We start from the raw sequence: 55,603 nt of genomic DNA, 5'->3' as shown, positions 1-55,603 counted from the left end.
GAAGAAGAAGGACGACGGACAGGGCTGAGCCTTCCAGCTTCCTGAGAGCGTTTCTGCGAATGCAGGGAGGAATGTAGGAGCGGACTCCGTCCGCGATAGGTCCGCATCGCGCCGGAAGCCATCGCGGAAGAAGTCCGCTCCTACGACACGCTCACCCCATGGCGTTCCGGACGGGCGCTACGCGTCGGCGTTTTCCTGGCGGAGAAGGTCCGCTCCTACAGCTGCGGCGCAGCCCTGTAGGAGCGAGCTTGCTCGCGAACCCGCCCGCTGGGAGGCCATTCACGAGCACGTTCTCCCAGGCAACCGCACCGGCTACTTGAGACCGGCGACGATCTCCAGCGAGCGCATGCGCAGCGCGTGGTCGTAGATATCGCTGGTGAAGATGATCTCGTCCACGCCCGTCTGCTCCAGCAGGATTTCCAGGCGGCTGCGCACCTTTTCCGGGCCGCCGATCACCGCCAGGCCGAAGAAATTGCCTACCGCCTCCTGCTCGTGGGGCAGCCACAGGCCGGCCATACTCTTCACCGGCGGCTTCTGCTTCAGGCTGTCGCCGCGGATCAGCGCCAGCACGCGCTGGAAGGCGGTGGTCGCCAGGTACTCGGCTTCATCGTCGGTCGGCGCGGCCACCAGCGGTACGCCGATCATGGCGTAGGGCTTGTCGAGCACTGCCGAGGGCTGGAAATTCTCGCGGTAGATGCGCAGCGCGTCGTGCAGATACCGCGGCGCGAAGTGCGAGGCGAAGGCATAGGGCAAGCCCTTCTGCGCAGCGAGGTGAGCACTGAACAGACTGGAACCCAGCAGCCAGATCGGCACGTTGGTGCCCTCCCCCGGAATCGCCAGCAGCGACTGCTGCGAACGACGCGGGCCGAGGAGCATTTCCAGCTCGGCAACCTGCTCGGGGAAGTCCGCGCCATCGCCCAGGCGATCGCGGCGCAGCGCGCGCATGGTCGCCTGGTCCGCGCCGGGCGCGCGGCCCAGGCCCAGGTCGATACGGCCGGGATAGAGGGTTTCCAGGGTGCCGAAGTTTTCCGCCACCACCAGCGGCGGATGGTTGGGCAGCATTACCCCGCCGGAGCCGACGCGGATGCGCTCGGTCTTGCCGGCGATGTGGCCGATCAGCACGGCGGTGGCGGAGCTGGCGATACCGTCCATGTTGTGGTGCTCCGCCAGCCAGTAGCGGGTAAAGCCCAGGCGCTCGACGTGGCGGGCAACCTCGACGGCGTTGTGCAACGCCTCGGCAGCGGTGCCCTGGTCGCGCACGGGCACCAGGTCGAGCATGGAGAAGGCAATATCTGACAGGGACTTCATAGGCACTCCGGTTCGGTTCACGCAGGCGCGGATCAGCGGCGCCGCGGACATGACTTTGACCACGACTCTATCGAGGCACTCCCCGCCTGACCACGTGTCGGGATCGATAGTGCTCATGCCGCCGAGTGATACAGCGCTGCAAGCGCATTGCCATCAGCTGTTCATGCCGCCGTCACCGCACCGTCATGCAGGGCGGCCAGAATGCCCTTGCGCTGAAGGACCAGCGCCCCATCTCTACGGGAATCCGCCGCTATCCTCCCCAGGCAACGGCGAAATCCTGTGGCCTACGAAGCAAAAAGCCCGCATCCGTGCGGGCTTTTTGCTGTGTGATCGCCAGACGTTTCAGTCGCGGTTCTTCACCATTTCGAACAGCTTCAGGCGATCGCTGATTTCCTGCAGGGTGTGGCGGAACGGGTCGTGCTGGCCGCTCTGTGCGGGATCGACGAAGTTCCACACGATCACCTCGCTGGACGTCGGCAGCTCGTCACCCTCGTCGGTGGACTTGTCGCAGAGGTCGATCAGGTAATCGAAATGCTGGCCGCGGAATTCGTCGATGGACTTGCTGCGCAGGCCCTCGGTGGAGATACCTGCGTGCTCCAGCACATGACGCGCGCGCGGGTCGATGGCGGTCGGGTGGATGCCCGCACTGAAGGCGTCGAAGTGCTCGCCGTCGGTGTGCCGCAAGAGGGCTTCGGCCATTGGCGAGCGGGCGTCGTTGGCGACGCAGACGAACAGAACTCGGCGTTTCTCGGTCATCGTTACCTCGGCGCGGGGGCGGCGTTGCGCCCCTTATACGTCAGGTTTTATGACAGGGCCGTGTCAGCCGCGCCGAAGGCTCACAGCAGGATGTAGTCGCTGCGCTGCACCACACCGCGGCTTTCGCCCTCCACAAGGTGGACGTAGCGACCGCCCACCTGGTCGATGGGTATGCAATCGTCGACGTCGATCACCGCGTCGGTGTGCGCCTTGTCCCAGCTGCGCGGCATGCGGCGCTTGGCGCGGGCCTTGGCGTCGGCGGCGTCGCGCGCGGCCACCAGCACGTACTGGTGCGCTTCGCCGAAGCTGCCCAGTTCGTAACCGCCCAGGTTGACGAAGAACAGCCGCTGCTCGCCCGGCGCCGGCATCGCGGCGCTGAATTCCACACGGTAGGCCTCGACGCCATCCACCTCCAGCCACGAGTCGATGTGCAGGCCGTCCGGGCTGCCGAACCAGGCCTCGCGCAATTGCGGGTAGGTGGATTTCAGGTTGTCGCCGATGACGAAGGCCACGTCATGGACCTCGATCCGCGCGCGCGGATGACGTCCGCCCAGCATGACTACGAACAGCATTTCAGACCCTTCCCAGGTTTCAGACAGGCTCTGACAGATCCGCCGCGGGACAGGTTCAATCTAGTGGCGGATAAATGGCCATCCGCCAGCGAAGCCGGCGACCAAGCGGCGCCTGCACTACGCTGACACTGTCCGCACCGCCGCGCGCCGTGCCTGCATTCGTCTGGGAGACGCCATGAAATCGCTACTGATCGCCGCATCGCTGATCGCCATGCCGCCCGCCTTTGCCGCCATTCCCATGCTCAACTACGACTGCCCGAACGACGTGCAGATCCACACCGATGAGAACGGGCCGGTCTACATCAATGGCCAGGAAGCCAAGGTCACCCAGGACAAGAACAACACCGTGGTCGCCAAGGGCGAAGGCGTGACCGTGCAGATCACGCTGAACGACGACGGGACGGCGAGCGTTTCCTACACCGACCCGGACGGCAACACCGGCGTCTGCGACCCCGCCGAGGGGGATTGACTCAGTCTTTCGGCGCCCGCGTGAGGCAGCGCTGGTAGCGCTCGTCCACGCGCTGGGCGAACCAGGCAGTGGTGAGCTGGCGGGTGATCTTCGGGCTGTGCAGGGTGATGCCCGGCAGCATCGCCCGCGGCAACGATTTGCCGGCGGAGCGTTCGGCCAGTGCGAACACCTTGGTGTAGAGCGTCGACGTCGTGAAGTCCGGCTTGTCGCCCAGCTCCAGGTCGCGGCGAATCTCGCGCTCGCTCATGCCCAGTCTCGGCGCCAGGGTGCGCACCGCCTTCTCGGTGCTGCCGGCGTCATAGCTGCCATAGAGGATCAGGTCGCCGTCCAGTGCCAGGGTGATGCCGGTCAGATCCATCACCGCGCGCTGGAACGCGGCATTGCGGCTGGCGTACCAGCCGGCGTTGTAGTCGGCGAAGCGGTACAGCTGGCGCGGGTAGTTCACCGGGTAGCCGAGCAGGTGGGCGATGCCGAAGTACATGCCGCCACGGCGGCTGAACACCTCGCGGCGAATGCTGCCGTCCACCGGGTACGGATAGCCCTCGGCGTGGGCCTGGGCGAACTCGATGCTGACCTGCATCGGCCCGCCGGTGTGCACCGGGTTGAAGCGGCCGAACAGTTGCTGGCCCAGCGGCACGCCACCGATGAAGTCATCGAAGATCGCGCTGAGCTCCCGCTCGGTTTTCGCGCTGGCCAGGCGTTGGCTGTAGGTGCGGCCATTGGGCGACTTCAGCGCCAGCGCGGTATCGATGAGAAATCCCGGCACATGAAGCTTGCCGGCGCGGCGGTCGATCTCGGCGCGGGCGATCTTGCCCAGGCCGGGCACCGGCGGGTCGGCCTTGAAATTGGACTCCTGCTCGGTGATCGCCACCACCGAGCAGAGGTTCGCGGTGGTGGCCGGGATGCGCTGGGTGGTGAAGGCGACCTGGATGTCCTTCGCCCAGCCCTGGCGGTCGCTCGCGCCAGGGGGAATCAGCGCGGCCAGGGTGCCGCGCACTTGCTCCGGCGTCGGCTCCGGCACGCTGGGCGCGCGCGTGCCGCAACCCGCCAGGGTGAGCAATGCCGCCACGCCCAGCAGGTGAATGAGTCGGGATGAAGGCCTTTCCAGGCCGAATGAATCTGCCGTCAGGGCAGCCGCAGTCATAGTCCGTTCCTTGCTTGAATTTCCGCCGCCTACAGGACCTGTGCCCAGCGGCACAGGTTCCCCGGCATTCTCAGGCAAGCACGGATTTCAGCGCCAGGCCAGGCGCCGCAGGTTCAGGCTCCAGCCGCGCTGCATGCCGGCGGCGGCCAGCAGGATGGCGACCACGCCCAGCCATTGCAACGGCGTCAGGCGATGGCCGAAGGCGAACCAGTCGACGAAGATGGCGGCGATCGGGTAGATGAACGACAGCGCGCCGGTCAGTGCCGTCGGCAGTTTCTGGATCGCGCCGTAGAGCAGCACGTACATGATGCCGGTGTGCACGATGCCCAGGGTCGCCAGGCTGGCCCAGGCCGCGGTGGCTTGCGGCAATGGCCAGAGGTTCGCCCAGGGCGCCAGCAGCAGGATGCCGGTCACCGCCTGGATCAGCGCGATCAGGTGCGGCGGCACGCCGCTCAGACGCTTGATGATCAGCGCCGCCAGCGCATACAGCGCCGCCGCGCCGAGGGCCAGGGCGATACCGCCCAGGTAGTCGCTGCCCACCTGCCCCGGTTCGCCATGGGCGCTGACGATGGCCAGCATGCCGGCGAAGGAAACGCCGAGCCAGGCGAGTTTCTGCGCGGTCACCTTTTCGCCGAGGAACAGCGCGCCCAGGAGCACCAGCAGGAACGGCTGCACGTTGTACACCGCCGTGCCGATGGCGATCGACGCCCGCGAGTAGGAGCCGAACAGCAGCACCCAGTTGCCGACGATGGCCGCGCCGCTGAGCAGCGCCAGGCCGAAGGTGGCGCGGGTGAGGATGCCCGGCCGCAGGAAGCCCATGGCCGCGCAGATCACCAGCAGCGTCGCCGCGCCGAACACGCAGCGCCAGAACACCACGTCCAGCACCGGTTGCCCGGAGACCACCACCAGCCAGCCGATGGTGCCGCAGATCAGCATGGCGCTGATCATTTCCAGCGTGCCGCGTCGAATTCGCTCGTTCATGGTTCACCTCCCTTCGTTGGCGAACAGTATGAACAGGCAGGCGCAGGCACTCCATCGCCTGACGCAGGCAAAATCGCGCCGTCGCCTTTATTATCAAGGCAACTTCCCAAAACGACTTTCGGGACGAAGATGACCGACGAAATCGACCAATTACTGATCGCGGCGCTGATGGAAGATTCGCGCCTGTCCCTCAAGGCCCTGGCCCAGGTCAGCGGCCTGAGCTCCCCCAGCGTCGCCGAGCGCCTGCGCAAGCTCGAGGAACGCCAGGTGATCACCGGCTACACGGTGAACGTCGACCCGCGCGCCTTCGGCTACCAGCTGCAGGCCATCGTCCGGGTGCGCCCGCTGCCGGGGAAACTGCAGGACGTGGAGCGGCAGATCCTGGCCATCCCCGAGTTCACCGAGTGCGACAAGGTCACCGGCGAGGACTGCTTCTACGCGCGGATGTGCGTGCGCTCCATGGAACAGCTGGACGAGATCCTCGACCACCTCAACGGGTTTGCCGAGACCAACACCGCCATCGTCAAGAAGACCCCGGTGAAGCGGCGTCTGCCCCCCATGGCCTGAGGCGGGATGGCCCGCGGCAGACGCCTCGCGTCGAATGCCAGCCCCGCAACGCCTAGTGCGCCGCGGGATTGCCATATCCGGACTTGGTAGCGATACGCAGCCACCGGCCTAGTCCAATGGTAGTGTTCCCTTTCACCGCTGCGTTTCGAATGTCATGATCCGGTGACCGCCGGGTCAGCTTCTGTCCGGCCTCAGCATTGCGACAGTTGAACCGGCGTCCATGTCTTCACTCGGCAGCTTTGATTCCCACGTACCGACCGTCCTGGTCATCGATGACGAACTGCGCTCGCGCGAAGCGCTCTCCCGGGTGCTCGACGGCGAGTTCCAGGTGCTGCTCGCCGACTCGGCCGAGCAGGCCCGCGAACTGCTCGAACGGCACCCGGTGGCGGTGATCCTCTGCGACCAGCGCATGCCCGGCGTGCAAGGCATCGAGTTCCTCAAGGAGGCCCGCGAACGCTGGCCCGAAGTCGTGCGCATCGTGCTCTCGGGCTACACCGACTCCGAGGACATCATCGCCGGGGTCAACCAGGCCGGCATCTACCAGTACCTGCTCAAGCCCTGGCTACCCGACCACCTGCTCACCACCGTGCGCAACGCCGTGGAAAGCCGCGCCCTGCACAATCACATGCAGCGCCTGGACGTCGAACTGCGCGCAGCCACCCCGGTGCTGCGCCGGCGCAGCCAGCAGGTGCTGGACAAGGTCCGCGACGCCTTCGACTTTTCCCGCATCGTGCGCGAGCCCGGCAGCCCGCTGGATGCCGTGTGCGAACTGGCGGCGCGGGTGGCGCGTTTCGATCTTTCGGTGCTGCTGCTGGGCGAATCCGGCACCGGCAAGGAACTGCTGGCCCGCGCCATCCACTACGCCAGCCCGCGCGCCGACAAGGCCTTCGTCATGGAAAACTGCGCGGCGCTGCCGGACTCACTGCTCGAGTCGGAACTGTTCGGCCACAAGCGCGGCGCCTTCACCGGAGCGCACCAGGATCACATCGGGCTGATCCAGCGCGCCCACGGCGGCACCCTGTTCCTCGATGAAATCGGCGATACCTCGCCCGCCTTCCAGGTCAAGCTATTGCGCGTGCTGCAGGAAGGCGAGTTGCGCCCGGTCGGCGCCAGCACCCCGGTGCGCGTCGACGTGCGGGTGATCGCCGCGACTCACCGCGATCTCGAAGCGGATGTGCGCGACGGGCGCTTCCGCAGCGACCTCTACTACCGCCTCGCCGGAGTCTCCCTGGCGTTGCCGCCCCTGCGCGAACGCAGCGGCGACCTGATCCCGATCGCCAGCAAGCTGCTCGCCGATGCCAGCCAGGAACTCGACCTGCCCGGCCTGCACTTTGCCGCCGATGCCCTCGGCAGCCTGCTGCACTACACCTGGCCCGGCAACATCCGCGAGCTGCGCAACGAGATCTACCGCGCCGCCGCGCTGTCCGAAGGCGCCGAGGTGAGCAGCCGGGCGTTCTCCCTGAAGGTCCTGCAGGGCCAGGCACGCGGCGCGCTGCCCGCCGCCTGCCAGCACGGCGCCCCGGCGGGCACCTTGCAGGATCACCTCGACGCCATCGAAGCGACGCTGCTCAAGGAAGCGCTGCTGCGCAACCACTGGAACAAGACCCACACCGCGCGGGAGCTGGGTCTGTCCCGCGTAGGCCTGCGCCAGAAGCTGCGCCGCTTCGGCCTGGAGGAATCGCCATGAGCGCCCCGTTCCGCGTGCTCTGGCTGCAATCGGGTGGCTGCGGCGGCTGCAGCATGTCGCTGCTGTGCGCCGACACGCAGGACTTCGCCGGCCTCTGGCGCAACGCCGGGATCGACCTGCTGTGGCACCCGTCGCTGTCGCTGGAAAGCGCCGGCGAGGTGCTGTCCATTCTGGATGACTGCCTCAGTGGTCGCATCCACCTGGATGCGCTGTGCGTCGAAGGCTCGCTGCTGCGCGGCCCCCATGGCACCGGGCGCTTCCACCTGCTGGCCGGCACCGGCGTGGCGATGATCGACTGGGTGCGGCGCCTCGCGGAGATCGCCGACTACACCCTGGGCATCGGCACCTGCGCCGCCTACGGCGGCATCACCGCGGCCGGCAACAACCCCACCGACGCCTGCGGCCTGCAGTACGACGGCGAGCGCCTGGGCGGCCTGCTGGGCGCCGATTACCGTTCAGGCAAGGGGCTGCCGGTGATCAACGTCGCCGGCTGCCCGACGCACCCGGGCTGGGTCACCGACACGCTGATGGCCCTGGCCGCCGGCCTGTTCGGCGCCAGCGACCTGGACGCCCTGGGCCGCCCGCGCTTCTATGCCGATCAACTGGTCCACCACGGCTGCACACGCAACGAGTTCTACGAGTACAAGGCCAGTGCGGTGAAACCCTCCGACCTCGGCTGCATGATGGAAAACCTTGGCTGCAAGGGCACACAGGCCCACGGCGACTGCAACAACCGCCTGTGGAACGGCGAAGGCTCCTGCACCCGCGGCGGCTACGCCTGCATCAACTGCACGGCGCCCGGCTTCGAGGAACCGGGGCACGGGTTCCACCTCACCCCCAAGCGCGCCGGCATCCCCATCGGCCTGCCCACCGACATGCCCAAGGCCTGGTTCGTCGCCCTGGCGGCGCTGTCCAAATCGGCCACGCCCGAGCGCGTGCGGCAGAACGCCACCGCCGACCATGCGCTGATCGCGCCCGTCATCCGCCGCACCCGCCGCTAGGGAATCTTCATGACTCGTCTGCTGGTCGGACCGTTCAACCGCGTCGAAGGCGACCTCGAAGTCCAGCTGGACATCGAGGACGGCCAGGTGCGTTCGGCGAAGGTCAACGCCACCATGTTCCGGGGCTTCGAACAGATCCTGCGCGACCATGAGCCGCTCGATGCGCTGGTCTACGCGCCGCGGGTCTGCGGCATCTGCTCGGTGTCGCAATCCGTCGCCGCCGCGCGCGCCCTGGGTGCGCTGGCCGGCGTCCAGCCGCCGGCGAATGGCCTGCTGGTCACCAACCTGATGGCGGCGACGGAAAACCTTGCCGATCACCTGAGCCACTTCTACCTGTTCTTCATGCCCGACTTCGTGCGGCCGGCGTATGCCGGGCGCCCCTGGTACGCCGACGCGGTGCGGCGCTTCACCCTGCAGTCCGGCAGCCAGCAACGCCTGGCCCTGGCCGCGCGCAAACGCTGGCTGGACCTGATCGGCACGCTGGGCGGCAAGTGGCCGCACACCGGTTCGATCCACCCCGGCGGCTCCACCCGCGCCATCGACCCGGCCGAGCGCCTGCGCCTGTTGACGCGGGTCCGCGAGTTCCGCCAGTTCCTCGAAAGCGAGCTGTTCGCCGCGCCGCTGGAGCGCATTGCCGGGCTCGCCAGCGAGGACCAGCTGTGGGCCTGGTACGCCGAGGCGCCGGACCAGGGCGACCTGCGCCAGTTCCTGCGCATCGTGCTGGATAGCGGCCTCGAACACCTGGGCCAGGGGCCGGGCCTGTACCTGTCCTACGGCGCCTATCCGCAGGCCGACGGCACCTTCGTCTTCGCGCGCGGGCTGTGGGATGCGGCGCTGAGCGAGGTGCGGCCGCTGTGGCTGGAGGAGATCCGCGAGGACGCCAGCCACGCCTGGCTGGACGACCGCACCGGCCCTCTGCACCCGGCCGAAGGCATGACCGAGCCGAGCCTGGAAAAGCCCGCGGCCTATACCTGGAACAAGGCCCCGCGGCTGGCCGGCGCGGTACTGGAGACCGGCGCCCTGGCGCGCCAGTTGATCCACGGCCAGCCGTTGCTGCGCGATGCCGCGGCGCGCTGTGGCGGCAGCGTCTATACCCGCGTGCTGGCGCGCCTGATGGAATTGGCACGGGTTGTGTCACTCATGGAAGACTGGCTGCTCGCGCTGCGCCCTGGCGATGCGTATCACCAGGACTGCCGCCTGCCGGACACCGGCAGCGCGGTCGGCCTCACCGAAGCCGCGCGCGGCGCGCTGGGGCATTGGCTCAAGGTGGAACACGGACGGATCGCCAGCTACCAGATCATCGCCCCGACCACCTGGAACTTTTCGCCACGCGACGCCCAGGGCCGCCCCGGCGCGCTGGAGCGGGCGCTGGAAGGCGCACCGGTTCGCCCCGGCGAACAGAACCCGGTGGCGGTGCAACATATCGTGCGCTCGTTCGACCCCTGCATGGTCTGCACCGTGCATTGACCCGGAGTAACGCCATGCAACGCCTGACCATCTCCCTCGACGACAAGCTGGCCGACGCCCTCGACCAGATGATTCGCGCCCAGGGTTACGGCAATCGCTCCGAGGCGCTGCGCGACATCCTACGTCGCCACGTCGAGCAATCGCGCGTGCGCGAGGACGCCGAGTCGCTGCACTGCGTCGCCAACCTGAGCTACGTCTACGGCCACCACGCGCGCACCCTCGCCGAACGGGTGATGACCCTGCAGCACGCGCACCACGACCTGACCATTGCCAGCCAGCATGTGCACCTGGACCATGACCACTGCCTGGAAAGCCTGATGCTCAAGGGCCCAGTGCAGCAGGTGCGCGCCTTCGCCGAGCGCCTGAGTGCCGAGCGCGGCGTGCGCCACGGGCAACTGAACCTGATCCCGGTGGCCGCGTCGCACACTGAGCACGCCCACCCGCACCTGCACCCCACGAGCTGATCCCATGGCCCGCAAACCGCCGTCGCACCTGGACGAAGACGCCTGGCTGGAAGTCATCGGCAAGATGGACGAGGTCTACTCGCAACTGGTCCAGGACGAGATCGAGCTGGAGCAGAAGAACGCCGAACTGGAACAGTCGCAGCAGTTCATCGCGAGCATGCTGGGGTCGATGTCGGACATCCTCCTGGCGTGCGACCCGGAAGGCCTGATCGAGGAATCCAACCCCTCGCTGCGCAAGCTGGTCGGTAGTGACGAACGCGGCGTGCTGGGTCGCTCGGTCTATTCCCTGCTGGGCGATGACGCCAGCGTGGAGCGGCTGCGCCACCTGCTCGGCGGCCTGCGCCGGGACAACGCCAGCGCCAGCCTGGAGGTCAACTTCCTCGGCGCCGAAGGCGCGCTGCTGCCGGTGGACCTCAGCTGCACGGTACGCAGCGGCGCCCATGGGCGCTGCCTTGGCCATGTGCTGGTGGGCCGCCCGCTGGGCGAGTTGCAGCACGCCTACCGCCAGCTGCACGACGCCCACGAAGCGCTCAAGCGCACCCAGCAGCAATTGCTGCATGCCGAGAAGATGGCGTCCCTCGGCCGCCTGGTCGCCGGGGTGGCCCACGAGCTGAACAACCCGATCAGCTTCGTGCTGGCCAACGCCCATGTGCTGGGGGGCTATGGCAAGCGCCTGCAGGACTACCTGCACGCGGTGCACGAGGAACAGCCGCTGGAGCAGCGCGAGATGCTGCGTCGGCAACTGCGCATCGACCCGCTGCTGGCCGACCTGCCGTCGCTGATCGAAGGCACGCTGGAAGGCGCGCAGCGCACCGCCGATATCGTCAGCGCCCTCAAGCGCTTCTCGGCCATGGACCGTGGCCACCCTGGCGAGGCGGCGCTCAACGACGTCATCGAGCGCGCCATCCACTGGATCACCCGCGGCACCGCGCCGGACCTGATCGTGCACTGGCAACCCGCCGGCGACGTGCAGGTGCAGGGCAACGCGGGGCAATTGCTGCAGGTGCTGATGAACCTGACGCAGAACGCCTACGACGCCGCCCGCTCCGTCGCCGCCGAGCCGCCGCAGCTGTGGATCGCGCTGGCCCGCGAGCCGGGCTGGGCCACCCTCACCCTGCGCGACAATGGCCCCGGCATCGCCGAGCAGCACCTCAGCCAGGTATTCGAACCCTTCTTCACCACCAAGCCCGCCGGCCAGGGCACCGGCCTGGGCCTGGCGATCAGCTACGGCATCGTCGAGCGTTGCGGCGGCTCGCTGGAGGCCGGCAACCATCCCGCGGGCGGCGCGATATTCCGCCTGCGCCTGCCAGTGCTGGACTGAGCGCGCTGCAAACCGGCTTTCCATTGCGCACTACGAACTGCCAAGCGGCTGACCAGTTCACCCGCCGAATCCCCCCGGCAGACGCCCCGGACGGCTTGGCACAGCGCTTGTATGAGGTTTTTTCGTTTCTTCATACCAGACCGCTGGAGACCCCATGCCGCGCCCGGCCTCGCCCCGCTCCACCCTCACCCTGTTCGCCGGCCTGATCACCGTCAACCTCCTCGCCTGGGCGTGGGCGCTGATCGCCTTCCGCGACTACCCGATGCTGCTCGGCACCGCGGTACTGGCCTACAGTTTCGGCCTGCGCCACGCGGTGGACGCCGACCATATCGCCGCCATCGACAACGCCACGCGCAAGCTGATCCAGGAGGGCCAGGCCACGCACAGCGTCGGCTTGTACTTCTCCCTCGGCCACAGCAGCGTGGTGATCCTCGCCTCGCTGCTGATCGCCGCGAGCGCCGCCAGCCTGCAAGGGGAACTGGAAGCCTTCCACGGCATCGGCGCCCTCATCGGCACTTCGGTGTCGGCGGCCTTCCTGCTGCTGGTGGCGCTGATCAACCTGGTGATCCTGCGCTCGGTCTACCGCGCGTTTCGCCGCGTGCGCCAGGGCGAGCGGGTGGGCGAAGCCGAGCTGCAGGGCCTGCTCGCCGGCAGCGGCCCGATCGCCCGCCTGGCGCGGCCGCTGTTCGGGCTGATCCGCTGCAGTTGGCACCTCTATCCGCTGGGGTTCCTGTTCGGCCTGGGCTTCGACACCGCCACGGAAATCGGCCTGCTCGGCATCGCCGCGAGCCAGGCGGCGCAGAACCTGCCGATAGTGTCGATCCTGGTTTTCCCGGCGCTGTTCACCGCCGGCATGGCGCTGGTCGACAGCGCCGACAGCGTGCTGATGACCGGCGCCTATCGCTGGGCCCAGGTGCGCCCGGCGCGCAAGCTCTACTACAACCTCACCATCACCTCGGCCTCGGTGCTGGTGGCGCTGCTGGTCGGCGGCCTGGAGGCGCTCAACCTGCTGGCCGGACAACTGGGGCTGGAAGGCGGCGCGTGGGATTTCATCGCCGAGGTGAACGAGCAGTTCGGCCTGCTCGGCTACCTGATCGTCGGCCTGTTCGTGGCCACCTGGCTGCTGTCCTGGGCGTTCTATCGCTACAAGGGCTATGACCGACTGGACCTCACCGCGGCCTGAGCACTGAACAGAACATTTCCACCCAAGCCACCAAAGCGAAAGCGCACTGACCAGCCGCTGCCCGCAGCAGCGGCGGAGCACACCCACCGGCCGCCGCAAACCCTTGCCGCACGGGCCTTTCGACCAGGGGAAAGGTCATGGCCCGACATGCGACCGAATGGCACAGCTTTTGAAATGGCCGGGTATGTCATTCGATCGCCCTACCCCATCGCACCTCGCAGACCACCGCCACCCCCGAGCGCTGGCTGACCTGTCCACCCGTGATTCCACCGCCACGCCGACCCACCGGTGCGTACGTGGCCGTTTCGTGCGCCGCGCCAGAAGCGCCGGCGCGCGCCATTCCCAAGAGCAAAAAGAGCCTGGCCGAGGAGAAACCACGTGACCGAAACCTTCTATGAAGTAATGCGCAGGCAGGGCATCTCGCGGCGCAGCTTCATCAAATTCTGCTCGCTGACCGCCACGTCGCTGGGCCTGGGCCCGGCCTTCATGCCGAAGATCGCCTGGGCCATGGAGAACAAGCCGCGCACGCCGGTGCTCTGGCTGCATGGCCTGGAATGCACCTGCTGCTCGGAATCCTTCATCCGTTCCGCGCACCCGCTGGCCAAGGACGTGGTGCTGTCGATGATATCCCTCGACTACGACGACACCCTGATGGCGTCGGCCGGGCACCAGGCCGAGGCGATCCTCGACGAGGTGATGACCAAGTACAAGGGCAACTACATCCTCGCCGTGGAAGGCAACCCGCCGCTGAACCAGGACGGCATGAGCTGCATCATCGGCGGCAAGCCCTTCGTCGAGCAGCTCAAGCGCGTGTCCCGCGACGCCAAGGCGATCATCTCCTGGGGCTCCTGCGCCAGCTGGGGCTGCGTGCAGGCGGCCAAGCCGAACCCGACCCAGGCGGTGCCGATCCACAAGGTCATCACCGACAAGCCGATCATCAAGGTGCCCGGCTGCCCGCCCATCGCCGAGGTGATGACCGGCGTGATCACCTACATGCTGACCTTCGACCGCATCCCGGAGCTGGACCGCCAGGGCCGGCCGAAGATGTTCTACAGCCAGCGCATCCACGACAAATGCTATCGCCGGCCGAACTTCGACGCCGGCCAGTTCGTCGAGGCCTGGGACGACGACGCCGCGCGCAAGGGCTACTGCCTGTACAAGGTCGGCTGCAAGGGCCCGACCACCTATAACGCCTGCTCGACCGTGCGCTGGAACGGCGGTACCAGCTTCCCCATCCAGTCCGGCCACGGCTGCATCGGCTGCTCGGAAGAAGGCTTCTGGGACAAGGGCTCGTTCTACCAGCACCTGACCGACATCAACGCCTTCGGCGTGGAAGCCAACGCCGACCGCATCGGCCTCGCCGCCGCCGGTACGGTGGGCGCGGCCATCGCCGCCCACGCCGCGGTCTCCGCCATCAAGCGCGCCAGCAATGGCAAGGCGCACACCTCCACGCACGACGCCTGAGCGCAGTACAGGAAGCCTGATTCATGAGCAATTATTCCACCCAGGGTTTCGACCTGGACAACAGCGGCCGGCGCATCGTCGTCGACCCGGTGACCCGCATCGAGGGCCACCTGCGCGTCGAGGTCAACCTCGATGCCAACAACGTGATCCGCAACGCCGTCTCCACCGGCACCATGTGGCGCGGCCTCGAAGTCATCCTCAGGGGCCGCGACCCGCGCGATGCCTGGGCCTTCGTCGAGCGCATCTGCGGGGTGTGCACCGGCTGCCACGCCCTGGCCTCGGTCCGCGCGGTGGAGGATGCGCTGGGCATCCGCATTCCGCCCAACGCCCACCTGATCCGCGAAATGATGGCCAAGACCCTGCAGGTGCACGACCACGTCGTGCACTTCTACCACCTGCATGCGCTGGACTGGGTGGACGTGGTCTCCGCGCTCAAGGCCGACCCGAAGGCCACCTCGGCGCTGCAGCAACTGGTTTCGCCGTCGAATCCGAAGTCGTCGCCGGGTTATTTCCGCGACGTGCAGAACCGCCTGAAGAAGTTCGTCGAAAGCGGCCAGCTCGGCCCCTTCATGAACGGCTACTGGGGCAACCCGGCGTACAAGTTGCCGCCCGAAGCCAACCTGATGGCCGTCACCCACTATCTGGAAGCGCTGGACCTGCAGAAGGAATGGGTGAAGATCCACACCATCTTCGGCGGCAAGAACCCCCACCCCAACTACCTGGTGGGCGGCGTACCCTGCGCCATCAACATCGACGGCGACCTCGCCGCCGGCGCGCCGTTGAACATGGAGCGCCTGAACTTCGTGCGCGCGCGCATCGACGAGGCGCTGGAGTTCGTGCGCAACGTCTACGTGCCGGACGTACTGGCCATCGGCACCCTGTACAAGCAGCAGGGCTGGCTGTTCGGCGGCGGCCTGGCGGCGAGCAACGTGATGGACTACGGCACCTACGCCAAGGTCAATTACGACGACAGCACCAACCAGTTGCCCGGCGGCGCGATCCTCAATGGCAACTGGGACGAGATCCTGCCGGTGGACCTGCGCGACCCGGAGCAGGTGCAGGAATTCGTCAACCACTCCTGGTACCAGTACCCGGACAACGACAAGGGCCTGCACCCCTGGGACGGCGTCACCGACCCGCATTACGAGCTGGGGGCGGCGACCAAGGGCACCCGCACCGCCATCGAGGAAATCGACGAGAGCGCCAAGTACTCCTGGGTCAAGTCGCCGCGCTGGCGCGGTCACGCCATGGAGGTCGGCCCGCTCGCCCGCTACATCCTCGGCTATGCCCACGCCCTCAAGGGCAACCCGCATTGCCAGCGGGTCAAGGAGCAGCTGGAAAGCTCGCTGCAGGCGGTCAACCACGACCTGCCCCGCGCCCTGGGCCTGAGCGAAACCGACTACAGCGCCAAGCAACTGCTGCCCAGCACCATCGGCCGCACCCTGGCCCGCGCGCTGGAAGCCGAGTACTGCGCGGAGATGATGGTCGACGACTGGAACGAGCTGATGGGCAACATCCGCAACGGTGACCGCACCACCGCCAACGTCGAGAAATGGGACCCGAAAACCTGGCCCGCCGAGGCCAAGGGCGTGGGCAGCGTCGCCGCGCCGCGCGGTGCGCTCGGCCACTGGATCCGCATCAAGGATGGGCGCATCGAGAACTACCAGTGCGTGGTGCCCAGCACCTGGAACAGCAGCCCGCGCGACGGCAAGGGGCAGATCGGCGCCTTCGAAGCCGCGCTGATGAACACCCCGGTCGCGGTGGCCGACCAGCCGGTGGAAATCCTTCGCACGCTTCACTCCTTCGACCCCTGCATGGCCTGCGCGACCCACGTGATGAGCGAGGAAGGCGTCGAGCTGAGCACGGTCACCGTGCGTTGAGCCACCCACCAGCCAGCCGCCGGGCGCCTGCGCGCGCCCGGCGCACTTGAGGTGACGACATGTCCGAGCATCACAGCGAATACGTCTACGAGGCGCCCGTGCGCCTATGGCACTGGATCAACGCCGCGTGCATCGTGGTGTTGGCGGTGAGCGGCTATTTCATCGGCTCGCCGCTGCCGACCCAGCCTGGCGAAGCCAGCGCCAACTTCCTGATGGGCTATATCCGCTTCGCCCATTTCGCCGCGGCCTACCTGTTCGCCGTCGGCATCGTCGGCCGGGCCTACTGGGTGCTGGTCGGCAACCACCACGCCCGCGAGCTGTTCTGGGTGCCGCTCACCAGCGCGGCCTACTGGCGCAATTTCGGCGTCTGGTTGCGCTATTACCTGGCGATGGGCCCGGTGCCGAAGCCGATCTTCGGGCACAACCCGCTGTCGCGCTTCGCCATGGTCTTCGTCTTCCTGCTCACCGCGCTGTTCATGCTGTTCACCGGCTTCGCCCTGTATGGCGAGGGCGCGCAGATGGGCTCCTGGCAGGAAAGCCTGTTCGGCTGGGTCCTGCCGTTGCTCGGCGGCTCGAACAACGTGCGCACCCTGCACCACCTGGGCATGTGGCTGATGATCATCTTCATCGTGGCGCACATCTATGCCGCCGTGCGCGAGGAAATCTACGGCCGCCTGAACCTGATCGGCAGCATCATCACCGGCTACAAGAGCCTGAAGAAATGACCGCAACCGCCCCCTCCCCCGCGCCGCGCATCACCGTGCTCGGCATCGGCAACCTGCTGTGGGCCGACGAAGGCTTCGGCGTGCGCTGCGTCGAGGCGCTGCAGCAGCGCTACGAGTTCGCCGACAACGTCACCCTGATCGATGGCGGCACCCAGGGCCTGTACCTGATCCAGCACGTGCAGCAGGCCGACTACCTGCTGATCTTCGACGCGGTGGACTACAACATGGCGCCCGGCACCCTGAAGTTCGTCGCCGATGACGAGGTGCCGCGCTTTCTGGGGGTGAAGAAGCTCAGCCTGCACCAGACCGGCTTCCAGGAAGTGCTGATGCTGGCCCAGCTCACCGGCCACTACCCGCAACGGGTGCTGCTGATGGGCTGCCAGCCCGAGCGCATGGACGACTACGGCGGCAGCCTGCGCCCCAGCGTGAAGGCGGCTCTGGAGCTGACTGTCGACGCCGCCCGGCAGGTACTGGAGGAATGGGGCGGCGCGCCGCGGGCGCGCACCACGCCACTGCCCGAGGACGAAGCCGTGACCATGCTCAACCTGGACCTGCAGCGCTACGAAAGCGAACGCCCCAGCGAGCAGGAGGCCTGCCGCCTGGGTGACGAGCGCGTGCTGGCGCGGCGCGGCTGACATGTGCATCGGCCTGCCCCTGCACGTTCTCGCCGTGCGCCCCGGCGCGGCGCTGTGCCGCGACCGCCACGGCGAGCAACGCTGGATCGATACCGCCCTGGTGGACAGCTGCGCCCCGGGTGACTGGTTGCTGGTGTTCCTCGACGCCGCCCGCGAGCACCTGTCGGCCGAGCGCGCGGCGGAAATCGACGCCACCCTCGCCCTGCTCGACGCCGCGCTGCAGGGCGAATCCGCCGATGGCCAGGCCGCCTTCGCCCTGCCCTCGGCCATGAGCGCCGAGCACCTGGCAAGCCTGCTCGGCCAACCACATTCCAAGGAGCCCCTATGAGCGAGCCCGCCGCCTTCCTGGCACCGCTGCCTGCCACTCCCGACGTACCGCCGCTGATCAACCGCCTGGTCGAGCAATTCGCCGCCAGTTGGGTGGGCCTGGATAACCTCGACGCCTGGCTGGCCCAGCCCGGCGAAGCCCTGCTGCTGCTCTGCGGCGACCCGGTGCGCCACCCCGAATGCCTCGACGTGGCGGTAATACTGCCCGAGCTGTGCAAGACCCTCGCTGCCCGCCACCAGTGCCACCCGCGCCTGGGCGTCGGCCGCCGCGCCGACGAAGCCGCCCTGGCCGAACGCTTCGCCCTGCGCCGCTGGCCCAGCATCATCTGGCTGCGCGACGGCGGCTACGTCACCCAGATCGACGGCATGCGCGACTGGGACGCTTACCTGCACCTGGCCGAGAGCGCCCTGCAACAGAGCAACGCGCTGATTCCCCTGCGCAGCGAACCCGCACAACCCGCGCCCGGAGGTTGCCAGTGAACGGAACCCGCCCCATGGATCCCCTGCAGTACATTCCGCTGATGGACATCGGCCCCGGCTCGCAGCCGGAGGACGACGCCACCCTGGAATACATCAGCATGCCGCAGGGCATGTACACCCACGCCTCGCCGCAGCTGCCCGAACCCCAGGCGCTGGACGCCGCACCGGGCGCGCGACAGGCGCTGGGCGAAATCCTCCACATGCTGCGCAGCCGGCACGCCGGCGACACCCCGCCGGGCCTCGACCTGCGCGCCTGCAGCCAGGCGGACCGCGTGCTGCTCGACCAGTTGCTGGGCGAAGGCGAGGTCAGCGCGCGGATCGGCGGTGCCGATGGCGTACGCATCCAGGAATCGATCTTCGCCGGCGTCTGGCGAATCTTCGGCGCCGGGCATGACTACATCGACGTCGATGCCGCACCGGCCCTGCTGCGCCGCGCGGCGCAGCGCGACGTGGCGGCCGATGTGTTCGGCCCCGCACAGCCGCTGCCCGACGGCGTGATGAACGCCCCGGCGATCCTCACCGAACTGCAGGACCGCACCCTCAACTGGCGCCCCGGCTGCGCAGCCCATGTCATCAACCTCAGCCTGCTGCCGCTCTCCGAACAGGACGTGCCCTTCCTCGACCAGCGCCTGGGCGAAGGCAGCGTGCTGATCCTGGCGCGTGGCTACGGCAACTGCCGCATCAGCAACACCCGCGCGCCGAACTGCTGGCGGGTGCGCTACTTCAACTCCCAGGACGCGCTGATCCTCGACACCATCGAGGTCACCGACCTGCCCGAGGTGGTGCTGGCGGCGACGGAAGACATCGCCGACTCGCTGGAGCGCTTCGAAGACGTCATCCACTGGTTCGAAAGCGAGCTCGCGGGGGCCGGCCAATGAACGCACGCGGCGGCTTCGAGGGCAGCTACCTGGGCGACCGCAGCCGACTGCCGGACGATGCCCGCCTGGAATGCAAGATCTGCTGGTGGGTCTACGACCCGGCCGCCGGCGACCCGGTCTGGCAGATCGCCCCGGGCACGCCGTTCGCCCGGTTGCCCGCGCACTGGCGCTGCCCCAACTGCGATGGCGAGGCCGAACAGTTCATGGTGCTCGATGACTGACCCGCTCGCCCGCGCCGAAGCCCTGGCGCAGCGCTTTCGCGAGATCGCCGACACGCGCATGCGCGGCCTGCCGCTGCTCAACCCGGTGCTCAAGGTCGAGGCCATCGATTTCGCCCCCCAGCACCTGGGGCCGGAAGCCGGCAGCGGGTTGCTCGGCGTCCTCGTCACGCCCTGGTGCATGAACCTGGTCTGGCTGCCCGACGACATCCGCAGCGGCCCGGCCGAGGGCGCCAGCTGCGAATACTCGTTGGGAGGCGAGCGCTTGAGCTTCATCGCCGCCGTCGATGAGCGAATCGGCCATTACCAGAGCTGCTCGCTGTTCTCGCCCATGTTCGAGTTCAGCGACCCGCAAAGCGCGCGGGACACGGCTCGCCAGGTGCTGGCCGTGCTGCGTCGGGCACCGGCCGAACAGCCGGCCAACCCGAGCCGCCGCAACCTGTTCGGCCGCCTGGCGGGAATCTCCCCATGAATCCTGGCGACGGTCTGTCACGCCTGGCCGGCTCGCTGCGGGTGCGGCCGGCGCAGCGTCCGGCGCTGCTCGGCGGCCGCCCGGCGCTGGCCGGGCGCCTGCTGCGCGGGCAGCCGGCGGACGCGGCCGCGCGTCATCTGCCGCTGATCTACAGCCTGTGCGGCCAGGCCCATCGGCTGACCGCCGAACTGGCCCTGCGCGCCGCCCTCCACGGCAGCGCCGAACCGGATGACCAGGCACGGCAGGCCCTGCGCGAGGAAGTCATTCGCGAACACCGACGGCATATCCTGCTGGAGTGGCCGCGCCTGCTGGGCGGCCCGCAGTCCAGCCGTGCGCTTCCCTCGCCACGGCAGGCGGCGGACCTCGACAGCTGGTTCGAAGGTTCGGCCAACGACTGGCTGCGCCGTTGGCGCGCCGACCCGTGCCAGGCGCTGCGGGAGTGGAGTGTGCGCAGCCGCCATCCCCTGGCCCGCCTGCTGCACGGCTGCCGTACGCGCGCCGAGGCGCTGGCCCTTCCGGTGCACGCCCTGCCGAGCGCCCCTGCCGCGCTGCGGGAAATCGGCCTGCACCTGGGGGGCGACGAAGACTTCCTGCGCCACCCCGTCCTGGGCGGCGAGCCACGGGAAACCGGCGCCTGGACCCGCGCGCGGGATGCCGATCCCACGCGCTACAACAACGCCTGGCTGCGCCTGGGCGCACGGCTGGCGGACCTCGTCGAGCTCAGCCAGGCGCAGCCCGAGCCGCTGGCCATGGGTGCGCTGCCCCTGGGCGAGCACCAGGCGCTGGCCTGGAGCGAAACCGCCCGCGGCCTGTTGGTGCACCGGGTACAGCTCGAGTCCGCCGCCAGCGGTTGGCAAATCTGTGACTACCGGATACTGGCCCCTACCGAGTGGAACCTGCATCCTCGCGGGACGCTGGCACGGGCCCTCGAAGCCCTGCCCGACGACGCCATGGCGCGGCGGCAGGCCGAGTTGCTGCTGGCAGTGTTCGACCCGTGCCTGCCCTACCACCTGGAGAGTTATATGCTCACTCCTGCCGATCAAACCACCCACCTTGCAGGAGCGCCGGGCCATGCATGAAGTCAGTCTGGCCGGGGGCATTCTTGCCGCCGTCGAAGACGCCGCGCGCAAGGACCCGTTCCGCCGCGTCAGCCGCCTGCGCCTGGAGGCCGGCAAGCTGGCCGGCGTCGAGGTCGAGGCGCTGCGTTTCGCCCTGCAAGCCATCGCACCCGGCAGCCTGCTCGATGGCGCGCAAATCGACATCGAACAGCCCGACGGCCAGGCCTGGTGCCTGGACTGCGCCGCCAACGTGCCGCTGATCCAGCGCGGCGCGCCCTGCCCGCAGTGCGGCGGCTTCTGGCTGCAACCCAATGCCGGCACCCAATTGCGCATCCTCGACCTGCAGGTCGAGGATCACTGAACCCGCGACAGGAGAAACGCCATGTGCGTCGTTTGCGGCTGCTCCAGCGGCCATTCCCATGACAGCCACCCGCACCCCGCGCCACATGCGACATCCAGCACCGACGCGGTGATCGATGCCGGCGGCGACCTGCACTACGGCCGGGGTACGGCCGGGGTATCCCTGCCCGGTGTCAGCCAGTCGCGCACCATCCAGATCGAGCAGGACGTCCTCGGCGAGAACGACCGCCATGCGGCGCGCAACCGCCAGGGCTTCGAAAGCCACCGGGTGCTCGCGCTGAACCTGGTCTCCAGCCCCGGCTCAGGCAAGACCACCCTGCTCTGCGCCACCCTGGACGCCCTGCGCGCACAGCGGCCGGACCTGCCGCTGGCGGTGATCGAAGGCGACCAGCAAACCAGCAACGATGCCGAGCGCATCCGCGCAACCGGCGTCGCGGCGATCCAGGTCAACACCGGCAAGGGCTGCCACCTCGATGCGCGCATGGTCGCCGAGGCCTATGCGCGCCTGCCGCTGCATGCGGCGGTGCATGCCCATGGCCACAGCCATGCCGCACCGCTGCTGACGCCCGCCGCCGGCGTGCTGGGCGGCGGTACGCTGCGCCCGCTCAAGCCCCGCGCCCCGGCCGGCATCCTGTTCATCGAAAACGTCGGCAACCTGGTCTGCCCAGCCCTGTGGGACCTGGGCGAAGCGGCCAAGGTCGCGATCCTGTCGGTGACCGAAGGCGAGGACAAACCGCTGAAGTACCCCGACATGTTCGCTGCCGCGGGGCTGATGCTGTTGACCAAGACCGACCTGCTGCCGCACCTGGACTTCGACGTCGAGCGGTGCCTGGAATACGCCCACCGGGTCAATCCCGGCCTGCGCGTGATCCCGCTCAGCGCCCGCGATGGCAGCGGCATGCAGGCCTGGCTGGATTGGCTGCTGGGCGCCGAATCCCTCGGCGCCGACGCCCGCGCCGCGCGCATCGCCGCCCTGGAAGCAGAGCTCGCCCAGCTCAAGGCCCGCCATGACTGAGCTGAATATCCAGACCCTGCCCGGCGCGCGCGTATGGCCACCCGTGCTGGCCTGCGGCGCCTGGCTGAAGAACAGCGCCTGCCTGCTGCAGGGTGAACAGGTCATCTGGTCGCCGGTGCACGGCGACCTTGGCGATCCGGACACCTGCCTGGCGCTGGAGCGCTCACTGGAGCGATTGCTCGCCCGTGCCGAAGCACCCTTGCGCGCCATCGCCCACGACCTCCACCCCGACTTCCACAGCACCCGGCTGGCGGTCGACACCGCCGCGCGCCTGGGCGTCCCGGCACTGGGCGTACAACACCATCACGCCCACATCGCTGCCCTGCAGGCCGAACATGCGCTAGCGGGGCCGGCCCTCGGCCTGGCACTGGACGGCGTGGGCCTGGGCACCGACGGCAACGCCTGGGGCGGCGAGCTGCTGTGGGTCGACCACGGCGCCTGGCGCCGCCTGGGTGGATTGCTGCCGCTACCGCTGCCCGGCGGCGACGTCGCGGCCCGCGAGCCGTGGCGTCTGCTGGCCGCGGCCCTGCACCTGCTCGGCCGCAGCGACGAGATCGGCCCGCGCCTGGCGCCGCTGGTGGGCGCCCCCGCGGCGGCGACCGTGGCGCGCATGCTCGAACGCCAGCTCAACTGCCCGACCAGCAGCGGCGCCGGGCGCTGGTTCGATGCCGCCGCCGGCATCCTCGGGCTGAGCGTGCGCCAGGCCTTCGAAGCCGAAGCGGCGATCGCCCTGGAACAGCGCGCCACTCACTACCTGAGCCAGCGCCCGGCGCCGAGCGCGGCCGGGCTCTGGCGAGTGCGCCAGGACGGGCGCCTGGACCTGCTGCCGTTGCTGGCCCGCCTGTTCGAGCTGGCCGACCAGGGCCGCGCCGATGAAGGCGCCGCTCTGTTCCACCTGACCCTCGCCGCCGCGCTGGCCGACTGGGTGGCGCGGCACCCTGCCGAGCTGCCCGTGCTGCTGGGCGGTGGCTGCTTTGCCAATCGCCTGCTCAGCGCGCGCTTGGGCGACCTGCTGTCGCAGCAGGGGCGCCGCGTGTTCGCCGCGCAAAGCGTTTCCTGCGGCGATGCCGGCCTGGCCCTGGGCCAGGCCTGGGTCGCCGCCCAGTGGGCCGACCCGGCCTGTGAGGCGGCGCTGCCGCTGGAGGATATTCCCCCATGTGCCTAGCCATTCCCGCCCGCGTGGTCGAACTGCGCGACAACGACCAGGCGCTGGTCGACCTCGACGGCATCCGCAAGGAAGTGTCCCTGGCGCTGGTCGACGGCGTGCAGCTGGGCGACTACGTCATCGTCCACGTGGGCTATGCCCTCGGCCTGATCGACCCGGACGAAGCGCAGCGCACCCTCGCCATGTTCAACGAACTGGGCCACTCCCAGGGGCTGGAGCCATGAAGTACATCGACGAATACCGCGACGGCGAACTGGCCCGGCAGATCGCCGAACGCATCCGCGCGGCGGCGCAACCGGAGCGGGAGTACCGCTTCATGGAATTCTGCGGCGGGCATACCCACGCCATCTCCCGTTACGGCGTGAGCGACCTGTTGCCGGCCAACGTGCGGATGATCCACGGCCCTGGCTGCCCGGTCTGCGTGTTGCCCATCGGGCGCATCGACCTGGCCATCCGCCTGGCGCTGGAGCAGCGCGTCATCCTCTGCAGCTATGGCGACACGATGCGCGTGCCGGCCTCCGACGGCCTCTCGCTGCTGCGCGCCAAGGCGCGGGGCGCGGACATCCGCATGATCTATTCGCCCCAGGACGCGCTGAAGATCGCCGAAGCCAACCCCGGGCGCGAGGTGGTGTTCTTAGCGGTCGGCTTCGAAACCACCACGCCGCCCACCGCCCTGGTGATCCGCGAGGCGGCGCGGCGCAAGGTCGATAACTTCAGTGTGCTCTGCTGCCACGTCCTCACCCCGCCGGCCATTGCCCACATCCTCGACACGCCGGAGGACGAGGCGGTGCCGCTGGACGGCTTCGTCGGCCCCGCCCACGTCAGCATCGTCATCGGCGCGGGCGCCTATGCCGAATTCGCCCGGCGCTACCGCAAGCCGGTGGTGATCGCCGGCTTCGAGCCGCTGGATGTGCTGCAGGCCATCCTCATGCTGGTGCAGCAGGTCAATGACGACCGCGCCGAGGTGCAGAACGAGTTCATCCGCGCCGTCAGCGACGAGGGCAGCCGGCCGATGCAGGCGCTGATGGAGGAGGTTTTCGAGCTGCGCGACTGCTTCGAGTGGCGTGGCCTGGGCGAGATGCCGGCGAGTGCCCGGCGTATCCGCCCGGCCTTCGCCCGGCACGACGCCGAGGCGCGCTTTGCCCTGCACTACCAGTCGGTGCCGGACCACAAGGCCTGCGAATGCGGGCCGATCCTGCGCGGGCAGAAGCGCCCCGTCGACTGCCGCCTGTTCGGCAGCGTCTGCACGCCGGAAAACCCGGTCGGCTCGTGCATGGTTTCCAACGAAGGCGCCTGCGCGGCGCACTACGCCTATGGGCGCTACAAGGACATCGAGGCCGTCAACCTATGAACTCCCCCGTCAAACGCGGCTACGTGCGCCCGCTGAACCTGCGCGACGGCCGCATCGAGATGGCCCACGGCTCCGGCGGTCGCGCCTCGGCGCAACTGATCGAGGAAATCTTCCTGCGCGCCTTCGACAATCCCTGGCTGCGCCAGGGCAACGATGGCGCGACGCTGGCACCGGTGATCGGCGCGGGCGAGCGACTGGTGATGGCGACCGACGCCCACGTCATCTCGCCGCTGTTCTTCCCCGGTGGCGACATCGGCAGCCTCTCGGTGCACGGCACGCTGAACGACGTCGCCATGGGCGGCGCGCGCCCGCTGTACCTGTCGGCCAGCTTTATCCTCGAAGAGGGCTTCCCCCTGGCCGACCTCAAGCGCATCGCCGACTCCATGGGCCGCGCCGCGCAGGAGGCCGGCGTCGCCATCGTCACCGGCGATACCAAGGTGGTGGAGCGTGGCAAGGGCGATGGCGTGTTCATCAGCACCACGGGCGTGGGCGTGGTGGCGGCCGGCATCGACACCAGCGGCCACCGCGCCCGGCCCGGCGATGCGATCCTGGTGTCCGGCAGCATCGGCGAGCACGGCGTGGCGATCCTTTCGCAACGCGAGTCCCTGGAATTCGACACGCAGATCCGTTCCGACAGCGCGGCCCTGCACGGGCTCGTGGCGCAGATGCTGGACGCCGTGCCGGGCGTGCGCGTACTGCGCGACCCCACCCGCGGCGGGCTGGCCACGACGCTCAACGAGATCGCCGGGCAATCCGGGGTGGGCATGCTGCTCGACGAAGCCGCCATCCCGGTGCAGCCGCAGGTGGAAGCCGCGTGCGAATTGCTCGGCCTCGACCCGCTGTACGTCGCCAACGAGGGCAAGCTGGTGGCGATCTGCGCCGCGCAGGACGCCGACGCCCTGCTGCAGGCCATGCGCGCCCATCCCCTGGGCACGCAGGCCGCGCGGATCGGCAGCGTCATCGAGGACAGCCATGGCTTCGTGCAGATGAAGACCCGCTTCGGCGGCCGTCGTATCGTCGACTGGCTGGCAGGCGAGCAACTGCCGCGGATTTGCTAGGGGCAGCAGGATTGCGCGGCCGGGGACGTACCTGAAACGGCTCGGCAAGCGGAGGGGTTTCGCGGACAAGGTCCGCTCCTACGTGGACTGAGGCGTTGGAGCGAGTCCGTTTATAGGGGCATCGTGCCAGGCCGTTCGCGAGCAAGCTCGCTCCTACCGGGACACGACATACGCCGGCTGTGCCGGCGGATCGCGGGCATGGCCCGCTCCTACAGGGTCCGGGTGTGTAGGAGCGGACCTTGTCCGCGAAGTCCATCGCGGCGGAATAGGTTCGCACCGGGAAGTGCCTGCGCGTAACGCCCGCACACAGAAGCGCACCATGCACGTGATAGCGGGCGTAGCCCGTTTATACAGAGGGGCACCGTGCCATGCGGTTCGCGAGCGAGCTCGCTACTACAGGCGTCGTGCGTGTCTGGAAAAGAAAAAGGCCCCTCGCGGGGCCTTTTCGTTTACGTGCTCAGCGCGATGCCTTGCGTCGCAGCGCCGAGGGGCTGAAGTTGGACTCGTCCGGGGCCGGCTGGCTGAAGTCAGCGGTGCCGGGCTCTTCGTTGTCCAGCCACTGGATGCTGTAGCGGTGCGCCTGGAGGTCGTGGAAGGTGTCCAGCGCGGTCCAGACCATCGGTTGCTCGTAGAAGCTCTTCAGGTAGGCCAGCGACACGCGCCACAGTTCGCCACGGCCGTCGTACTGGTCCACCACGGCGGCGCCCCAGCTGTCCTCGTCGAGGTACAGGGTGCGGCGCGAGTAGATGTGCCGCGCGCCGGGCTTCAGCTTGCCGTCCACGACCCACACGCGGTGCAGTTCGTAGCGGGTGTACTTGGGATTGACGTGGCCGGGGGTGAGCAGGTCCTTGTACTTAACCTCCGGGCTGGTGATCTGGTAGTTGTTGTAGGGAATGTAGATTTCCTTCTTGCCCACCAGGGTCCAGTCGTAGCGGTCGGGCGCGCCGTTGTACATGTCGGTGTCGTCGGCGGTGCGCAGGCCATCGGAATCTTCGATGGGCGTGTCGTAGGCCAGGGTCGGGGCGCGGCGCACGCGGCGCTGGCCGGGGTTGTAGCCCCAGGCCTGGCGCGGTTCCTTGACCTGGTCGAGGGTCTCCTGCACGAGGGCGCCGTTACCCGCCAGGCGCGCCGGCGCGGTGGTGAAGGTCATGTAGTAGAACAGCGTGTTGCCGAGCTTGTCGTAGCTGCCCTTGGGGTCGTAGAAGCGGAACAGCGCCTCGTCCTGGGAGGTGACCAGCGAGTAGGCGCCGTTGCGCTGGACGCCAGCCTGGGAGGAGCGCCGCACGATGTAGGTGCCGCGGTAGCGGGCGATGTGGTTCCACACTGCCTCCACGCCGCTCTGCGGAATCGGGAACGGCACGCCGCCGTAGGCATCGGAGAAGCCGTTGCCGCCTTCGACGAGCTTGGCGCTGGTGGCGTTCTTGTAGATGTTGTCGTAGATCCATTGCGGCGCCGAACCGGTGCGGTGTGTCGGGTAGACCGGCATCTGGTAGGTGTCGGGGTAGGCATTGAACAGTGCGATCTGCCCCGGCGTGAGGTTGGCCTTGTACTGGTCGAGGTTGGCCTTGGTGATGACGAACTTCGGCTTCTCGCCGGCGAACGGGTCGACATGGTGCCCACCCGGCCCCTTGTAGCCGGCCGGCGCCGAGGTCAGGCCGCCAGTCCAGGCGGGAATGCTGCCGGCGGTGTTGCCGGCCTTCTCCGCGCCCATGGGCGTCAGGCTGCTCTTGAGCTGGCTGGCCTGGTCGGCCGGGACGGCGGCACGCGCATCGGTGACGGCGAGGGCCGTCAGCGTGGCCAGGACGATCAGGGAACTCTTCTTGTACATGGTCCTCTCCGGATCAGAACGAGTATTTCGCGGTGATCGAGACGTTGTCGCGGTCGCGCATGGAGTTGCTGGTGCCGGCGCCGTAGTAGTTGGTGTACTGGGTGCCGACCTCGAAGGTGTTCAGGTAGCTGGCGTCGATACCGAGGGTGTAGGCCTTGCGCCCTTCGATGAAGTTGCCGGTGCGGTCGGAGTTGCCGCTGAAGTCCTCCTGGTAGACCGCGTAGGGCGACAGCTTCACGCCAGCGTAGACGTCGTTCCAGCTACCGGTGAGCAACAGCGTGTAGCCGTAGCTGTCGCGGCTGATCTGCACGTCGTCGCCGTTGCCGCCGACGTAGGCCTTGTCCTGGGCGCCGACGAACTTGCGCTTGCTGCCATCCCAGGCGGTGTACTCCAGGCTGCTGCCGCGGATGTGCTCGGACGCGATCTCGGCCACGCCGGTCATGGAGTCGAAGGACAGGTGCGGGCCGAAGTTGTAGATGGTCGACAGCGAGATGTTGTACGTCTCGGCGCGCTCGTAGTTTTCGAACAGTTCGCCGCGGCACAGCTGCTTGCCCGCCACCGGGGCGCAGGCCTGGCCGGCCGGCGTGTTGGCATCGAACAGGTTGGTCTGGCCGAGCACGCCCTGGGTCAGCAGGTCGCCGAGGATGTCGTCGGTGGCGGAGATGCTGATGGGCATGTTGGGCCGGTAGGCGATCTCGCCGGAGACCGAGGCATCGCCCAGGGTGGTATTGAAGCTGAAGCCGTACATGCGGATGTCTTCGACGTAGTCGCGACGCGCTTCGGCGTTGCTCGCCATGTCCAGCGTGGCCAGGCCGGGCACCGCTTCACCCAGGCCCAGCGGGCCGAGCAGGGCATTGAGCTCGTCGACGTTGACGCCCTGGTAGCGGCGCAGGTCCACGGCGATCTGCGGTTCCTTGGCGTGGTAGTTGACGAAGTAGAAGCCGAATTCGGTGGAATTCAACTCCTCGGCGATGTAGCGGAAGGCCACGCCGAACTGGCCGCTGTCGCGGGCGTCGATGTCCTTGCCGACGTTGGCGACCTTGAAGGTGCCGGTGTTCGGGTTCAGGTAGGCGTTCGGCCCGTGCGGCCCGTTGCCCAGCAGGCCGAGGGACGCCACGGTCGGGTAGCCGGCCAGCAGCTCCTTGATCAGCGGGTTGTCCTCGGTGGTGTAGGCGGTATTGCCGCCGTCGCTGAACAGGTCGGTGTCGGAGAAGTAGGTGCCCACCGAGTCCAGGCGGGTCTCCTTCCACTTCCACTGGTAGAAGCCTTCCATGGACAGGTCGTCGGTCAGGCCGAAGTTGAGGCTCAGGGCCTCGGTCGGCACCAGCACTTCCTTAAGCTCCGAGCCCGGCAGGTGGAAGCGCGCGGCGTCCACGGGGTTGATGGTGTTGATGCCGCCCCGGTAGAACACGCCCTCGCCCCAGTTCAGCACCTGGCGGCCGACGCGGCCGGTCAGCGGGTGCTCGGCGACGTCCCAGCTGCCGGACAGGTAGGCATCGAGCAATTCGGCCTTGCGTCCGGCGATGTGGCGGGTGTCATCGGTGAAGTGATCGTCCTGGGGGAACGACTGGCTGGGACGCTCCACGCCGTTGGTGGTGTCGTAGTAGTCGTTGCGCTTGTCCATGATCTGCGTGTCGTAGTACGCGGTGCCACGCATGAACAGGCCGTAGTTCTGGTACTTGGCCGAGAGGTCGGAGGTGAGCTTGAACACCTGGGAAACCAGGCCGGTATCGAAGTTGCGGTTGCCGTCGTCGGCGTTGATGTCGGTGATGTTGCTCTTCTCGCGGCCCTGCACGCGCCACATGGCGCCGTAGGACAGCGTGCTGTCCAGCGAGCCGGTGATCTCGTTCTCGGCCAGCTTGAATTCCAGGGCCTGGGCCGAGCCCGCCACCAGCAGCGGCAAGAGTCCCATCACCGCCCCCGCCCGCCGTGGCGCCCAGAAAATGGACGAGCGCGCACCCAATCGACTGTTCATAGACAGCATTACCTCCATGGCCAAGATTTATCGCCCCGGCCATTGCGGCCAGCGCTGTTCTTATTCGTTTCTCGGCTGCCGAGGGCGTCCGGCGAGCCGGGCCATCGTGCAGTAACACTCCTGCCAGAGCGCTTGCGGACGCTTTGGCTCCCTCTCCTCTTCTGTCTGCACGCCGGGAGTTGGGACTATCGTGCAGGCAAAGTAACAAACTGTTTCCCCTCTGCCAATGGAAAGGATGTAATCCGTGCCTTTCAGCAAACAAAGAAAAGCCCGGCACAGGGCCGGGCTCTTTTCGTAAAGACCTTTCTTACCGCGTGACTTACTCGACGGTGAAGGTCTTTTCCGCCAGCAGGCGATCGCCCTGAAACACCATGAACCGCCACTGGCCCTGCACCACCTCGTGGTTCTCGGTGAACTGGTAGGCCATCACGTCGGTGGGCGCGCCCACCACCAGCTTCTGCACCACCTCGAACTTGTCGTGGCGCTGGCCGTCCGGGGTCACCACGCCGGGGGTGAAGTACAGCAGGGTCAGAGGCGTGTCGCCTTCCTGCTTGCCGCTGAGCTGGTAGCGCATACCGAATTTGGTGCCCAGCTTGGCCGGCACGCGGGTGGTGGACTCGATCTCCTGCTCGCTGCGGGTCAGCACGCGCTCGCCCGGCTGGTAATCCTTGTAGTGGCTGACGAAGACGCCGTACTCCACCGGGCCGTTGACGCGCACTTCGGCAAAGGCCGAGGCAGCAAAGGCGGATGCCAGGGAGAGAGCCAGGACGGCTGGCAGGCGGGTAATGGACATGTCGCGCTCCTTGTTGGGGTCCGCGCGAGGCTATGACGTCGTCGTGACAACCTGATGACAGCCTGACGCCGCGCGGGTCAGGCGGGCGGCGAGCGTCTATCATGCGTGGATCGCACCACTGGACACCATCATGAGCGACCGCCTGCTAGCCATCCGCCCCCGCGCCGAAGACGTCGAGGGCGTCCCCATCCTGCGTCCTTTGCCCTCCGCCCAGCGCCGCAGCGTCGGCCCCTTCGTGTTCTTCGACCATATGCTCGAGAGCCGCTTCGCGCCGGAGCACGGCATGGACATCCGCCAGCATCCGCACATCGGCCTGTCCACCCTCACCTACCTGTTCGAGGGCCAGGTACAGCACAAGGACAGCCTGGGGTCGGACCAGCTCGTGCTGCCCGGCGACGTCAGCTGGATGACCGCCGGACGCGGCGTCGCCCACGTCGAGCGGACCCCGGCCGACCTGCTGCACAGCGGTTCGCGCCTGCATGGCCTGCAGGTCTGGCTGGCGCTGCCACGGGAGCTGGAAGGCTGCGAGCCGAGCTACAGCCATCATGCCGCGGCCAGCCTGCCGGAAAGCGACAGCCTGGGCGTGCGCATCCGCATGATCGCCGGTACCGGCTTCTGCCTGGAGTCGCCAGTACTGGTGCGTTCGAAGACGCTCTACGCCGACCTGCACCTCGCTGCCGGGGCGACCCTGGCAATTCCTGACGAACACCCCGAACGCGCGCTATACCTGATCGAAGGCGAAGCGCTGCTGGATGACGAGCCACTGCCGCTGCATGAACTGCTGGTGCTGCCCGAGGGTGAGACGTTCACCCTGTCCGCCTGCGGCGACTGCCACGCGGTAATCATCGGGGGCGACGCGCTGGACGGCCCGCGACGGATGAACTGGAATTTCGTCGCCAGCGACCCCGCGCTGATCGACAGTGCCCGCGAGCGCTGGGCCGCGCGCGACTGGCCGACGGTGCCCGGCGAGCAGGAACGCATCGAGCTGCCGCGCTAGCCGTACAGAGAAACCGATCAGAATTCGCCGCCGCGCTGTCGAAACCGGCGAATCCAAGCGGACGCGCGCCGCGGCTTGCCGCAGCATCGTGCGTCCGCCACCCTTGCCACCGGCAAGCCCACCCCTTCTGGCCCAAGGAGTCCGTGATGGACCAGTCGCCCGCTACCCGCCACACCAGCGCCCTGATCGTGCTGACCCTGCTGTTCTTCATGTGGGGCCTGATCACCTCGCTCAACGACATCCTGGTACCGCACCTGAAGGCGGTCTTCACCCTGTCCTACGTGGAGGCCTCGCTGATCCAGTTCTGCTTCTTCGGCGCCTACTTCATCATGTCCTTCCCCTCCGGCAGGCTGGTGGAAAAGGTCGGCTACAAGACCGGAATCATCGTCGGCCTGGCCACCGCCGGCGTCGGCTGCCTGCTGTTCTACCCGGCGGCAGGCGCGAAGTCCTATGCGTTCTTCCTGGCGGCGCTGTTCATTCTCGCCTCGGGCATCACCTTGCTGCAGGTAGCGGCCAACCCCTACGTCAACGTTCTTGGCCCGGCGTCCACCGCGGCCAGCCGGCTGAACCTGACCCAGGCCTTCAACTCGCTGGGCACCACGGTCGGCCCGCTGGTGGGCTCGCTGACCATCCTCGCCATCGGCGCCGGTGCCGCGTCGCAGCTCGGCGGGTCCGCCGCCAGCGAGGCCGATTCGGTGAAGACGCCGTACCTGGTGCTGGCCGGCCTGCTGTTCGCCATCGCCGTGCTGATCGCGCTGTTCCGCCTGCCCAGGATCCATCATGGCGAGCCCACCGATGGCGTGGCCGGGCGACAGTCGATCCTCGCCCACCGTCACCTGGTGTTCGGGGTCATCGCGATCTTCTGCTACGTCGGCGCCGAGGTCTCCATCGGCAGCTACCTGGTCAGTCTGATGGGCCAGCCGGACATCGCCGGGCTGCCCGCCGAGCAGGCCGGCAAGTACCTGTCGTTCTACTGGGGCGGCGCGATGGTGGGCCGCTTCGTCGGCAGCGCGCTGATGCGCAGCATCGCCCCGAATCGCCTGCTGGCCTTCAACGCCGTGGCCATTGCCGTGCTGATCGGCATCGCGCTGAGCGTCGGCGGGCATGTGGCGATGTGGGCGCTGATCCTCATCGGCCTGTTCAACTCGATCATGTTCCCCACCATCTTCTCGCTTGCTCTGGAGGGCCTGGGCAACCTCACCAGCAAGGGTTCGGGGCTGCTCTGCATGGCCATCGTCGGCGGCGCGGTCATGCCGCTGGTGCAGGCCTTCTTCGCCGACCGCGTCGGCCTGCTGCCCTCCTTCGCCGTGCCGCTGGTGTGCTACCTGTACATCGTCTGGTTCGGTGCCAAGGGCTATCGCGCGGACGAAGGCACGGCGCACCCTGCACCACACTCCTCCTGAGTCATTCGCCCATGAAAAAGCCCGGCCGACGCCGGGCTTTTTCATGCCTGGGCCGATCAGCCGCCGAAGCGCTCGTCCAGCAGGTCGAACATGGCGGCGAAGGCGCGGCGCGCCACCTTGGCGTCGTACTGCATCTTGCCTGGGATCTGCGCATGGGGGTCGGTGAAGGAATGTGCGGCGCCGCCGTAGCTGGTCAGCGCCCAATCGACGTTGGCGTCGATCATTTCCTTGGCGAACGCGGTCAATTGCTCGCGCGGGACGAAGGGGTCGATGGCGCCGTCGAGGACCAGCACCGAGCCCTTGATGTTCTTCGCATCGGTCGGGTTCGGCGTATCCAGGGTGCCATGGAAGGACACCGCAGCCGCCAGCGGCGCGCCGTCGCGGGCCAGCTCCAGGGCGCAGCAGCCGCCGAAGCAGAAGCCGAAGGTGGCCAGCCGGGTGGTGTCCAGCGGAGCCTTGCCCGCCTGCTGCAGCAGGGTCGCCAGCGACAGCTGCATGCGCTTGCGCAGCAGCGCGCGATCATTCTTGAGCGGCATCATCGCGGCAGCGGCCTGCTCCGTGCCGTTGGGGCGAATATCCTTGCCATACAGGTCCGCCACCAGCACCACGTAGCCGCGCTCGGCGACCTGGCGGGCGATATCCACGGCGCCCTGGCTGACGCCCATCCAGTTCGGCGCCATCAGCAGGCCGGGGCGCGGCGCCGTGCTGGCAGCATCGAATACCAACTGACCCTCGAAGGACACGCCGTCCTGGGTGTAGGCGACGGGTTGCACGCTGATCTGACTCATGGGGGTAGTCCTCTGGTAAATGCGGGAGAAGCATAGCGAACCGGGATTGACCGTATTGGACAATCTCGACGTTGGGCAGGTGATCCCTGCGTGGGTGACTCTCAGGACGGCGCCTCTATCGCCAGCAAGCTGCGGACCAGGCGGGCCGCATAGTCCGCCTCGAAACGGTAGCCGCCATCGCTGTGAACGATACTGCCGGCGGCCAGCCGTGCATCCCACCAGTCCCGCAGGAAGCCGGGGGCATAGCCGCCGGTGCAGAATCCGTAGGGGTCGGCCACGTAGCTGGTGGTCAGCATCAGCGTGTAGCAGGGGCGCCGGTAATCGCTTTGCTCGCGGGAGCAGTCATGGAAATCGTCGTACGATTGGGCGAGCTTGAGGTGCGAGAACAGCCAGAACATGGCGTCGTACATCAGATGGGAATCCGCGTCGGCATGCAAGGCGAAGAAGCCCTTGGCGCGCACGATTCGCTCGGCCAGGGAGCGGATGTGCCGCTCGCCGTCGGGCAGTTCGCCCGCCGCAGCCTCCAGCGCGCGGCGCAGGATCGGCGACAGCGTGCCGCGCTGTACGGTCGCCAGGTCCGCCTCGAGGGTTTCCGCGTCGTCGTTGAAGTCGTCCTCACTGACCAGCCCGCGAATGAAGGTCGCAAAATCCGGCGCGACCTCGGTGATCGCATAGTCGGCCTCCTGGTCGACATGCACCACCCGCGGCTCGCCCTGCGGCCCGCATTGGCGGTAGTCGAGCATGATCATTTCGTGGCCGGCGCTGGGGGTATTGGCGATGGCGATACCGATGTCGGGATAGCCCCACTCGGCGCGCATGAACGCCGACCCGAGGGCACCGCCCAGGGAATAGGTCGCCGTGTGCCCGATGGCGTAGAGACCGGTAATGGCGATGTGGTCCTCGGCCCAGCAGGTCGGTTCGGTCATCGGGTAGCAGCACCGTTGGACGCAACCGCCGTTGCGCAAGCGAGCCAGCTCGACGTAGGCATCGGGCAGGCGATAGCCGAACGCCGCCTCGATCTGTGCGATCAGCTCGTCGCTCGGTGCAGGTTCCGTGTAGTGGCTGAGCGAATAGTCGCCATCGTCCCAGAATCCGTCGAGATCGACGTCGTCGAAGGCACCGGTCGCCCTCTCGTTGGAAGGTGTCATTCCTTTCTCCCGTTTGGCGCGGCATCTCCTGTCCACGCCAAGTCAACATGCGCTGCATCTGGCCCAGTACAGCGCAACGAAAAACGCCACGATTCCAGCACTGAAATCGTGGCGTTGGCTCAAGCCCGGCGGGCCCTTAGGCGGAGAGCTCCACCAGCAGCTTGTTCAGGCGGCGCACGTAGGCGGCCGGGTCCTTCAGGCTGTCCCCCGCGGCCAGGGCGGCCTGGTCGAAGAGGATGTGGGTCAGTTCGCCGAAGCGGTCTTCGTCGGCTTCCGCATCGAGCTTCTCGATCAGCGGGTGGGCCGGGTTGAACTCGAAGATCGGCTTGGCTTCCGGCACCTTCTGCCCGCTGGCTTCGAGAATCTGGCGCATCTGCAGGCCCAAGTCCTGTTCGCCGATGGCGAGGATCGCCGGCGAATCGGTCAGGCGATGGGACACGCGCACCTCGGCGACTTCGTCACCCAGCGCGGCCTTCAGGCGCTCGGCCAGGCCTTCTTTGGCCTTGGCGATCTCTTCCTGGGCCTTCTTGTCCTCTTCGGAGTCCAGGCTGCCCAGGTCCAGGTCGCCCCGGGCGACATCGACCAGTTGCTTGCCGTCGAATTCGGGCAGGTAGCTCATCAGCCACTCGTCGATGCGGTCGGTCAGCAGCAGCACTTCGATGCCTTTCTTGCGGAAGACTTCCAGGTGCGGACTGTTCTTCACCTGGGCGTAGCTCTCGCCGGTGAGGTAGTAGATCTTGTCCTGGCCTTCCTTCAGGCGACCGACATAGTCAGCCAGGGCAACGCTCTGCTCGCCGCTCTCGTCGCTGGTGGAGGAGAAGCGCAGCAGGCCGGCGATCTTGTCCTTGTTGGCGAAGTCCTCGGCGGGGCCTTCCTTCAGCACCTGGCCGAAGTTCTTCCAGAAGCCCTTGTAGGCTTCGGCGTCATTGCTCGCCAGTTTTTCCAGCATGTCCAGGGAGCGCTTGGTCAGCGCGGACTTCATCGAATCGACGATGGGGCCGGACTGCAGGATTTCGCGGGAGACGTTCAGCGACAGGTCGTTGGAGTCCACCACGCCCTTGATGAAGCGCAGGTACAGCGGCAGGAACTGGTCGGCCTGGTCCATGATGAACACGCGCTGCACGTACAGCTTCAGGCCGCGCGGGGCCTCGCGGTGGTACAGGTCGAACGGCGCGCGGGCCGGGACGTACAGCAGCGAGGTGTACTCGAGCTTGCCCTCGACCTTGTTGTGGCTCCAGGTCAGCGGGTTCTCGAAGTCATGGGCGATGTGCTTGTAGAACTCCTGGTATTCCTCGTCCTTGACCTCGGTACGCGGACGGGTCCACAGGGCGCTGGCGCGGTTGACCACTTCCCACTCGGTCTCGGCCGGCTTGTCCTTCTCTTCGCCGTAATGCTCTTTGGGCAGTTCGATGGGCAGCGCGATGTGGTCGGAGTACTTCTTGACGATGTTGCGCAGGCGCCAGCCGTCGGCGAACTCATCCTCGCCATCTTTCAGGTGCAGGACGATGCGGGTGCCGCGCTCGGCCTTCTCGATGGTCGCGACCTCGAACTCGCCCTCGCCTTTGGAGGACCAGTGCACGCCCTCGCTGGCCGGCGCGCCGGCACGGCGGGTGAACACATCCACCTTGTCGGCGACGATGAAGGCGCTGTAGAAGCCCACGCCGAACTGGCCGATCAGGTGCGAGTCCTTCTTCTGGTCGCCGGAGAGGTTCTTCAGGAAGTCGGCGGTGCCGGACTTGGCGATGGTGCCCAGGTGCGCGATGACTTCCTCGCGGCTCATGCCGATGCCGTTGTCGTCGAGGGTGACGGTCTTGGCGTCCTTGTCGAAGCTCACTCGGATCTTCAGCTCGGCGCCGCCCTCGAGCAGCTCAGGCTTGGCCAGGGCCTCGAAACGCAGCTTGTCGGCCGCGTCGGAGGCGTTGGAAATCAGCTCGCGAAGGAAGATTTCCTTGTTCGAATACAGGGAATGAATCATCAGGTGAAGCAGCTGCTTCACTTCGGTCTGGAAGCCCAGTGTTTCTTTTTGAGTCTCCACGCTCATTGTTTCTCGCTCCGAGGATGACAAATACCGCGTCATGCGGCCGATGTCAGCGAGATGGGGGCTTCCCGAACCAATTCAAGGGGTTGGAGAAAATTCGCCGACGCGCCGATGACAGCGCGCCGGCGGGCGCTCTAGCGTGCCGGCAGCTGGATGTCGGTGATTTCACTGGGGCGCAGGGTGTAGCTGGCTTCGCCCGGACCGTCGATCACCTGACGGATGACGATCCGCCCATCCGCATCCAGGCCGACGAAGACACCTTCGGCGACCCGCCCGCGCTCGGTGGTGACGCGCATGCGGCGGTTGAGGTAGCGCTGCGGATTGCCCTGCAGACGCTCCAGGGACAACTGGCCGCTTTCCGCCGCCGGCGGCAGCGGTGCGCTCGCCGGTGCGGCCACGTGCGCCGGCACGGGTGTCGCAGCGGCAGTCTTGAGTCGCGGGTAGTGGTCATCGCGTACACCCCAGCCGCGTGCGGGGTTCTTCTCCAGCGTCACCTGCAGTTCCTGCGCCTCACCGGCGACCTCGATGGCCAGCGGGACATCCTGCGGCGCCCGCTGGGTGTCGAGCACCGGCAGGCGGGTGATGACGACATCGCGGCGGCCGAAGCGGCGCTGCAGGTAATCCTGCAGCACGTGGCGCAAGGTATCGCGGGAGTCGAAGCGGGTATCGACGTCGCCATTCACGTAGCGCAAACGGTCGGTAAAGACCTCGATGTTGCCCGACAACGTGGTCTGCATGTCCGCCGGCAACACCAGGTGGAAAGCGCCTTCCATGCGGTTGGGCGCCTTGGGTGTCAGGTCCAGGTGCAGGCTGTAGCCGCGTTGCAGGCGCACCGCCTCGGGCAGGTCCTGCCCTGGGGCGAGCCAGCTGACTTCGATTTCCGGCAGGCGGCCCTTGTCGTCCGGCAGCACATCCAGGCGGACCGGGCCGCTGACCGGTGCGGCCAGGCGTACCTGGACTTCCCGGTGGGCATAGAAGTCCTGCCCTTCGCGCAGGCTGAGCACGCCGTCGATGAACTCGGCCTGCTCGGGGGCGAACGGCTTGCCGTTGAGCTCGCCCCGCAGGTTGATCGCCAACTCAGGCTTGGCGGCGGCCTCGGGCGTGAGCCATTCCAGGCGCAGGATGGCCTCCAGGCGCGCGCTGTCCTGGCTGGCGAGCAGGGTCAGGCCCACCACCAGCGGTATGCAGCCCAGGCCGCCGAGGGCGACGGCGCTGCGCGCGTGCCGCCAGTGGACCAGCACAAACAGCAACGCCAACGGCGGCAACAGGCTGGCGAGCCCCCAGAACAGGCTGCGCTCGAAGGCGCGGGCAATCAGCCAGACGTAGGCGGCGAGGATCAGCAGCAGGCCGAGCAGGATCAGCAGCGTATCCATTCAGGCGCCGTCGACCTTGAAGTGCGCGCGGGCGGTGGCGATGGGTTCGGTGCGGGTGGTCTGCCAGGCGGTAATGGCAACGTTGGCCACGCGCCGGCCCTGGCGCCAGACCTGGCACTGCGCATAGGTATCGCGGAAATGCCCTGCGCGCAGGTAGTCGATGGAGAAGTCGATGATCTTGGGCATGTGCGGGATGCCCATGAACATCAGCAGGTGCAGCAGCGCCGAATGTTCCATGAAGCCGGCGATCACCCCGCCATGCAGCGCCGGCAGCGTCGGATTGCCGATGTTGTCGGGGTTGGCCGGCAGGTGGAAGATCGCGTCGTCGCCCAGGCGCAGGCAGCGAATACCGAGCAGCCGGGCGTAGGGGATCATTTCCAGCAGCGGGTCGTAGTTCTTGCTCTCGTGCGCCGCGCGCACCATCGCCTCGATGTTCACCGTGCTCATCCCTGCCCTCCGTCGACGTCGCGCTTCACCGCGCCGGCGGAGACCGACTTGCCCATGCGCATGAAGGTACCGACCACGTGGGCGATGGGCTCGCTGGGGTCGTCCTGGTAGGCATAGCCGCGGGTGAAGATGATGTTCGGGGTCACCCGGTAGCATTCGGCAAAGCCGTAGACATCCTTGTGCGGATCGGCCGGGTGCATGTAGTCGATGCGCAGGTCCAGGGTCGGACAGATCTCGAATTGCGGCAGCACGCAGACGGTGGAAATGCCGCAGGTGGTGTCCATCAGCGTGGTAATGGCGCCGCCGTGGATCACGCCGGTTTCAGGGTTGCCGACGATGGCGTCGCTGTAGGGAAGCCGCAGGGTGAGGCCGGAGGCATCCGCCGCGTGCGCGCTGATGCCCAGCAACTGGCAGTGGCGCAGCGCCGACAGGAAGCGCTGGGCGCGCTCCAGGAGTGGGTTTTCGGACATGGGAGGGGTCGACCGATTGACTGCACGGGGCCGCATCATACCCCGGCCGTTGTCACCGCTGCAGTGTCGGAATGACGGCGCGCCGGAAGATTGGTTGAACTAATTCACACAACCTCTGCTCAAAGGGCTAACACCAGGAAAGCCGCACATGGAGGCTCCGCATGAAAAAAACCCTTCCCTTCGCTCTGCTGATCGTCGCTGGCCTCGGCCTTGCCGCCTGCGATAAGAAAGAAGAGCCGAAAGCACCGGCTGCGCCCGCTGCTACCGAGCAGCCGGCAACCCCGGCGCCGACCACGCCGCCGGCACCCGAGGCCTCCCCGGCTACTCCGGCTGCCCCGGCCACCGCGCCGCAAGAGCCCGCCGGCGGCGAGCAGAAGCAGTAACAACGCTTCTGCCGCACAGCACAAGGCCCGCCTATGGCGGGCCTTGTCGTTTCTGCCGCGGGGTGTTCAACCGCTGGGAGGGATATCGGCGTCCCGCGGTGCGTCGCCCTGGGGCGTCGGCGTGTAGACCATCACGTGGAGCACGCTGGAGTGGAATTCGCGCTGGTACAGCACGCCCACTACACCTGCCGTGACCAGCATGAAGATCCACGGGTTGATGAACCAGGCCAGCATCGCCAGGCCGAAATAGTAGGTGCGCAGGCCCTGGTTGAACTGGTGCGCCGCCAGCGACACCACGCGCGCCGCGCGTTCGGCGAAGGACTTGCGCTCCAGCTCGCCGACATTACGCTCCCCCACCATGGGCGCCGAGCCAATCAGCACCGCTGCGAAGTTGTACTGGCGCATGCACCAGCTGAAGGTGAAGAACGCATAGACGAACACCACCGCCAGGCACAGCAGCTTGAGCTCCGACAATCCGCGGGTCGGCGCCGTGACGAAAGGCAGGTCGGCCAGTACCGACACCGTGCGCTCCGCCGAGCCCAGCAGCGTGAGGATGCCGGCGAGGATGATCAGCGTGCTGGAGGCGAAGAACGAGGCGTTGCGCTCCAGGTTGCCGATCACGCTGGCGTCCGCCACGCGGTTGTCGCGCAGCAGCACGCGGCGCATCCAGTCCTGGCGGTAGAGGTGCAGCACGCTGGCCAGGCACGCGGTGTCGCGGGCCTTGGTCTTGGCGTAGCGGGTGTAGCCGATCCAGCAGAAGAGGAACCAGAGGATGGCCAGCAGGTTCCAGAAATACTGGATGTCGAACAGGTCGACGACGTCGGTCATGGTGGTCCTTGCGCGAAGTTTTAAAGGAATACGCGGCGGATAGACGCCGGATGCACGGAGAAAGACACGGCTCCCCAGCCCTTTCCCGAGCCCCATTAGTGTAGGAGCGAGCTTGCTCGCGAATCGTCCCAATGCCAGCGTCTTGGGTGACTCCGTTCGCGAGCAAGCTCGCTCCTACAGACATGAAAAAGGCCGCCTCGTGGGCGGCCTTTTTCGTTGACGCGACGAGTGTCAGGCCATCGCTTCCTGGGGCTTGCCCAGCAGGCGGTCGATCACCACCATCACGGCCAGCATGGCGACCGAGGGGATCAGCCAGGCGAGGCCTTGCTCGGCCAGCGGCAGGTGCGCCATCCAGCCCGGCATCCAGGCATCGAGCTTGGCGCCCTTGAGCGCGTCGATGAGGCCGAAGATGAAGGAGACGACCATGACCGGGGCGACGATGCGGGTCTGCGAACGCCACAGGCTGGCGCAGAAGCTCAGCGCCACCAGGACGATGCACGGCGGGTAGATGGCGGTCAGCACCGGAATCGAGAACTGGATGAGCTTGGTCAGGCCCAGGTTCGATACCAGCAGCGAGAAGCCGGCAAGAATCACCACCAGGCTGCGGTACGACAGTGGCAGGATGCGGCAGAAGTACTCGGCGCAGGCGCAGGTCAGGCCGACCGCGGTGACCAGGCAGGCCAGCGCGATGAGCACGGCGAGGAAGGTGCTGCCCAGCGAGCCGAAGGTGTGCTGCACGTAGGCGTGCAGGACGGCAGCGCCGTTGCTGGCACCGGCGGCGATGTCGTGGCTGCCGGCGCCCAGGCGGAACAGGCTGATGTACACCAGCGCCAGGCCCACGCCGGCGATCAGGCCGGCGATGATGGCGTACCGGGTGATCAGGCGCGGCGACTGCACACCCCGGGAGCGGATGGCGTTGACGATGACGATGCCGAAGACCAGCGCGCCGAGGGTGTCCATGGTCAGATAACCGTTGACGAAGCCCTGGGAGAACGCGGCGCTTTGGTAGGCCGGCTCAGCGGTACCGATGGGGCCGGCCGGCAGCATGAAGGCGGCGATGCCCAGCGCGGCCAGGGCGATGATCTTCAGCGGCGCGAGGAAGCGGCCGACGGTATCGAGCAGCTTGCCCGGATACAGCGAGATCACCAGCACTATCAGGAAGTACACCAGGCTGTAGAGGAACAGCGGCAGTGCGCCCTCCCCCGTCAGCGGCGCCAGGCCGACTTCGAAGGAGACGGTGGCGGTACGCGGGGTGGCGAACAACGGCCCGACCGACAGGTAACAGACAGCCGCCAGCAGCCCGCCGGCGATGCGACCGATCGGGTGGCTCAGGGTATCCATCGCGCCACCCACCTTGGCCAGGGCGACGACGGTGATCACCGGCAGGCCGACCGCGGTGATCAGGAAGCCCAGCGCGGCCATCCACACGTGCGGCCCGGACTGCAGGCCCACGATCGGCGGGAAGATGATGTTGCCCGCGCCGACGAACAGCGCGAAGGTCATAAAACCGAGTGCCAGGATGTCCTGGCCTTTCAAGACGTTCATGAAGGGAAATACCACAGTGCTGAAACGGTTTTGTGGTCCCCCAAGGCAGATCGACCGTACAGACGTGACAAAGCCGCATCGGACGGGACGGGCCGACTCACGCGGGGCGAGCCTGGGCATCCTGTGATGCTGCTGTCATCGGTACGGTGATTTGTTCTTGGAAGTCCGATAGCAGAGGTTTTCCATGGGCTCGTGGCCCGGTTGCTCCTGCATTCTGTTTATCCCGCCATCCATGACGGTCAGGAATCGCCGTCGCCTCCGGGTAGGAGTGGACGGTGAGCGAGCCTTCCCTTGTGGGGAACGCGACGCTTCATATAGTTGCTAGCCTAACGATCTATTCCGATGAGCTGCACTGACATACGTCAGATCGTCCGTGGAATGAACGTAGGTGTCGCCTGAACGACACTTCTTTCAGACGCCGCCCTAACGACAGAGGCCACCCGAAGGTGGCCTCTGTTGACGAACGGTTAAGTCAGCGAGGCGCTTACTTGACCGCCCAGCCGGTCAGCTCGGCCAGGGCCTTGCCGATGTCAGCCAGGGAACGCACGGTTTTCACGCCAGCGTCCTGCAGGGCGGCGAACTTCTCGTCCGCAGTGCCCTTGCCACCGGAGATGATGGCGCCCGCGTGGCCCATGCGCTTGCCGGGCGGTGCGGTAACACCAGCGATGTAGGACACCACCGGCTTGGTCACGTTGGCCTTGATGTAGGCCGCGGCTTCTTCCTCGGCCGAACCACCGATTTCGCCGATCATGACGATGGCTTCGGTTTTCGGGTCTTCCTGGAACAGCTTCAGGATGTCGATGAAGTTGGAGCCCGGGATCGGGTCACCACCGATGCCCACGCAGGTGGACTGGCCGAAGCCGGCGTCGGTGGTCTGCTTCACGGCTTCGTAGGTCAGGGTGCCGGAACGCGACACGATGCCTACCTTGCCCGGCAGGTGGATGTGACCCGGCATGATGCCGATCTTGCACTCGCCGGGAGTGATCACGCCCGGGCAGTTCGGGCCGATCAGGCGTACGCCCAGCTCGTCGCACTTGACCTTGGCTTCCAGCATGTCGATGGTCGGGATGCCTTCGGTGATGCAGACGATCAGCTTGATGCCGCCGAAGGCCGCTTCCAGGATCGAGTCCTTGCAGAACGGAGCCGGAACGTAGATGACCGATGCGTCAGCGCCGGTGGCTTCCACGGCTTCCTTGACGGTGTTGAACACCGGCAGGCCGAGGTGGGTGGTGCCGCCCTTGCCGGGGGTCACGCCGCCAACCATCTTGGTGCCGTAGGCGATGGCTTGTTCGGAGTGGAAGGTACCCTGCGAGCCGGTGAAGCCCTGGCAGATGACTTTGGTGTCTTTATTGATCAGGACGCTCATTACTTACCCTCCGCGGCCTTGACGACTTGCTGGGCAGCGTCGGTCAGGCTGGTCGCCGCGATGATGTTCAGACCGCTCTCGGCCAGGACCTTGGCGCCGAGCTCAGCGTTGTTGCCTTCCAGACGAACGACAACCGGGATTTTCACGCCGACTTCCTTCACGGCGCCGATGATGCCTTCGGCAATCATGTCGCAGCGAACGATGCCGCCGAAGATGTTCACCAGAACGGCAGCGACGTTGCTGTCGGACAGGATGATCTTGAACGCTTCGGTCACGCGCTCTTTGGTGGCACCGCCGCCAACGTCGAGGAAGTTGGCCGGCTTGCCGCCGTGCAGGTTGACGATGTCCATGGTGCCCATGGCCAGGCCAGCGCCGTTGACCATGCAGCCGATGTTGCCTTCCAGCGCGACGTAGTTCAGTTCCCACTTCTGCGCATGGGCTTCACGAGCGTCGTCCTGGGACGGGTCGTGCATGGCGCGCAGCTTGGGCTGACGGTACATGGCGTTGGAGTCGATGTTGATCTTGGCGTCCAGGCAGTGCAGGTTGCCGTCTTTCTTGATCACCAGCGGGTTCACTTCCAGCAGTGCCAGGTCGTAGTCCTGGAACAGCTTGGCCAGGCCAACGAAGATGTGGGTGAACTGCTTGATCTGGTCGCCCTTCAGGCCCAGCTGGAAGGCCAGCTCGCGGCCCTGGAACGGCTGAGCGCCAACCAGCGGATCGATGGTGGCCTTCAGAATCTTCTCAGGGGTCTCGTGCGCAACTTTCTCGATGTCCACGCCACCTTCGGTGGAGGCCATGAAGACGATGCGACGGCTGGAACGGTCGACAACGGCGCCCAGGTAGAGCTCCTTGTCGATGTCGGTGCAGGATTCCACCAGGATCTTGCTGACCGGCTGGCCATTGGCGTCAGTCTGGTAGGTCACCAGACGCTTGCCCAGCCAGTTGGCGGCGAACGCCTTGGCGTCCTCTTTGCTCTTGACCAGCTTCACACCGCCCGCTTTGCCGCGGCCACCAGCGTGTACCTGGGCCTTAACGACCCACTCGGTACCACCGATTTTTTCACAGGCTTCTGCGGCCTCTTCGGGTGTGTCGACGGCGAAGCCCTTGGATACGGGCAGGCCGTACTCAGCGAACAGCTGCTTACCCTGATATTCGTGGAGATTCATGCTTGTCTACCGTTTTCGTCTTGGGTATTGCGCATTCGGCGCGGCGCTCGTGGCACCACGCCACCTGTGACCGAGTTCCCCCACGGGGGAGAAACGATCCGGTGGGTGGGAGGCAGCCCCTCGCAAAAGACTGCCGCCCTCCCCGCCGTGGTCCCGTTCCTTAGCGCTTCTTGCGGTTGGCGATGTGGATGGCGTGGCCATTCACCGCCAGGGCCGCTTCGTGCAGCGCTTCGGACAGAGTCGGGTGGGAGAAGACCATCATGCCCAGGTCTTCGGCACTGGTGCCGAATTCCATGCCGATCGCGCCTTGCTGAACCAGCTCGGCGGCGCTCGGGCCGATCACGTGGACGCCCAGTACGCGGTCGGTCTTGGCATCGGCGATGACCTTGACCAGACCGGTGGTGTCATTGGCAGCCATGGCGCGGCCGCTGGCGGCGAACGGGAAGGTACCGACGTTGACTTCGACGCCTTCGCCCTTGAGCTGCTGCTCGGTCTTGCCGACCCATGCGATTTCCGGGTGGGTGTAGATCACCGACGGAATCAGGTCGTAGTTCATCTGGGCCTTGTGGCCGGCGATGCGCTCGGCAACCATCACGCCCTCTTCCGAGGCCTTGTGCGCGAGCATGGCACCGCGAACCACGTCACCGATGGCGTAGACGCCCGGAACGCTGGTCTTGCAGTGGTCGTCGACGTAGATGAAGCCACGCTCGTCCAGGGTCACGCCGCTGTCGGCGGCCAGCAGGTCGGTGGTGACCGGGCGACGGCCCACGGCCACGATCAGCTTGTCGAAGGTTTCCTTCTGCTCGCCGTTGGCGTCGGTGAAGGTCACGGTGACCTGCTTCTTCTTCACTTCCGAACCGGTGACGCGGGCGCCCAGGCGGATGTTCAGACCTTGCTTGGTCAGGGTCTTCAGGGCTTCCTTGGCGATCTGCTCGTCGGCAGCCGGGAGGAACTTGTCCAGGGCTTCCAGAACGGTGACTTCCGCGCCCAGGCGAGCCCAGACCGAACCCAGCTCCAGGCCGATGACGCCGGCGCCGATCACGCCCAGCTTCTTCGGTACGCTCTGGAATTCCAGGGCCCCGGTGGAGTCGACGATCACGTCTTCGGTCAGCGGAGCCGGCGGGATTTCAACCGGACGGGAACCCGATGCGATGATGATGTTGTCGGCTTCCAGGACCTGGGTCTTGCCGTCCAGGCCGGTCACTTCGACCTGCTTGTTGGCCAGGACCTTGCCGTGGCCTTCGAAGGAGGTCACGCCGTTGGCCTTGAACAGGGTAGCGATGCCGCCAGTCAGGTTCTTCACGATGTTGGCCTTGCGGGCAACCATCGCCGGGACGTCCATCTTCACGCCGCCGGTGGAGATACCGTGAATTTCGAAGCCCTCTTTGGCTTCCTTGTACTTCCAGGAGCTGTCCAGCAGTGCCTTGGACGGAATGCAGCCTACGTTCAGGCAGGTACCGCCGAGAGCGACCTTGCCCTCTTTACCGATGTACTTCTCGATGCAAGCGGTCTTCAGGCCGAGTTGGGCGGCACGGATGGCGGCTACGTAGCCGCCGGGGCCGGCACCAATCACAACCACGTCGAATTTCTGGCTCATGTCTCAATCCTTATTCCGGTGAAGCGGACGGCCCCTTTCGGGGCCGTCGTGTAGTACGGGGCCGTCGTGTGAACTGACGTATCAGACGTCCAGCAGCAGGCGAGCCGGATCTTCCAGCAGATCCTTCATGGTGACCAGGAAGCTGACCGCTTCCTTGCCATCGATCATGCGGTGATCGTAGGACAGCGCCAGGTACATCATCGGCAGGATGACCACCTGGCCGTTAACGGCCATGGGGCGTTCCTGGATCTTGTGCATGCCGAGGATGGCGGTCTGCGGCGGGTTGACGATCGGAGTCGACAGCAGGGAACCGAATACGCCACCGTTGGAAATGGTGAAAGTACCGCCGGTCATGTCTTCGATGGACAGCTTGCCGTCTTTGGCTTTCTTGCCGAAGGTGGCGATGCCGTTCTCGATCTCGGCCAGGCTCATGAACTCGGCGTTACGCAGAACCGGTACGACCAGACCGCGGTCGCTGGAAACTGCCACACCGATGTCCTGGTAGCCGTGGTAGACGATGTCGTTGCCGTCGATCGACGCGTTGACGCCCGGGAAGCGCTTCAGGGCTTCGGTGGCGGCCTTGACGAAGAAGGACATGAAGCCCAGGCGGACGCCGTTGTGCTTCTTCTCGAACAGGTCCTTGTACTTGTTGCGCAGGTCCATGATCGGCTTCATGTTGACTTCGTTGAAAGTCGTCAGCATGGCCATGGAGGACTGGGCTTCGACCAGACGCTCGGCAACCTTGGCGCGCAGGCGGGTCATCGGCACGCGCTTCTCAACGCGGTCGCCAGCGGCGAACACCGGAGCGGCGGCGGCAGCCGGCGCAGCAGCCTTGGCGGCCGGAGCGGCAGCCGGGGCGTTCTTCTTGGCTTCAACGGCGGCAACGACGTCTTCCTTGGTCACACGACCGCCCTTGCCGGTGCCGGCCAGGCTGTTCGGGTCGATGCCATTCTCTTCGGCCAGCTTGCGGGCGGCCGGCGAGAGGATGTTGTCGTCGGCAGCGGCGGCAGCCGGCGCAGCAGCGGCCGGGGCGGCAGCAGGAGCGGCGGCAGCAGCCGGAGCGGCAGCGGCAGCACCGCCTTCGCTCAGCTTGCCCAGCAGTTCGTTGGAGAGAACGGTGTCGCCTTCGTTCTTGACGATCTCAGCCAGCACGCCGTCGGCCTCGGCCAGTACTTCGATCACGACCTTGTCGGTCTCGATGTCGACGATCAGTTCGTCACGCTTGACGGCTTCACCGACCTTCTTGTGCCAGGTTGCGACGGTGCCGTCGGCAACCGATTCCGGGAAGGTTGGGGCTTTGATTTCGATAGCCATTATGTGTGTTTCCTTAAATTCGGTATCAACTGCGCGTTGGCGTTAAACGGTGAAGGCGTCCTGCAGCAGTTTTTCCTGCTGCTCGGCGTGCATCGAAGCGTAGCCGCAAGCCGGAGCTGCCGAGCCTTCGCGGCCCGCGTATTCCAGGTTGAGACCTTTCTTGTGCGCGGCGATGACACGACGCATGTGATGCTGCGAGCAGAACCAGGCGCCCTGGTTCATCGGCTCTTCCTGGCACCAGACGATGTGCTTGAGGTTCTTGTACTGCGACAGGACCTCCGCCAGGTCGTCTTCCGGGAACGGATACAGCTGCTCGATACGAACGATCGCGATGTTCTCGCGGCCTTCGGCACGGCGCTTCTCCAGCAGGTCGTAGTACACCTTGCCGCTGCACAGCACGATGCGGTCGACCTTCTTCGGGTCCAGGTTGTCGATCTCGCCGATCACGGTCTGGAACGAGCCGTTGGCCAGATCTTCCAGGGTCGAGATGGCCAGCTTGTGACGCAGCAGCGACTTCGGCGTCATCACGATCAGCGGCTTGCGCAGCGGACGGATCACCTGACGGCGCAGCATGTGGTAGACCTGGGCCGGGGTAGTCGGCACGCAGACCTGGATGTTCTGCTCAGCACACAGCTGCAGGTAACGCTCCAGGCGCGCGGAGGAGTGCTCCGGACCCTGGCCTTCGTAACCGTGCGGCAGCAGCATGGTCAGACCACACAGGCGTTGCCATTTGGTTTCACCGCTGGTGATGAACTGGTCGATCACGACCTGCGCACCGTTGGCGAAGTCACCGAACTGGGCTTCCCAGATCACCAGTGCGTTCGGCATGGTGGTGGCGTAGCCGTATTCGAAGGCCAGGACGGCTTCTTCCGAGAGGTAGGAGTCGTACAGGCTGACGCGCGGCTGACCGTCGAACAGGTTGGCCAGCGGGATGTAGACCGAGTCGTCCTTCTGGTTGTGCAGCGCCGCGTGGCGGTGCGAGAAGGTGCCGCGGCCGACGTCCTGACCGGTCATGCGTACCGGGTGACCTTCGAACAGCAGGGTGGCGTAGGCCAGATTCTCGGCGAAGCCCCAGTTGATCGGCATGCCACCGGCAGACATCTTCGCGCGGTCTTCGTAGATCTTCTGTACCTGACGCTGCATGACGAAGCCGTCCGGAGTCTCCAGCAGCTTGGCCGAGAGGTCCTGCAGGGTCTTCAGGTCGAAGCGGGTGTCGTGGCGCGCGGTCCAGGCATGGCCCACGTACGGACGCCAGTCGACGAAGAGCTCCTTGTTGGGCTCCTTCACCAGGCTCTTCACCACGTGCTGGCCGTTGTCGAGAGCGTCGCGGTATTCGTCGACCTTCTCCTGGGCCTGCTCGGCGGTCTGCACACCGGCGGCGATCAGCGCGTCGGCATACAGGTCACGGGTGGTGCGCTGCTTGGCGATCTGCTGGTACATCAGCGGCTGGGTGCCGCTCGGCTCGTCGGCCTCGTTGTGGCCGCGACGGCGGTAGCAGACCAGGTCGATGACCACGTCACGCTTGAACTGCATGCGGTAGTCGACGGCCAGTTGGGTCACGAACAGGACCGCTTCCGGATCGTCGCCGTTCACATGGAAGATCGGCGCCTGGATCATCTTCGCCACGTCGGTCGCGTACTCGGTGGAACGAGCGTCGTCCTGGCGGCTGGTGGTGAAGCCCACCTGGTTGTTGATCACGATGTGGATGGTGCCGCCCGTCTTGTAAGCACGGGTCTGCGACATCTGGAAGGTCTCCATGACCACGCCCTGCCCCGCGAAGGCGGCATCGCCGTGGATGGAGATCGGCACGACCTTGTCGCCGCTGCCGTCCTTGCGACGGTCCTGGCGGGCGCGTACCGAGCCCTCGACCACCGGGGAAACGATTTCCAGGTGCGAGGGGTTGAACGCCAGGGCGAGGTGGACTTCGCCGCCGGTGGTCATGACGTTGGAGGAGAAGCCCTGGTGGTACTTCACGTCACCCGAGCCCAGCTCGACCAGTTTCTTGCCTTCGAACTCGTCGAAGAGGTCGCGCGGGTTCTTGCCCAGGGTGTTGACCAGGACGTTCAGACGGCCGCGGTGGGCCATGCCGATGACGATTTCCTTGACGCCGTAGGAGCCGGAGCGCTGGATGATCTCGTCGACCATCGGAATCAGGCTCTCGCCGCCTTCCAGGCCGAAACGTTTGGTGCCCGGGTACTTGGTGCCCAGGTACTTTTCCAGGCCTTCGGCTGCGGTCAGGCGCTCGAGCAGGTGCGAACGGGCGTCGGCGGAATAAGCCGGACGGCCGCGCACGCTTTCCAGGCGCTGGGCGAACCAGTGGCGCTGCTCGGAATCGACGATGTGCATGAACTCGGCGCCGATGGTGCTGCAGTAGGTCTGCTTCAGCGCATCGATGATTTCACGCAGGGTCGCCTCTTCCTTGCCGATGTAGAGCTCACCGGTACGGAAGGTGGTGTCGAGGTCTGCAGCAGTAAGCCCGTAGTGTTCGAGCGACAGATCGGAGGGAGCGGTACGCACCCAGAGACCCAGCGGATCGAGCGATGCCGCCTGATGGCCGCGCAGACGGTATGCCAGGATCAGACGCAGGACTTCAACCTGCTTCTTCTCGTGCTCGGTGCTTACGCTGCCAGCGGAAACAGGCGCAGCGCGGCGCTGGTTCTTGGCCAGGAGTACGAAATGATCACGGATAGAGGAATGCGAGACGTCGGGGGCGGGATTGCCGTCGGCGGGAAGCTTCTGGAAGTACGTGCGCCACTCTTCTGGCACAGCGTTCGGGTCGTGCAGGTAGAGCTCGTAGAGCTCTTCGACGTAGGCAGCGTTTCCACCGGATAGATGGGCACTGTTCCACATCCGCTGCATTACGCTTTCGTGCATGCTTGGTCACCCTCGGTAAGGGGACTCCACCTGTGGAATCTCTGGCGCGAAGTCATACACAGCGACTCCAAGCCACCGATTCCCGCAGATAGTCCGGGTACCAGCCCGGATGCCCCTGCTGGTCATATATACGTTTTCAAAACAGGACCCCCGCTTTGTGGGCTTGGGTCCTAAGGACTGTACCGCCGGACAATGTTCCGGCGGCACAGGTGTCGCTCGTTACAGGATCCTTGGCCGAAGCCGCGGATCAGGTGCCGCTCTGCAGCAGCATGTTACGGATGTGACCGATTGCCTTGGTGGGGTTCAGACCCTTCGGGCAGACGTTCACGCAGTTCATGATCCCGCGGCAGCGGAAGACGCTGAACGGGTCATCCAGGCTCGCCAGGCGCGCCTGGGTTTCGGTGTCACGGCTGTCGGCCAGGAAGCGATAGGCTTGCAGCAGTGCAGCGGGACCCAGGAACTTGTCGGGGTTCCACCAGAACGACGGGCAGGAGGTCGAGCAGCAGGCGCACAGGATGCACTCGTACAGACCGTCCAGCTTCTCGCGCTCTTCCGGGCTTTGCAGACGTTCGATGGCCGGCGCTGCATATTTGTTCTGCAGGAACGGCTTCACGCTCTCGTACTGCTTGTAGAAGATGCGCATATCGACGACCAGGTCACGAATGACCGGCAGGCCCGGCAGCGGACGCAGAACCAGCTTGCCGCCCTTCAGGCCAGCGGCCGACAGGGGGGTGATGCAGGCCAGGCCGTTCTTGCCGTTGATGTTCATGCCGTCGGAGCCGCACACGCCTTCACGGCAGGAACGACGGTAGGAGAAGCCCTCGTCCTGTTCCTTGATCAGCGCCAGTACGTCCAGGACCATGATGTCCTTGCCGTCGGTATTGACCTGGAAGTCCTGCATGTACGGTGCAGCGTCCTTCTCAGGGTTGTAGCGGTAAACACTCACTTGCAACATGGCGGGCACCCTTAGTAAGTACGAACCTTGGGTTCGAATGCCGGAACAGTTTTCGGCGCGAAGTTGACGGCACGCTTGGCAACGCGCTTCTCACCCGGGAAGTACAGGGTGTGGCACAGCCAGTTCTCGTCGTCGCGCTCCTCGAAGTCTTCACGGGCATGCGCGCCGCGGGACTCTTTGCGGGCTTCGGCCGCAATCGCAGTGGCTTCGGCCACTTCGAGGAGGTTCTGCAGTTCCAGCGCTTCGATACGCGCCGTGTTGAATGCCTGGCTCTTGTCGTTGATCTTGACGGTAGCGATACGCTCACGCAGATCAGCCAGCTGAGCGATACCTTTCTGCATGTATTCGCCGGTACGGAACACACCGAAGTAGTTCTGCATGCAGGATTGCAGCTCGCGCTTGAGCGGAGCGACTTCTTCGCCGCTGGTGCGCTCGTTCACGCCGTTCAGGCGCTTGAACGCGGACTCCAGGTCGGACTCGGAAGCCTGGCGGTGCTCGATACCATCCTTGAGCGCCTTCTCCAGGTGCAGACCGGTGGCGCGACCGAATACCACCAGGTCGAGCAGCGAGTTGCCGCCCAGGCGGTTGGCGCCGTGTACCGATACGCAAGCCACTTCGCCTACGGCGAACAGGCCTTCGACGATCTGCTCGTTGCCGTTGGCGTCCATGGTCAGGGCCTGGCCATGAATGTTGGTGGCAACGCCGCCCATCATGTAATGGCAGGTCGGGATAACCGGGATCGGAGCGACAACCGGGTCGACGTGGGCGAAGGTCTTGGACAGTTCGCAGATGCCGGGCAGGCGGCTGTGCAGAACTTCTTCGCCGAGGTGGTCGAGCTTCAGCAGTACGTGGTCCTTGTTCGGGCCCACGCCGTTGCCGGCGATCACTTCCTTCACCATGGAACGGGCAACCACGTCGCGGCCGGCCAGGTCCTTGGCGTTCGGAGCGTAACGCTCCATGAAGCGCTCGCCATGGGCGTTGATCAGGTAACCGCCTTCACCGCGGCAACCTTCGGTGACCAGTACACCAGCGCCGGCGATGCCGGTCGGGTGGAACTGCCACATCTCGATGTCCTGCACCGGTACGCCAGCGCGCAGGGCCATGCCGATGCCGTCACCGGTGTTGATCAGGGCGTTGGTGGTGGAGGCGTAGATACGGCCGGCACCGCCAGTGGCCAGGACCACGGCTTTGGAACGGATATAAACGGTGTCGCCGGTTTCGATGTCGATGGCGATGACGCCCACCACATGACCGTCCTGGTTCTTCACCAGGTCAACGGCGTACCACTCATTAAGGAAGGAAGTACCGTTCTTCAGGTTGGCCTGATAGAGGGTGTGCAGCAGTGCGTGACCGGTACGGTCAGCCGCGGCACAGGTACGGGCAGCCTGGCCACCCTTGCCGAAGTCCTTGGACTGGCCACCGAACGGACGCTGGTAGATGCGGCCCTGCTCGGTACGGGAGAACGGCAGGCCCATGTGTTCCAGCTCGAACACGGCTTCCGGGCCGACGGAGCACATGTATTCGATAGCGTCCTGGTCACCGATGTAGTCGGAGCCCTTGACGGTATCGTACATGTGCCAGCGCCAATCGTCGTTCGGGTCGGCCGACGCGATGGCGCAGGTGATGCCGCCCTGGGCGGATACGGTGTGCGAACGGGTCGGGAAGACCTTGGTCACCACGGCAGTCTTGTGACCGCCCTGGGCCAGTTGCAGCGCAGCGCGCATGCCGGCGCCGCCGCCACCCACGATGATGGCGTCGAAGGAAAGAGAACGAATGCTAGCCATGGATCAGTTACCCCAGAGAATCTGCACACCCCAGACGAAGAATGCGAACATGGCCATGCCGCATACTGCCTGGACGAGGAAACGCACGACGGTCGCAGACTTGCCCAGCGCCATCGGAGTCAGGTAGTCGGTGGTGATGGTCCACATACCGACCCATGCGTGCACGCTCAGGGAAACCAGCGTCAACAGGCTGAAGATCTTCATCAGGCTGTGGGAGAACAGACCATGCCACTCGGCGTAGGAGATGCCCGGGTGAGCGATCAGGAAGCCCAGCAGGAAGAGGACATAAGCCGCGAGAACGACCGCGGAGACGCGCTGGACCATCCAGTCATAGAGACCCGAACGCGACAAGTTAGTGACGTTAGTTACCATACCCATACCCCCGCCAGAACGATCAGCACCACTGCGACAGCGATGACGATTTTCGAACCACGCTTACCGCCTTCCAGTGTTTCGCCAATACCTGCATCCATGATGAGGTGACGAATACCGGCTACCAGGTGGTACAGCAGCGCAGACAGCAGGCCCCAGATCACAAGCTTGACCAACGGATGGGTCAGACACGCCTTCACCTGCTCGAAGCTGTCTTCCGAAGCGAGGGAACGATCCAGTGCGAACAGCAGCACTGCGATGCCCACGAACAGAATGACGCCGGAGATACGGTGGAGAATCGACGTGTAAGCAGTGATAGGGAGTTGGATGGTCCTTAGGTCTAGGTTTACGGGTCGTTTGCTATTCACGGCTTTTTTCACACTGAGAGCCCTTATATGAAGCAGGGCTAGTTGTCGGGAGGTGCACTTGTCAGGTACCCATCACCTTCGGGAGTGACAACCACCGATGAAGCGAGGCCGGACGGCCCTTGGCGGCTGGTCGCCGAGTATAGACAGTTAGGCCCCTAATGACAACGGAAAGACCTTCACCTAAGGACTAATTGCCGCACCCCCCAAAAAGGCGTAAACAGGCAATTTTTTTCGCCAAAACAGAGGCTTGGAGGAGCCGATCATGTCCGATTGTGCAAATTGACATTCGGATTTATCTCTCTATAGTGGTGCGGGCCCTGCGTGGGGGGTCGTACAGATGATTTCAAGCATAAATAGGAGGCCATCATGGCTGACAAAAAAGCGCAGTTGATCATCGAGGGCGCTGCCCCCGTCGAACTGCCTGTCCTCTCCGGCACGCTGGGTCCCGATGTCGTCGATGTGCGGGGCCTGACCTCCACGGGTCACTTCACCTTCGACCCCGGCTTCATGTCCACCGCCTCCTGCGAGTCGAAGATCACCTTCATCGACGGTGATAAAGGTGTGCTGCTGCACCGCGGCTACCCGATCGAACAGCTCGCCGAGAAGTCCGACTACCTGGAAACCTGCTACCTGCTGCTCAATGGCGAGCTTCCGACTGCCGAGCAGAAGGAAAAGTTCGTCGGCACCATCAAGAACCACACCATGGTTCATGAGCAGCTGAAGACCTTCTTCAACGGCTTCCGCCGTGATGCGCACCCGATGGCCGTGATGTGCGGCGTGATCGGTGCCCTCTCCGCCTTCTACCACGACTCCCTGGACATCAATAATCCGAAGCACCGGGAAGTCTCGGCGCATCGTCTGATCGCCAAGATGCCGACCATCGCCGCCATGGTGTACAAGTACTCCAAGGGCGAGCCGATGATGTACCCGCGCAACGACCTGAACTATGCAGAAAACTTCCTGCATATGATGTTCAACACCCCGTGCGAGACCAAGCCGATCAGCCCCGTGCTGGCCAAGGCCATGGACCGCATCTTCATCCTGCACGCCGACCACGAGCAGAACGCCTCCACCTCCACCGTGCGCCTGGCGGGCTCCTCGGGTGCCAACCCGTTCGCCTGTATCGCCTCGGGCATCGCTGCCCTGTGGGGTCCGGCTCACGGCGGTGCGAACGAAGCCGTGCTGCGCATGCTGGACGAGATCGGTGACGTGTCGAACATCGAGAAGTTCGTGGCCAAGGCCAAGGACAAGAACGATCCGTTCAAGCTGATGGGCTTCGGCCACCGCGTGTACAAGAACTTCGACCCGCGCGCCAAGGTCATGAAGCAGACCTGCGACGAGGTCCTCCAGGAGCTGGGCATCAACGACCCGCAGCTGGAACTGGCCATGAAGCTCGAAGAAATCGCCCGCCACGACCCCTACTTCGTGGAGCGCAACCTCTACCCGAACGTGGACTTCTACTCCGGCATCATCCTGAAGGCCATCGGCATCCCGACCAGCATGTTCACCGTGATCTTCGCCCTGGCACGTACCGTGGGTTGGATCTCGCACTGGCAGGAAATGCTCTCCGGCCCGTACAAGATCGGCCGTCCGCGCCAGCTGTACACCGGCTCCGCCCAACGCGACTTCGTGGACCTCAAGGCCCGCTAAGCGCTACGGAGCAGGAAAAGGCCGCCTTCGGGCGGCTTTTTTTATGGCCTGCATTGCGCGGTGTTCGCCTATTTCGTAGGAGCGGTTCGCGAGCAAGCTCGCTCCTACGAAAAGCCCCAGGCGACGCGCTATCCA

54 protein-coding genes (1 of these 54 only partly in view) are annotated in these 55,603 nt (G+C 66.2%); 29 read left to right on the top strand and 25 right to left on the bottom strand.

Annotation, left to right across the window (positions count from 1 at the left end; translation table 11 throughout):
* Window positions 1-28, top strand: the 3' end of a protein-coding gene (locus ACNFIA_RS15515; RefSeq protein ID WP_416786317.1) for a YajD family HNH nuclease. 341 nt of this gene lie to the left of the window's left edge; only the last 28 of its 369 coding nucleotides appear in the window; its start codon lies beyond the left edge, outside the window; it ends in the stop codon at window positions 26-28.
* Window positions 29-312: 284 nt separating this feature from the next.
* Here ACNFIA_RS15515 and ACNFIA_RS15510 read toward each other — a convergent pair whose 3' ends face one another.
* From ACNFIA_RS15510 to ACNFIA_RS15500, 3 genes are all read right to left on the bottom strand, one after another.
* Window positions 313-1,308 (bottom strand): LLM class flavin-dependent oxidoreductase, encoded by a 996-nt coding sequence (locus ACNFIA_RS15510; RefSeq protein WP_416786315.1) that lies wholly within the window; start codon window positions 1,306-1,308, stop codon window positions 313-315.
* A 342-nt stretch (window positions 1,309-1,650) separates the two neighbouring features.
* The gene (locus ACNFIA_RS15505; RefSeq protein WP_259754457.1) at window positions 1,651-2,064 is read right to left on the bottom strand and encodes an arsenate reductase ArsC; all 414 of its coding nucleotides are present in this window, start codon (window positions 2,062-2,064) and stop codon (window positions 1,651-1,653) included.
* 80 nt (window positions 2,065-2,144) lie between these two features.
* A complete protein-coding gene (locus tag ACNFIA_RS15500) occupies window positions 2,145-2,636 on the bottom strand; it encodes a DUF1543 domain-containing protein (protein WP_259754456.1) in 492 nt (163 codons plus the stop codon).
* Between the two features lie 175 nt (window positions 2,637-2,811).
* Between ACNFIA_RS15500 and ACNFIA_RS15495 the strand changes: the two genes are divergently transcribed.
* A complete protein-coding gene (locus ACNFIA_RS15495; RefSeq protein WP_416786311.1) occupies window positions 2,812-3,105 on the top strand; it encodes a hypothetical protein in 294 nt (97 codons plus the stop codon).
* A 1-nt stretch (window position 3,106) separates the two neighbouring features.
* Here the strand turns inward: ACNFIA_RS15495 and ACNFIA_RS15490 are convergent, their stop codons facing one another.
* Together ACNFIA_RS15490 and ACNFIA_RS15485 are read right to left on the bottom strand one after the other, a co-directional pair.
* Entirely contained in the window at window positions 3,107-4,249 is a 1,143-nt protein-coding gene (locus ACNFIA_RS15490) for a DUF1615 domain-containing protein (RefSeq protein WP_416786308.1), read from the bottom strand.
* An 87-nt stretch (window positions 4,250-4,336) separates the two neighbouring features.
* The gene (locus ACNFIA_RS15485) at window positions 4,337-5,230 is read right to left on the bottom strand and encodes a DMT family transporter (protein ID WP_416786305.1); all 894 of its coding nucleotides are present in this window, start codon (window positions 5,228-5,230) and stop codon (window positions 4,337-4,339) included.
* Between the two features lie 129 nt (window positions 5,231-5,359).
* On the opposite strand from ACNFIA_RS15485, the gene ACNFIA_RS15480 reads away from it, so the two are divergent.
* From ACNFIA_RS15480 to hypE, 23 genes are all read left to right on the top strand, one after another.
* The gene (locus ACNFIA_RS15480) at window positions 5,360-5,797 is read left to right on the top strand and encodes an Lrp/AsnC family transcriptional regulator (protein WP_259754452.1); all 438 of its coding nucleotides are present in this window, start codon (window positions 5,360-5,362) and stop codon (window positions 5,795-5,797) included.
* Window positions 5,798-6,017: 220 nt separating this feature from the next.
* The gene (locus ACNFIA_RS15475; protein WP_416786302.1) at window positions 6,018-7,484 is read left to right on the top strand and encodes a sigma-54-dependent transcriptional regulator; all 1,467 of its coding nucleotides are present in this window, start codon (window positions 6,018-6,020) and stop codon (window positions 7,482-7,484) included.
* Entirely contained in the window at window positions 7,481-8,485 is a 1,005-nt protein-coding gene (locus ACNFIA_RS15470; RefSeq protein ID WP_416786299.1) for a HupU protein, read from the top strand. Before ACNFIA_RS15475 ends, ACNFIA_RS15470 begins: the two co-directional genes overlap by 4 nt.
* 9 nt (window positions 8,486-8,494) lie before the next feature.
* Complete coding sequence (locus tag ACNFIA_RS15465) at window positions 8,495-9,952, top strand: nickel-dependent hydrogenase large subunit (protein ID WP_416786296.1); 1,458 nt, start codon at window positions 8,495-8,497, stop codon at window positions 9,950-9,952.
* Window positions 9,953-9,966: 14 nt separating this feature from the next.
* On the top strand, window positions 9,967-10,416 hold the full coding sequence (gene nikR, locus ACNFIA_RS15460) for a nickel-responsive transcriptional regulator NikR (RefSeq protein WP_416786294.1): 450 nt from the start codon (window positions 9,967-9,969) through the stop codon (window positions 10,414-10,416).
* A 4-nt stretch (window positions 10,417-10,420) separates the two neighbouring features.
* Entirely contained in the window at window positions 10,421-11,737 is a 1,317-nt protein-coding gene (locus tag ACNFIA_RS15455) for a sensor histidine kinase (RefSeq protein ID WP_416786292.1), read from the top strand.
* A gap of 154 nt (window positions 11,738-11,891) precedes the next feature.
* Window positions 11,892-12,920, top strand: coding sequence for a HoxN/HupN/NixA family nickel/cobalt transporter (locus tag ACNFIA_RS15450; RefSeq protein WP_416786291.1), 1,029 nt, complete (start codon window positions 11,892-11,894; stop codon window positions 12,918-12,920).
* A gap of 378 nt (window positions 12,921-13,298) precedes the next feature.
* Window positions 13,299-14,384: a hydrogenase small subunit gene (locus tag ACNFIA_RS15445; protein WP_416786288.1), complete on the top strand. Its 1,086-nt coding sequence runs from the start codon at window positions 13,299-13,301 to the stop codon at window positions 14,382-14,384.
* Between the two features lie 23 nt (window positions 14,385-14,407).
* Window positions 14,408-16,264 (top strand): nickel-dependent hydrogenase large subunit, encoded by a 1,857-nt coding sequence (locus ACNFIA_RS15440; RefSeq protein ID WP_416786286.1) that lies wholly within the window; start codon window positions 14,408-14,410, stop codon window positions 16,262-16,264.
* Window positions 16,265-16,323: 59 nt separating this feature from the next.
* Window positions 16,324-16,989, top strand: coding sequence for a Ni/Fe-hydrogenase, b-type cytochrome subunit (gene cybH, locus ACNFIA_RS15435; RefSeq protein WP_416786283.1), 666 nt, complete (start codon window positions 16,324-16,326; stop codon window positions 16,987-16,989).
* Entirely contained in the window at window positions 16,986-17,624 is a 639-nt protein-coding gene (locus tag ACNFIA_RS15430; protein WP_416786281.1) for a HyaD/HybD family hydrogenase maturation endopeptidase, read from the top strand. The genes cybH and ACNFIA_RS15430 overlap by 4 nt, the downstream gene beginning before the upstream one ends.
* 1 nt (window position 17,625) lies before the next feature.
* The gene (gene hypC / locus ACNFIA_RS15425) at window positions 17,626-17,952 is read left to right on the top strand and encodes a HypC/HybG/HupF family hydrogenase formation chaperone (protein ID WP_416786279.1); all 327 of its coding nucleotides are present in this window, start codon (window positions 17,626-17,628) and stop codon (window positions 17,950-17,952) included.
* Window positions 17,949-18,431 carry a hydrogenase gene (locus ACNFIA_RS15420; RefSeq protein WP_416786277.1) on the top strand — a complete coding sequence of 161 codons (483 nt, stop codon included), beginning with the start codon at window positions 17,949-17,951 and terminating at the stop codon, window positions 18,429-18,431. The genes hypC and ACNFIA_RS15420 overlap by 4 nt, the downstream gene beginning before the upstream one ends.
* 14 nt (window positions 18,432-18,445) lie before the next feature.
* Window positions 18,446-19,309, top strand: a complete 864-nt coding sequence (locus ACNFIA_RS15415) for a hydrogenase expression/formation protein (protein WP_416786275.1) — start codon at window positions 18,446-18,448, stop codon at window positions 19,307-19,309.
* Entirely contained in the window at window positions 19,306-19,530 is a 225-nt protein-coding gene (locus ACNFIA_RS15410) for a rubredoxin (protein WP_416786271.1), read from the top strand. Before ACNFIA_RS15415 ends, ACNFIA_RS15410 begins: the two co-directional genes overlap by 4 nt.
* Window positions 19,523-19,999 (top strand): [NiFe]-hydrogenase assembly chaperone HybE, encoded by a 477-nt coding sequence (gene hybE / locus ACNFIA_RS15405; RefSeq protein ID WP_416786269.1) that lies wholly within the window; start codon window positions 19,523-19,525, stop codon window positions 19,997-19,999. Before ACNFIA_RS15410 ends, hybE begins: the two co-directional genes overlap by 8 nt.
* The gene (locus tag ACNFIA_RS15400) at window positions 19,996-21,078 is read left to right on the top strand and encodes a HoxV (RefSeq protein WP_416786266.1); all 1,083 of its coding nucleotides are present in this window, start codon (window positions 19,996-19,998) and stop codon (window positions 21,076-21,078) included. Before hybE ends, ACNFIA_RS15400 begins: the two co-directional genes overlap by 4 nt.
* Window positions 21,071-21,418 carry a hydrogenase maturation nickel metallochaperone HypA gene (locus ACNFIA_RS15395; protein ID WP_416786264.1) on the top strand — a complete coding sequence of 116 codons (348 nt, stop codon included), beginning with the start codon at window positions 21,071-21,073 and terminating at the stop codon, window positions 21,416-21,418. The genes ACNFIA_RS15400 and ACNFIA_RS15395 overlap by 8 nt, the downstream gene beginning before the upstream one ends.
* 21 nt (window positions 21,419-21,439) lie before the next feature.
* Window positions 21,440-22,432, top strand: a complete 993-nt coding sequence (hypB, locus tag ACNFIA_RS15390; RefSeq protein ID WP_416786262.1) for a hydrogenase nickel incorporation protein HypB — start codon at window positions 21,440-21,442, stop codon at window positions 22,430-22,432.
* Window positions 22,425-23,597, top strand: coding sequence for a carbamoyltransferase HypF (locus tag ACNFIA_RS15385; protein WP_416786260.1), 1,173 nt, complete (start codon window positions 22,425-22,427; stop codon window positions 23,595-23,597). Before hypB ends, ACNFIA_RS15385 begins: the two co-directional genes overlap by 8 nt.
* On the top strand, window positions 23,588-23,821 hold the full coding sequence (locus ACNFIA_RS15380) for a HypC/HybG/HupF family hydrogenase formation chaperone (RefSeq protein WP_416786257.1): 234 nt from the start codon (window positions 23,588-23,590) through the stop codon (window positions 23,819-23,821). The genes ACNFIA_RS15385 and ACNFIA_RS15380 overlap by 10 nt, the downstream gene beginning before the upstream one ends.
* Window positions 23,818-24,948, top strand: a complete 1,131-nt coding sequence (hypD, locus tag ACNFIA_RS15375) for a hydrogenase formation protein HypD (protein ID WP_416786254.1) — start codon at window positions 23,818-23,820, stop codon at window positions 24,946-24,948. The genes ACNFIA_RS15380 and hypD overlap by 4 nt, the downstream gene beginning before the upstream one ends.
* 23 nt (window positions 24,949-24,971) lie before the next feature.
* Window positions 24,972-26,006, top strand: a complete 1,035-nt coding sequence (gene hypE / locus ACNFIA_RS15370; RefSeq protein WP_416786709.1) for a hydrogenase expression/formation protein HypE — start codon at window positions 24,972-24,974, stop codon at window positions 26,004-26,006.
* A 457-nt stretch (window positions 26,007-26,463) separates the two neighbouring features.
* Here the strand turns inward: hypE and ACNFIA_RS15365 are convergent, their stop codons facing one another.
* The 3 genes from ACNFIA_RS15365 to ACNFIA_RS15355 all read right to left on the bottom strand — a co-directional run bounded on the left by ACNFIA_RS15365 (window position 26,464) and on the right by ACNFIA_RS15355 (window position 30,602).
* Entirely contained in the window at window positions 26,464-27,834 is a 1,371-nt protein-coding gene (locus ACNFIA_RS15365; RefSeq protein ID WP_416786252.1) for a DUF1329 domain-containing protein, read from the bottom strand.
* Between the two features lie 13 nt (window positions 27,835-27,847).
* Complete coding sequence (locus ACNFIA_RS15360) at window positions 27,848-29,809, bottom strand: DUF1302 domain-containing protein (protein ID WP_416786250.1); 1,962 nt, start codon at window positions 29,807-29,809, stop codon at window positions 27,848-27,850.
* 319 nt (window positions 29,810-30,128) lie between these two features.
* Window positions 30,129-30,602, bottom strand: coding sequence for a DUF3859 domain-containing protein (locus tag ACNFIA_RS15355; RefSeq protein WP_416786248.1), 474 nt, complete (start codon window positions 30,600-30,602; stop codon window positions 30,129-30,131).
* Window positions 30,603-30,732: 130 nt separating this feature from the next.
* On the opposite strand from ACNFIA_RS15355, the gene ACNFIA_RS15350 reads away from it, so the two are divergent.
* A complete protein-coding gene (locus tag ACNFIA_RS15350; RefSeq protein ID WP_416786245.1) occupies window positions 30,733-31,599 on the top strand; it encodes a pirin family protein in 867 nt (288 codons plus the stop codon).
* A gap of 146 nt (window positions 31,600-31,745) precedes the next feature.
* A complete protein-coding gene (locus tag ACNFIA_RS15345; protein WP_416786242.1) occupies window positions 31,746-33,002 on the top strand; it encodes a sugar MFS transporter in 1,257 nt (418 codons plus the stop codon).
* Window positions 33,003-33,058: 56 nt separating this feature from the next.
* Here the strand turns inward: ACNFIA_RS15345 and ACNFIA_RS15340 are convergent, their stop codons facing one another.
* From ACNFIA_RS15340 to ACNFIA_RS15315, 6 genes are all read right to left on the bottom strand, one after another.
* Window positions 33,059-33,790 carry a dienelactone hydrolase family protein gene (locus tag ACNFIA_RS15340; protein ID WP_416786239.1) on the bottom strand — a complete coding sequence of 244 codons (732 nt, stop codon included), beginning with the start codon at window positions 33,788-33,790 and terminating at the stop codon, window positions 33,059-33,061.
* Window positions 33,791-33,891: 101 nt separating this feature from the next.
* Entirely contained in the window at window positions 33,892-34,938 is a 1,047-nt protein-coding gene (locus tag ACNFIA_RS15335) for an SMI1/KNR4 family protein (protein WP_416786236.1), read from the bottom strand.
* Between the two features lie 136 nt (window positions 34,939-35,074).
* Window positions 35,075-36,979, bottom strand: coding sequence for a molecular chaperone HtpG (gene htpG / locus ACNFIA_RS15330; RefSeq protein WP_259754416.1), 1,905 nt, complete (start codon window positions 36,977-36,979; stop codon window positions 35,075-35,077).
* A 131-nt stretch (window positions 36,980-37,110) separates the two neighbouring features.
* Entirely contained in the window at window positions 37,111-38,349 is a 1,239-nt protein-coding gene (locus ACNFIA_RS15325) for an MFS transporter (RefSeq protein ID WP_416786234.1), read from the bottom strand.
* Window positions 38,350-38,796 (bottom strand): PaaI family thioesterase, encoded by a 447-nt coding sequence (locus ACNFIA_RS15320; protein ID WP_259754413.1) that lies wholly within the window; start codon window positions 38,794-38,796, stop codon window positions 38,350-38,352.
* Window positions 38,793-39,266, bottom strand: a complete 474-nt coding sequence (locus ACNFIA_RS15315; RefSeq protein WP_259754411.1) for a PaaI family thioesterase — start codon at window positions 39,264-39,266, stop codon at window positions 38,793-38,795. The genes ACNFIA_RS15320 and ACNFIA_RS15315 overlap by 4 nt, the downstream gene beginning before the upstream one ends.
* A gap of 161 nt (window positions 39,267-39,427) precedes the next feature.
* Here ACNFIA_RS15315 and ACNFIA_RS15310 point away from each other — a divergent pair, with 161 nt between their 5' ends.
* Window positions 39,428-39,649 (top strand): hypothetical protein, encoded by a 222-nt coding sequence (locus tag ACNFIA_RS15310; RefSeq protein WP_259754410.1) that lies wholly within the window; start codon window positions 39,428-39,430, stop codon window positions 39,647-39,649.
* Window positions 39,650-39,715: 66 nt separating this feature from the next.
* Here the strand turns inward: ACNFIA_RS15310 and ACNFIA_RS15305 are convergent, their stop codons facing one another.
* The 11 genes from ACNFIA_RS15305 to sdhC all read right to left on the bottom strand — a co-directional run bounded on the left by ACNFIA_RS15305 (window position 39,716) and on the right by sdhC (window position 53,830).
* Window positions 39,716-40,477, bottom strand: coding sequence for a DUF599 domain-containing protein (locus ACNFIA_RS15305; RefSeq protein WP_416786231.1), 762 nt, complete (start codon window positions 40,475-40,477; stop codon window positions 39,716-39,718).
* 231 nt (window positions 40,478-40,708) lie between these two features.
* Window positions 40,709-42,022 carry a branched-chain amino acid transport system II carrier protein gene (gene brnQ, locus ACNFIA_RS15300; RefSeq protein ID WP_259754408.1) on the bottom strand — a complete coding sequence of 438 codons (1,314 nt, stop codon included), beginning with the start codon at window positions 42,020-42,022 and terminating at the stop codon, window positions 40,709-40,711.
* A gap of 484 nt (window positions 42,023-42,506) precedes the next feature.
* Window positions 42,507-43,388: a succinate--CoA ligase subunit alpha gene (gene sucD, locus ACNFIA_RS15295; RefSeq protein WP_207883052.1), complete on the bottom strand. Its 882-nt coding sequence runs from the start codon at window positions 43,386-43,388 to the stop codon at window positions 42,507-42,509.
* Window positions 43,388-44,554, bottom strand: a complete 1,167-nt coding sequence (gene sucC, locus ACNFIA_RS15290; protein ID WP_259754406.1) for an ADP-forming succinate--CoA ligase subunit beta — start codon at window positions 44,552-44,554, stop codon at window positions 43,388-43,390. The genes sucD and sucC overlap by 1 nt, the downstream gene beginning before the upstream one ends.
* A 160-nt stretch (window positions 44,555-44,714) precedes the next feature.
* Window positions 44,715-46,151, bottom strand: coding sequence for a dihydrolipoyl dehydrogenase (gene lpdA / locus ACNFIA_RS15285; RefSeq protein ID WP_259754405.1), 1,437 nt, complete (start codon window positions 46,149-46,151; stop codon window positions 44,715-44,717).
* A gap of 81 nt (window positions 46,152-46,232) precedes the next feature.
* A complete protein-coding gene (gene odhB / locus ACNFIA_RS15280; protein WP_259754404.1) occupies window positions 46,233-47,465 on the bottom strand; it encodes a 2-oxoglutarate dehydrogenase complex dihydrolipoyllysine-residue succinyltransferase in 1,233 nt (410 codons plus the stop codon).
* A 42-nt stretch (window positions 47,466-47,507) separates the two neighbouring features.
* Entirely contained in the window at window positions 47,508-50,339 is a 2,832-nt protein-coding gene (locus tag ACNFIA_RS15275) for a 2-oxoglutarate dehydrogenase E1 component (RefSeq protein WP_259754403.1), read from the bottom strand.
* A gap of 247 nt (window positions 50,340-50,586) precedes the next feature.
* Window positions 50,587-51,294 (bottom strand): succinate dehydrogenase iron-sulfur subunit, encoded by a 708-nt coding sequence (locus tag ACNFIA_RS15270; protein ID WP_259754402.1) that lies wholly within the window; start codon window positions 51,292-51,294, stop codon window positions 50,587-50,589.
* 11 nt (window positions 51,295-51,305) lie between these two features.
* Window positions 51,306-53,078, bottom strand: coding sequence for a succinate dehydrogenase flavoprotein subunit (sdhA, locus tag ACNFIA_RS15265; RefSeq protein ID WP_254475730.1), 1,773 nt, complete (start codon window positions 53,076-53,078; stop codon window positions 51,306-51,308).
* A gap of 3 nt (window positions 53,079-53,081) precedes the next feature.
* The gene (sdhD, locus tag ACNFIA_RS15260) at window positions 53,082-53,450 is read right to left on the bottom strand and encodes a succinate dehydrogenase, hydrophobic membrane anchor protein (protein ID WP_259754399.1); all 369 of its coding nucleotides are present in this window, start codon (window positions 53,448-53,450) and stop codon (window positions 53,082-53,084) included.
* Complete coding sequence (gene sdhC, locus ACNFIA_RS15255; RefSeq protein WP_259754398.1) at window positions 53,444-53,830, bottom strand: succinate dehydrogenase, cytochrome b556 subunit; 387 nt, start codon at window positions 53,828-53,830, stop codon at window positions 53,444-53,446. Before sdhC ends, sdhD begins: the two co-directional genes overlap by 7 nt.
* 354 nt (window positions 53,831-54,184) lie before the next feature.
* Here sdhC and gltA point away from each other — a divergent pair, with 354 nt between their 5' ends.
* Entirely contained in the window at window positions 54,185-55,468 is a 1,284-nt protein-coding gene (gene gltA / locus ACNFIA_RS15250; protein WP_259754397.1) for a citrate synthase, read from the top strand.
* The last annotated feature ends 135 nt before the right edge of the window (window positions 55,469-55,603 follow it).

This window comes from Pseudomonas sp. NY15437, from assembly GCF_048068435.1.
In the GTDB taxonomy this organism is placed as follows: domain Bacteria; phylum Pseudomonadota; class Gammaproteobacteria; order Pseudomonadales; family Pseudomonadaceae; genus Pseudomonas; species Pseudomonas nitroreducens_B.
This window is presented reverse-complemented; position numbering and strand designations above follow the sequence as displayed.

Coding starts and splice junctions, on each gene's coding strand:
- ACNFIA_RS15510 (WP_416786315.1), bottom strand. CDS start 1,308: ATGAAGTCCCTGTCAGATATTGCCTTCTCCATGCTCGACCTGGTGCCC.
- ACNFIA_RS15505 (WP_259754457.1), bottom strand. CDS start 2,064: ATGACCGAGAAACGCCGAGTTCTGTTCGTCTGCGTCGCCAACGACGCC.
- ACNFIA_RS15500 (WP_259754456.1), bottom strand. CDS start 2,636: ATGCTGTTCGTAGTCATGCTGGGCGGACGTCATCCGCGCGCGCGGATC.
- ACNFIA_RS15495 (WP_416786311.1), top strand. CDS start 2,812: ATGAAATCGCTACTGATCGCCGCATCGCTGATCGCCATGCCGCCCGCC.
- ACNFIA_RS15490 (WP_416786308.1), bottom strand. CDS start 4,249: ATGACTGCGGCTGCCCTGACGGCAGATTCATTCGGCCTGGAAAGGCCT.
- ACNFIA_RS15485 (WP_416786305.1), bottom strand. CDS start 5,230: ATGAACGAGCGAATTCGACGCGGCACGCTGGAAATGATCAGCGCCATG.
- ACNFIA_RS15480 (WP_259754452.1), top strand. CDS start 5,360: ATGACCGACGAAATCGACCAATTACTGATCGCGGCGCTGATGGAAGAT.
- ACNFIA_RS15475 (WP_416786302.1), top strand. CDS start 6,018: ATGTCTTCACTCGGCAGCTTTGATTCCCACGTACCGACCGTCCTGGTC.
- ACNFIA_RS15470 (WP_416786299.1), top strand. CDS start 7,481: ATGAGCGCCCCGTTCCGCGTGCTCTGGCTGCAATCGGGTGGCTGCGGC.
- ACNFIA_RS15465 (WP_416786296.1), top strand. CDS start 8,495: ATGACTCGTCTGCTGGTCGGACCGTTCAACCGCGTCGAAGGCGACCTC.
- nikR (WP_416786294.1), top strand. CDS start 9,967: ATGCAACGCCTGACCATCTCCCTCGACGACAAGCTGGCCGACGCCCTC.
- ACNFIA_RS15455 (WP_416786292.1), top strand. CDS start 10,421: ATGGCCCGCAAACCGCCGTCGCACCTGGACGAAGACGCCTGGCTGGAA.
- ACNFIA_RS15450 (WP_416786291.1), top strand. CDS start 11,892: ATGCCGCGCCCGGCCTCGCCCCGCTCCACCCTCACCCTGTTCGCCGGC.
- ACNFIA_RS15440 (WP_416786286.1), top strand. CDS start 14,408: ATGAGCAATTATTCCACCCAGGGTTTCGACCTGGACAACAGCGGCCGG.
- cybH (WP_416786283.1), top strand. CDS start 16,324: ATGTCCGAGCATCACAGCGAATACGTCTACGAGGCGCCCGTGCGCCTA.
- ACNFIA_RS15430 (WP_416786281.1), top strand. CDS start 16,986: ATGACCGCAACCGCCCCCTCCCCCGCGCCGCGCATCACCGTGCTCGGC.
- hypC (WP_416786279.1), top strand. CDS start 17,626: ATGTGCATCGGCCTGCCCCTGCACGTTCTCGCCGTGCGCCCCGGCGCG.
- ACNFIA_RS15420 (WP_416786277.1), top strand. CDS start 17,949: ATGAGCGAGCCCGCCGCCTTCCTGGCACCGCTGCCTGCCACTCCCGAC.
- ACNFIA_RS15415 (WP_416786275.1), top strand. CDS start 18,446: ATGGATCCCCTGCAGTACATTCCGCTGATGGACATCGGCCCCGGCTCG.
- ACNFIA_RS15410 (WP_416786271.1), top strand. CDS start 19,306: ATGAACGCACGCGGCGGCTTCGAGGGCAGCTACCTGGGCGACCGCAGC.
- hybE (WP_416786269.1), top strand. CDS start 19,523: ATGACTGACCCGCTCGCCCGCGCCGAAGCCCTGGCGCAGCGCTTTCGC.
- ACNFIA_RS15400 (WP_416786266.1), top strand. CDS start 19,996: ATGAATCCTGGCGACGGTCTGTCACGCCTGGCCGGCTCGCTGCGGGTG.
- ACNFIA_RS15395 (WP_416786264.1), top strand. CDS start 21,071: ATGCATGAAGTCAGTCTGGCCGGGGGCATTCTTGCCGCCGTCGAAGAC.
- hypB (WP_416786262.1), top strand. CDS start 21,440: ATGTGCGTCGTTTGCGGCTGCTCCAGCGGCCATTCCCATGACAGCCAC.
- ACNFIA_RS15385 (WP_416786260.1), top strand. CDS start 22,425: ATGACTGAGCTGAATATCCAGACCCTGCCCGGCGCGCGCGTATGGCCA.
- ACNFIA_RS15380 (WP_416786257.1), top strand. CDS start 23,588: ATGTGCCTAGCCATTCCCGCCCGCGTGGTCGAACTGCGCGACAACGAC.
- hypD (WP_416786254.1), top strand. CDS start 23,818: ATGAAGTACATCGACGAATACCGCGACGGCGAACTGGCCCGGCAGATC.
- ACNFIA_RS15365 (WP_416786252.1), bottom strand. CDS start 27,834: ATGTACAAGAAGAGTTCCCTGATCGTCCTGGCCACGCTGACGGCCCTC.
- ACNFIA_RS15360 (WP_416786250.1), bottom strand. CDS start 29,809: ATGAACAGTCGATTGGGTGCGCGCTCGTCCATTTTCTGGGCGCCACGG.
- ACNFIA_RS15355 (WP_416786248.1), bottom strand. CDS start 30,602: ATGTCCATTACCCGCCTGCCAGCCGTCCTGGCTCTCTCCCTGGCATCC.
- ACNFIA_RS15350 (WP_416786245.1), top strand. CDS start 30,733: ATGAGCGACCGCCTGCTAGCCATCCGCCCCCGCGCCGAAGACGTCGAG.
- ACNFIA_RS15345 (WP_416786242.1), top strand. CDS start 31,746: ATGGACCAGTCGCCCGCTACCCGCCACACCAGCGCCCTGATCGTGCTG.
- ACNFIA_RS15340 (WP_416786239.1), bottom strand. CDS start 33,790: ATGAGTCAGATCAGCGTGCAACCCGTCGCCTACACCCAGGACGGCGTG.
- ACNFIA_RS15335 (WP_416786236.1), bottom strand. CDS start 34,938: ATGACACCTTCCAACGAGAGGGCGACCGGTGCCTTCGACGACGTCGAT.
- htpG (WP_259754416.1), bottom strand. CDS start 36,979: ATGAGCGTGGAGACTCAAAAAGAAACACTGGGCTTCCAGACCGAAGTG.
- ACNFIA_RS15325 (WP_416786234.1), bottom strand. CDS start 38,349: ATGGATACGCTGCTGATCCTGCTCGGCCTGCTGCTGATCCTCGCCGCC.
- ACNFIA_RS15320 (WP_259754413.1), bottom strand. CDS start 38,796: ATGAGCACGGTGAACATCGAGGCGATGGTGCGCGCGGCGCACGAGAGC.
- ACNFIA_RS15315 (WP_259754411.1), bottom strand. CDS start 39,266: ATGTCCGAAAACCCACTCCTGGAGCGCGCCCAGCGCTTCCTGTCGGCG.
- ACNFIA_RS15310 (WP_259754410.1), top strand. CDS start 39,428: ATGAAAAAAACCCTTCCCTTCGCTCTGCTGATCGTCGCTGGCCTCGGC.
- ACNFIA_RS15305 (WP_416786231.1), bottom strand. CDS start 40,477: ATGACCGACGTCGTCGACCTGTTCGACATCCAGTATTTCTGGAACCTG.
- brnQ (WP_259754408.1), bottom strand. CDS start 42,022: ATGAACGTCTTGAAAGGCCAGGACATCCTGGCACTCGGTTTTATGACC.
- sucD (WP_207883052.1), bottom strand. CDS start 43,388: ATGAGCGTCCTGATCAATAAAGACACCAAAGTCATCTGCCAGGGCTTC.
- sucC (WP_259754406.1), bottom strand. CDS start 44,554: ATGAATCTCCACGAATATCAGGGTAAGCAGCTGTTCGCTGAGTACGGC.
- lpdA (WP_259754405.1), bottom strand. CDS start 46,151: ATGAGCCAGAAATTCGACGTGGTTGTGATTGGTGCCGGCCCCGGCGGC.
- odhB (WP_259754404.1), bottom strand. CDS start 47,465: ATGGCTATCGAAATCAAAGCCCCAACCTTCCCGGAATCGGTTGCCGAC.
- ACNFIA_RS15275 (WP_259754403.1), bottom strand. CDS start 50,339: ATGCACGAAAGCGTAATGCAGCGGATGTGGAACAGTGCCCATCTATCC.
- ACNFIA_RS15270 (WP_259754402.1), bottom strand. CDS start 51,294: ATGTTGCAAGTGAGTGTTTACCGCTACAACCCTGAGAAGGACGCTGCA.
- sdhA (WP_254475730.1), bottom strand. CDS start 53,078: ATGGCTAGCATTCGTTCTCTTTCCTTCGACGCCATCATCGTGGGTGGC.
- sdhD (WP_259754399.1), bottom strand. CDS start 53,450: ATGGTAACTAACGTCACTAACTTGTCGCGTTCGGGTCTCTATGACTGG.
- gltA (WP_259754397.1), top strand. CDS start 54,185: ATGGCTGACAAAAAAGCGCAGTTGATCATCGAGGGCGCTGCCCCCGTC.